This window comes from Pedococcus sp. P1_H8, assembly GCF_056405175.1.
Genome location: NZ_JBFUCP010000001.1, coordinates 227,929 through 285,599 on the forward strand (window position 1 = coordinate 227,929; position 57,671 = coordinate 285,599).

Here is a 57,671-nt window from a genome sequence, read left to right on the forward strand (position 1 = left end):
TGGTCAGGTTGCCCCGCTTCTGGAGCGCGAAGTTGACCGTCGAGTCCATCTGCAGCAGACCGACGGTGGGGCCGTTGGGGTTGTCGAGGCGGTTCTCGATGACGCGAGCGACCTTGCCACGGTCGGCGACCCCGGCCTCACCCTCGACGATCGAGGCCACGATGAGCGTCTTCTGGAAGTCCGCTTCGTTGACCCCCGCCTTCTCGAGCTCGGCGACCGCCTGGGCCACCATGATCTTGAGCTGCTGGGTGGCCGTCGCCTTGACGGGGAACTCGTAGGTCGCGGGGTAAAGGTAGCCCTCGACGTTGCCCTTGGCGCCCGCGGGGAGCCCGAGGGCCTGGGGGTTCTTGGCCGCCGCCGTGTACTCCGCGACGGGGACACCGGTGCCCTTGGACAGCGCCGCGAACACCTCGCTCTTCCACAGTCCCTCACGCACCGTGACCCGGGGAACGCTGCGGTTCTTGGAGTCCACCAAGATGGCGAGCGCCGCCTTGCCGGTCATCTGCTTCTTCATGGTGTAGCTGCCGGGCTGGATCGCCGCGGCCCGTGTGTCGGCTGCGGCTGCGTCGAGGTAGGCCTTGGCCGTCTTGACCACGTCGGCCTTCTGCAGGGTGGCGCCGATCGTGCGGCCCGTGTCGCCGTCGTTGACGACGATCTGCACCTCACCGGTGCCAGGACCGGGGTAGTCGTCGCTCTCCAGGAACCCGTCGACGACGGGACGAAGCACGGTGTATGCCGCGAACGCCGCCACCGCGACGACCGCCAGTGCCACGAACAGACATCCGAGCCGCCTGCCCGTGCGGCGCGGTTTTCGAGCAGGGCGGCGGTGCCGGTCGGCCCGGCTGCGGACCACGGGCTGGTCATCCCCGTGCGGGTGGTCCTGCGCGTCCTCGTGCCCCCCGAAGATCGAGTGCTCCAGATGGGGGTCGGTCATCGCCGCCTGTCCTTCGTCCTGGGCTTGCGCCCACCTGTCCTGACCAGCTCCCCGGGCGGTCGCCCGGAGTTCCGCTCCGCGTCGAGGGCGGCCTGCAGGATGAGGACTGCAGCAGCCTGGTCGATGACCGAGCGCTGCCGCCGACCGTCGACCCCGCTCTCACGGAGGTTGCGATGGGCATCGACCGTCGTGTGTCGTTCGTCGACCAGACGGACGGGCACGGGGGCGATGCGCACCGACAGCCGCCCAGCATACGTGCGGGCCGCTTCCGCGGCGGCACCTTCGTCACCTGACAGTGTCCGGGGCAGGCCGACCACGACCTCGACGGCCTCCAGCTCGGCCACGATGGCGGCCACCTCCTCGAGGTCGCTCGGGGAGTCAGTCGCGGCGTCGGGGTCTCGCGACACCGTCCGCACCGGGGTCGCCAGCAGGGCGGACGGGTCGCTGGCAGCGACCCCCACCCGCACGCTGCCGACGTCGATGCCCACCCGCCGTCCTGGGCGGGTGGGCATCGAGGTCGAGACGGGGTCGTTCACCCAGCGCCCTGGGTCGCCGCCTGCACAGCACGGTCGATCTGACCGAGGGCCTCGCCGGTGCGGCTGGGATCGGTGCCACCACCCTGGGCCAGGTCGTCCTTGCCGCCGCCGCCACCACCGAGGGTCTGGGCCGCGAGGCGCACGAGCGCTCCGGCCTTGACTCCGCGGTCCCGAGCGCCGGCGTTGGTGGCCACGACGATGGCTGGGCGACCGCTGGCCACGCCGGTCAGCGCCACGACCGACGGGGCTGCCTCGCCCAGACGGTTGCGCAGATCCAGCACCATGGTGCGGAGGTCGTCGGCGGTCGTCCCGTCGCCGGCATCGTGGGTCAGCACGCGGACGCCGTCGACGTCGTGGGCGTACTCGACCAGCTTGCCGGTCGCGGCCTGCACCTGCTCCCGGCGCAGCTTCTCCAGCTCGCGCTCGGCGTCGCGGACGCGCGCCACGAGGGCGGCCACCCGTTCCTTGAGCTCGCCCGGTTGCACCTTGACGATCTCGGTGAGCTCGGCGACCAGCGCCCGCTCCTTGGCGAGGTAGTGCAGCGCGTCCATGCCGACGAACGCCTCGAGGCGTCGCACGCCCGATCCCACCGACGACTCGCCGGTGACGGTGAGCGCGCCGATCTGGGAGGAGTGGCCCACGTGGGTGCCACCGCAGAGCTCGCGCGACCAGGGGCCGCCGATCTCGATGACGCGGACCTGCTCGTCATAGTTCTCGCCGAAGAGGGCCAGGGCGCCGAACTCCCGCGCCTGCGGCAGGGTCATGTACTGCGCGGACACCGGCAGGTCCTGGCGGACGGCGAGGTTCGCGACCTCCTCGATCTCGCTGCGGGTATCGGGCGACAGTCCCTGACCCCAGGCGAAGTCGAGCCGCAGGTAGCCAGGCTTGTTGTAGGAGCCAGACTGCAGGGCGGTCGGGCCGAGCACCTGGCGAAGCGCCGCGTGCACGACGTGGGTGCCCGAGTGCGCCTGGCAGGCCGAGATGCGCCAGTCGGCGTCCACCTCGGCAGACGCGTCCTGACCGATCCGCAGTGGACCGGTGAGCACCTCGACGGTGTGCGCGACGAGGCCCTTCACGGGGCGCTGCACGTCCACGACCTTGAGGTGCGCGCCGTCGGCGGTGATGACGCCCTCGTCCGCGATCTGTCCGCCGGACTCGGCATAGAAGGGAGTGCGGTCGAGCACGACCTGGCCGCGCTGGCCCGGCTCGAGCTCCTCGACGCGCTCGCCGTCCACGACGATCCCGAGCACCCGCGCGTCGCTGGTCAGCTCCTGGTAGGCGCGCCAGTCGGTCGCGCCGAGCGCGCGCAGGTCCTTCCAGACCTCGGTGTTGGCGTGGCCGCCCTTCTTGGACCGGGCGTCGGCCTTCGCGCGGTTGCGCTGCTCCTCCATCAGCCGGGTGAAGCCCTCGCGGTCGACCTCGAGCCCCTGCTCGGACGCCATCTCGAGGGTCAGGTCGATCGGGAAGCCGTAGGTGTCGTGCAGTGCGAACGCCTGGTCACCGGCGAGCGTGCTGCCGCCGGAGGACTTCGTCCTCGTCACGGCGGTGTCGAGGATCGTCGTGCCGGAGGCGAGGGTGCGACGGAAGGCCTCCTCCTCGGCATAGGCGATCTGGGAGATGCGGTCGAAGCCGGCCTCGAGCTCGGGGTAGGAGTTCTTCATCCGCTCGACGGAGACCGGCAGGAGCAGCGGCAGGCTGGGCTCGTCATACCCGAGCAGGCGCATCGAACGCACCGCGCGGCGCAGCATCCGCCGCAGCACGTAGCCGCGGCCCTCGTTGCCGGGGGTCACGCCGTCACCGATCAGCATCAGGCTGGACCGCACGTGGTCGGCGACGACCCGCAGCCGGATGTCGTCTGGGTGCGACTCGCTGGCCGCGTGGCCCGAGTGCGCGCCGTACTTCTTGCCCGTCAGCTCGGCCGCCCGGTCCAGGACGGGGTAGACCTCGTCGATCTCGTAGAGGTTGTCGACACCCTGGAGCAGGGTCGCCATCCGCTCGAGCCCCATGCCGGTGTCGATGTTCTTCTTGGGCAGCTCACCGGAGATGTCGAAGTCGTCCTTGGCCCGGACGGCGGACAGCTCGTACTGCATGAAGACGAGGTTCCAGAACTCGAGGTAGCGGTCCTCGTCGACAGCCGGCCCACCCTCGCGCCCGTACTCGGGGCCACGGTCGAGGTAGAGCTCGCTGCACGGGCCACCGGGGCCGGGAACGCCCATGTGCCAGTAGTTGTCGAGCTTGCCGCGCCGGGTGATCCGCTCGGCGGGGATGCCGATCATCCGGTGCCACAGGTCGTAGGCCTCGTCGTCGTCCTCGTAGACGGTGGGCCAGATCTTGTCGGGGTCGAGGCCGTAGCCGCCCTGCCCCTGGGGTGTCGTGATGAGGTCCCAGGCGAACTGGATCGCGCCTTCCTTGAAGTAGTCGCCGAAGGAGAAGTTGCCGTTCATCTGGAAGAACGTGCCGTGCCGCGAGGTCTTGCCGACCTCCTCGATGTCACCGGTGCGGACACACTTCTGCACCGAGGTGGCGCGGTCCCAGAGGGGCTCCTGCTGACCGAGGAAGTAGGGCTTGAACGGCACCATCCCGGCGTTGACGAACAACAGGTTGGGGTCGTCGTAGACCAGCGGCGACGAGGGGACGATCGTGTGGCCCTTGCTCTCGTAGAACGAGAGAAAGCGGCGCCTGATCTCGGCGGTTTCCATGAAAGTACTCAGTCCTTAGGCGCATGCGGGGCCACCGACGGGCCGGCATGACGAATCGTACGGGCAAACAACGGGGGTATGCCGGGGCGACGGCGCGGGTGCGCCAGCGCCCCTAGAAAGCTCGTCCGCCTCGCGGGCCCGTGGGGTCGTCGAGCAGCGCCCGTGCCGACGCGGCGTCGAGGCGCGCCGCGTTTGCCTCGGGGTCGTCGGCGGTGCCGGCATCGATGCCCAGGGCCAGGCGGAGCTCGCCCTCACGCTCGGCCATGCCTTCCCGCACGGCGGCGGCGAGCTCGCGCAGGCCGTCACCGAAGTCCGCCAGCCCGTGCGCGACCCCGGTCGGCGTGTAGGCCTCGGCGGCCTTGCTGACCTTGCGCACGGCATACACACCGGCTGCGGCGCCCAGCGCCACCCAGAACAGACGTGCCATGGTGATCAGCCCCTGCGGCGGCGACGGCCGCCTGCGCTGCGGGTGCCCTTGGCACCCATGGCCGAGCGGACGCCGTAGGTGAAGGCTGCGACCTTCACGACGGGCGAGCCGAGCGTGGCCGCGAACAATGCGGTGAGCGCGCTGGCGTTCGTGGTGATCGCCGAGACGTTGGTCGTGATGCCGTCGACCCGGGCCAGCTGCTCGTTGGTCAGGCTGACGGTGTCGGTGAGCTTGAGCAGGGTCGGCTGGACGTTCTCCGTGGTGCTGCGCAGGCTGACCCTCGTCTCGTCGAGGATCTTGCCGGCCTTGCCGACGACGCTGCCCAGTCGAAAGACCAGGAACGCGAAGGCCAGCGCCGCGATCATGCCCGCGATGTCGCCCAAACTCACTGAATCCATGCTGGTCACCCTAACCGACCACGAGGATGCCTCGCGCGACCGCGGCGAGGCCCCATGGCTTGTCAGCCCTTCCGGATGCGGGACTTGAGCCACTCCCACCGAGGGCCGAGTCGCTCCTCGAAACCGCGGTCGGTCGGCCGGTAGTAGTCGGTCTTGCCCTGCAGGTCGTCCGGCAGGTAGTCCTGCTGGGCGACCCCCTCGGGCTCGGAGTGGGCGTAGACGTAGCCGTCACCGTGCCCCAACCGGGTCGCACCGGCATAGCCGCTGCCGCGCAGCGAGGGTGGCACCGCCCCACCACGGCCGGCGCGGATGTCGGCGATGGCCTCGTTGATGCCCGTGTAGGCCGCGTTGCTCTTGGGCGCGAGCGCGTTGTGGACCACGGCCTGCGCCAGGATGATCCGGGCCTCGGGCATCCCGATCTGGGCCACCGCGTGCATGGCCGCGACCGCGGTCTGCAGCGCGGTGGGGTCGGCCATCCCGACGTCTTCGGAGGCCGCGATGACGATGCGACGCGCAATGAACCGGGGGTCCTCACCTGCCTCGAGCATGCGCGCGAGGTAGTGCAGCGCGGCATCGACGTCGGAGCCGCGCATCGACTTGATGAGGGCCGACGCGACGTCGTAGTGCTGGTCACCCGTCTTGTCGTAGCGCACGCTGGCGAACGCCACTGCCTGCTCGGTGTGCGCCAGCGTGATCTGCACGGGCCCGTCCACCTCGGCACCAGCCGGTATGCCGTCCTGCGCCACTCCCGCGGCCGCCTCCAGCGCGGTGAGGGCTCGCCGGGCGTCACCGCCGGAGATGCGCACCAGGTGCTCGGTCGCGTCGGCCGCGAGGGCGTACTCCCCCGCGAGCCCTCGCTCGTCGGCGATGGCAGCCGCGAGGACGTCGGCCACCTCCTCGTCGGACAGGGACGTGAGCGTGATGAGCATCGAGCGGGACAGCAGGGGCGCGATGATGGAGAACGAGGGGTTCTCGGTGGTCGCCGCGACGAGGATGACCTGCCGGGTCTCGACGCCGGGCAGCAGGGCGTCCTGCTGCGCCTTGGTGAACCGGTGGATCTCGTCGAGGAACAGGACCGTCTGGCGGTCGTACATGTCGCGCTCGCGGGCGGCCTGGTCCATGACGGTCCTGACGTCCTTGACACCTGCGGTCACGGCCGAGAGCTCGACGAACCGTCGGTCGGCCGCGGTGGCGACGAGGTGGGCCAGGGTCGTCTTGCCCGTCCCGGGAGGTCCCCAGATGATCGCGCTGAGAGCGCCTGCCGAGCCCCCGGAACCCTCGATCAGCCGGCGCAGCGGGTTCCCCGGCCGCAGCACGTCGGACTGGCCCCGGACCTCGTCCAGCGAGCGCGGCCGCATGCGGACGGCGAGGGGCGGCAGCGAGGCCCCCGACGGCATACCGTCGCCGTCCCGCGCGGACGCGGCCACACCGAACAGGTCGTCGTCGGCACCAGTTCCCACGGGTGGCAGGCTATCCCCCGTGACCGACGCGCCCGACCACCCATCCGCCGCCGCCGCTCACCCCGACCGGTCCACCTCCGCCCTCTCCCACCTCGGCGGCCTCGCGGGGCGCCACCCGAAGACGGTCATCGTCGTCTGGCTGCTCGCCGTCGTGGCCGCGTTCGCGGGGGCGACCGGCGCCTTCGGCAACCAGTCGCTCTTCGACCGCCTGCAGTCCGGCGAACCCTCCGTCGCCGGCGAGAACCTCCAGGGCCGCGACCAGCTCGTCGCCGCAGGCCGGTCGGCCACGTCGACCTACATCCTCCAGGTGACCAGGGCCGACGCGGCCGCACCCTCGGCGGTCGCGGCCGTACGCTCGGCAGCCGAGACGATCGGTCGCCTAGACGGGGTGGCCTCCGTGGCCGCGCCCCAGCTCGTGCCGACGGGCCCGGAAAGCCCGGCGGCCAAGGCCTTGCTGCCGACGTCTGGCGATGGGTTCGCCGCGGTGGTGACCTTCGAGCGAGGGCTCACGAGCGAGGAGCGAGACCGCGCGCAGGCCCGAGTCGACACCCAGTTCCACGCCCTGGTCGCCGCCCTGCCGGGTGCCGAGGGCACGACCGGCGGCCTGGCCGACCTCATCGAGGCGATCACGTCCCAGGTGGAGACCGACCTGCGCGCCGGCGAGGGGATCGCGCTGCCGATCAGCTTCCTGGTGATGGTGCTGGTCTTCGGTGGTTTCGTGGCGGCCGGCATGCCGATCATCGGGGCCATCGCCTCCATCGCCGGCGCGCTCGCCTCGCTGCTCGGGTTCTCCCACGTCATCGACCTCGACGCCACCGTGGTCAACGTCGTCACGGTCCTCGGGCTGGGTCTGTGCATCGACTACGGGCTCCTGACGGTCAGCCGGTTCCGCGAGGAGCTGCGCAGCCGCGTGCAGGGTCGCCCCGCCGCCGAGATCACGCGCGACGAGATCCTCGCGTCGGTCGCCCGCACCGTGGACTCGGCCGGTCGGACCGTCGTCTTCTCCGGCCTGACCGTCGCGATCTCCCTCGGGGGGCTGCTCGTCTTCGAGGCGTCGATCCTCAAGGCCATCGGCTCGGCCGGTTTGTCGGTGGTCCTCGTGGCGATGCTCGTGGCCCTGACCCTGGTCCCCGCGCTCTGCGTCGTCGGCGCGCGCCGACTCCTGAAGCGCGGCACCGAGCAGGCCCCCGAAGAGGGAGTCTTCTCCCGCCTCGCCACCCGAGTGTTCGGTCACCCGCTGCTCGTCATCGTCGCCGTGCTCGCCGTCCTCGCAACCCTTGCGGCCCCGGCCCTGCACCTGCGGCTGACGTCCTCCGGCAAGGAGCTGCTGCCTGTCAGTGCACCCCAGCGTGAGTTCTTCACGGCGCTAGAACGCAACTACCCGCAGCTGTCCGGTCCCGACGTGCAAGTGGTGGCCGAGGCAGGGCTCCAGCAGACCCAGGCGTACGCCGGGTCGCTCCCGGTCGTCGACGGGCAGCGCCTCACCGGCCGGGTCGAGAGCGTCAACCCCGGTCTGACGGTCGTCGAGATCGACACCCCGGGTGGCGCGCTCGGCGACGGCGCGCGCGACGCCGTCACCGCGCTGCGGGCCGACCGCCCGGACTTTCCCACCAAGGTGATCGGCGAGGCCTCGGGCCTGCGCGACTTCACCGACTCCCTGCGCGAACGCGCCCCCATCGCCTTCGCGCTGGTCGCCCTCGCCACCCTCGTGCTGCTCTTCCTCATGACGGGATCGGTCGTCATCCCGGTCAAGGCGCTGCTCATGAACGTGGTGTCCCTCGGCGCCAGCCTGGGCGTCGTCGTGTGGATCTTCCAGCAGGGGCACCTGGAGGGCCTGCTGGGCTTCGACTCCGTCGGGGCGATCGAGTCGACGATCCCGATGCTGGTGCTGGCGTTCGGGTTCGGGCTGTCGATGGACTACGAGGTGTTCCTGCTGTCGCGCATCGTCGAGCTGCACGAGCGGGGCGTCGGCAACGACGAGGCCGTCATCGCAGGCTTGCAACGGTCGGGGCGGATCATCACCTCGGCGGCGGTGCTCGTCGTGATCGTCTTCTCCGGCTTCGTCGCCGGGCAGCTGCTCGTCATCAAGGAGACGGGCGTCGGTCTTGCCGTGGCGGTGCTGCTCGACGCCACTCTCGTCCGGATGCTGCTCGTACCCGCCACGATGGCGCTGCTCGGCGACTGGAACTGGTGGGCGCCCCAGGGTCTGCGGCGCTGGCACGCCCGGTTCGGGATCACCGAATGACGTTGCGGCAGATCACTTCCCACACCGACCTCCTCGACGCCACTGGTGGCAGCGCGTTCATCCGCTACGACATCCCGACGCCCTTGGAGGGCACGGGCTACGCCCTTGGTGACGCCGTGGCCCTCCCCCGGCGCACCCACACCCGCCGGCTCGGGATGCTCCTCATGGGCCCCACCTCGGACGTCGGGCGCCTCGTCGGCGCGATGCTCACCGGGGGGGTCCTTCCCCCAGAGCTCCGGTCCGTCACGGTCCAACGGGGATCCCTCGAGGCCGTCGCCGCCCACCTACGGCTCATCGACGGCAACGAGTGGGAGTGGCTGTATGCCGCGACGGCACCTTCCGTGGTCCCCGCGGAGTCCGGTCTGGTCACCCTGGACGACACCGACCTCGGCGAGATCCGCGAGCTCCTGGACGTGGCCAACCCGGGCACCGACGCGCGGCCCTTCGAGTTCCCCGAGCAGCACTGGGTCGGCGCTCGGGACGACTCCGGCCGCCTGATCGCCTGCGGTGTCCGCGAACCCAACGTCGCGGGCTGGCCGGTCCTGTCAGGGATCACCGTCCATCCACGCCACCGTGGGACGGGGCTGGGACTGGCCGTCACGGCATACCTCACGCGCGCGGCGGTCCGGGAGCGCGGGGCGTGCACCCTCGGGATGTACTCCGACAACGCCGTGGCGCGCCGGCTCTACACCGGACTCGGCTACGGCGACGTGCACGAGTGGTCGAGCCGCCGACTGGCCGGCTGACAGGGCGTTCCGACCTGCGCGAACGCCGCGGATGTGCCTACATTCGGAGGACCCGGCACCACTGTCGTGCCCCAGAAGCATCGAGGAGAGGACTGCCATGGCCACCGTGTCCAACGGCGACGTCGAGATCCACTACGAGGACAGCGGCGGCTCCGGCCGTCCGGTCGTGCTGATCCACGGTTGGCCGCTCAGCGGTGCCTCGTGGTCCACCCTGACCCCGGCTCTCCGGGAGGAGGGCTACCGCGTGATCACCTACGACCGCCGCGGTTTCGGCCAGTCCGGCAAGCCCGGCGCCGCCTCCTCCTACGACTACGACACGCTCACCGGCGACCTCGACGTCCTGATGTCCGAGCTCGACCTGCGGGACGCCAGCCTCGTGGGCTTCTCGATGGGCGGCGGCGAGGTGGCTCGCTACGTCGGGACCTACGGCGAGGACCGCGTGCACAGCCTGGTCTTCGCCGCGGCGATCCCGCCGTGCCTGCTGAAGGACGACGACCACCCTGACGGCGCCCTCGACCTCGACACGGTCAGCGGCATGCAGGGCCAGCTCCGCGAGGACCCCGACGGGTTCCTCGACGGCTTCCTGACGAACTTCTTCAGTGCCGACGGTCAGCTCAAGGTGACCGAGGAGCAGCGCCAGGACGCGCTGGCCCTCGCGGCCCAGGCAGACGTCCACGCCGCTGCGGAGTGCATCCGCTCCTGGGTCAGCGACTTCACCGGCGACCTGGCACAGGTCTCCCTCCCCACCTTGGTCATCCACGGCGACAGCGACGCCATCGTGCCCTTCGAGGTCTCAGGTCAGCGCACCCACGAGGCCGTGACCGGCAGCGAGCTCGTCGTCCTCGAGGGCGGACCCCACGGGATCTTCGCGAGCCACACCCAGGAGTTCAACGCGGCAATCGTCGCCTTCCTCGCGCAGTAGCCCCTCCGCATCCGGGTCAGGTGATGTCGGCGGGGTTGTACATCTTCTGCTCGACGAGCACCATCCAGTTGCCCGAGTTGTCGCGACACACGGCTTCGACGCCGTAGGGGCGGTCGGTCGGCGGCTGGATGAACTCGACCCCCTTGGCGACCAGCTCCTCGTGGGTCTTGCGGCAGTCGTCGACGTTGAGACCCAGACCGTTGAGGCCCCCGGCGTCCTGGGCGCGCTTCATCGCCTCAACCAGGTCGGCATCCATCGGCGGTCCGGGGATGGCGAGATTGACGAGCAACTCGGGTTGCGACGGGTGGATGACCGTGCACCAGCGGTAGCCGTCGCCGAGGGTGATGTCGTCCTTCTCCTCAAATCCGAGAACCTCGGTGTAGAACTTCTTTGCGTCATCCTGGTCCTTGACGAAGACACTGATGATGGCGATGTTGTTGATCATGCGTGGAGCCTAGGAGCCGCGGGGCTCGGCGTGCTTCTCCTCGATTGCGGACTCGCGTGGCACCGTGTCGGTCGACCTCTCTGCGAGGCCCCACATGAAGACGTAGCAGCCCGGGATGTGCGGTGCGCCCGCCACGGCATACCGGGCCTGGAACTGCGACGGCGTCTCCCCCACGATCGCCTTGAACCGGCTGGAGAACGAGCCGAGGGACGAGAACCCGACGGCGAAGCACACCTCGGTGACCGACAGGCCGGTGGCCCGCAACAGGTCCTGGGCTCGCTCGATGCGACGCTGGGAGAGGTACTCGCCCGGCGTCAGGCCGTAGGTCGCCTTGAACAGTCGCAGAAAGTGGTACTTGCTGACCCCGGCCACGGCCGCCAGGGACTCGACGTCGACCGCGCCGGCATAGTGCCGGTCGGCGTGGTCACGCGCCCGACGACGCAGGTGCACGAGCACGTCGTCGGGCGCCCGCAGTGCCTTGTCACCCACGAAGCCCATTGTGCCGCGATGGGACTGTGCGGTTGCAGGACTAGGCAGATCGCTGGATCTGCCGAGCGAGCCGCGCTCCTAGGCTCGGGCTCACCATCCAGTTTGCGCGCAGGGGGCCCGAAAGGAACGTCCGATGCGATCCCCTGTCCGCCTGACCATTGCAGCAGCACTCACCGTCCCCTTTGCCGCCATCGCCAGCCTGCCGGCCGCGGCAGCCCCTGCCCGCGCCGGGCTCGTCACGGTCCAGTGTGGTTCGACCACGTACCAGACCTGGGTCAACGGGAATGGCGCCTTCACTCCGGCCCACGACCTTGGGAGCACGAGCACGCTCATCCCACTGGCCTTCGGCCCCACGACGTTCACGCTGACCGACCCGAGCGGTGTCGTCGTCGAGTCAGGCACCGACCCGGCGGCAGCCAAGGGCAGCTCGGCGCACGCAGCCGGTGCGAAGTGGTGCAGCTTCTCCATCACCGGGACCGACGAGGACGGCTTCACGTTCTCCGTGACCGGCGCTGTCCTCGGCAAGGTGACGCCGATCGGCTGAACCCGGCCACCTGGCCGACTACCCGGGCGATCGGGGATCAGCGCGCGCCCGAGCCCGGACAAGGGTATGCCGCCCGCKCGAGGTGAGCGGGCGGCATACGGGCCGTGCCCGAACGGCCTCAGGCGTCGGTCATCTCGTGGGCAGCCTTCACCTCTGGCTTGGCGTCGACGCCGGCCTCCTTGCGCTGCTCGGACGTGATCGGCGCGGGAGCCGCGGTCAGCGGGTCGTAGCCGCCGCCGGACTTGGGGAAGGCGATGACGTCGCGGATCGAGTCGGTGCCGGCGAGCAGCGAGACGATGCGGTCCCAGCCGAAGGCGATGCCACCGTGCGGCGGGGCGCCGAAGGCGAACGCGTCGAGGAGGAAGCCGAACTTCTCCTGCGCCTCCTCCTCGGACAGCCCCATCACCTTGAAGACGCGCTCCTGAACGTCGCGGCGGTGGATACGGATCGACCCGCCGCCGATCTCGTTGCCGTTGCAGACCATGTCGTAGGCGTAGGCGAGCGCGGGGCCGGGGTCGGTGTCGAAGGTGTCGAGGAACTCGGCCTTGGGCGAGGTGAACGCGTGGTGCACCGCGGTCCACGCACCTGCTCCGACCGCGACGTCACCGGCGGCGACCGCCTCGGACGAGGGCTCGAACAGCGGGGCGTCGAGCACCCAGAGGAACGACCAGGCGTCCTCGTCGATGAGCTCGCAGCGTCGGCCGATCTCGAGGCGCGCGGCACCCAGCAGGGCCCGCGACGACTTGGTGGCGCCAGCGCCGAAGAAGACGCAGTCGCCGGGCTGGGCGCCGACGTGGGCGGCCAGTCCGTCGCGCTCGGAGTCGCTGAGGTTCTTGGCCACCGGCCCGCCGAGCGAGCCGTCCTCCTGCACCAGGACGTAGGCCAGGCCCTTGGCGCCACGGCTCTTGGCCCAGTCCTGCCAGGCGTCCAGCTGCTTGCGCGGCTGCGAGGCACCACCTGGCATGACGACGGCGCCGACGTACTCGGCCTGGAACACCCGGAACGGCGTGTCCTTGAAGTACTCGGTGCACTCGACGAGCTCGTTCCCGAACCGCAGGTCGGGCTTGTCGGAGCCGAACCGGCGCATCGCGTCGGCGTAGGTCATCTGCAGGAACGGCGTCTGCAGCTCGACACCGATGAGCTTCCAGACCTCGCGGACGACCTCCTCGCCGAGCTCGAGCACGTCCGCCTGCTCGACGAACGACATCTCGATGTCGAGCTGGGTGAACTCCGGCTGGCGGTCGGCGCGGAAGTCCTCGTCGCGGTAGCACCGAGCGATCTGGTAGTACCGCTCCATCCCCGCGACCATGAGCAGCTGCTTGAACAGCTGCGGGCTCTGCGGCAGGGCGTACCAGGAGCCGGGGGCCAGACGCGCGGGCACCAGGAAGTCGCGGGCCCCCTCGGGGGTGGACCGGGTCAGCGTCGGCGTCTCGATCTCGACGAAGTCGCGGGCACCGAGGACCGAGCGGGCCGCGGCGTTGACGCGCGACCGCAGCCGGATCGCCGCGCCGGCGGAGCTGGCACCGGGACGACGCAGGTCGAGGTAGCGGTGCTTGAGGCGCGCCTCCTCGCCGACGGTCACGCGCTCGTCGATCTGGAAGGGCAGCGGCGCCGAGGCGTTGAGCACCTCGATCGAGCTCGCGACGACCTCGACCTCGCCGGTCGGCAGGTCCGGGTTGACGTTGTTCGCGGTGCGGGCGACGACCTCGCCGGTCGCGCGGATGCAGTACTCGTTGCGCAGGTCATGGGCCGCACCGGTGAGGACCTCGTCGCGAGCCACCACCTGGACGATCCCGCTGGCGTCGCGCACGTCGAGGAACGCCACTCCGCCGTGATCGCGCCGACGGGCAACCCAGCCCGTGAGCGTGACGGTCTGGCCGGAGTGGTCGGCACGCAGGGTGCCGGCCTCATGGGTGCGGAGCACGAGAGATCCTTCGATTCAGTCGGGTGGTGAACCCGGCCATCCTACGGACCGGCCCACGCGGCTCACGAATCGGTTTGGTGTTGGTCAGCCCACTTCGCCGTCGACGTAGACCCAGCGCCCGGCCCGCCGCACGAAGTGGCTGCGCTCGTGCAGCACTCCCTCGGAATGGGCCGCCTCGAACTCGACCTCGCCGCTCGGATCCCCCTCGCGGCCGTCGGCCGTGGCCAGCACGGTCAGCCCGAGCCACCGCGGCCCGTGGTCGAGCTCGAGTGCGGCAGGACGGGTGCGGGGGTGCCAGGTGCGCACGAGGTAGGCCTCGTCCCGGACGACGAAGGCGCAGTAGCGGCTGCGCATCAGCTCCACGGCCGTGGTGGCCGTGCGCTGGCCGTCGTGCAGTGGCCGGCAGCAGTCGGTATACGGCAGACCGCTCCCGCAGGGGCACCCCGTGGTGGCGCCGGTCCCGAAGACGCCCACTCAGTCCGCCGCGACGGCGGTCGCAGGGCTGGTCGCGCACGGTCGTGCACGGCGGGGAGTCGGGGTCGGGTCCGTCATGGGGTCACGCTAACGCAGCGTCACGCTGCTGGTGGGTTGACTACTGCAGGCGGCTGAGCCGTCCGACCGACGCCGCGCCTACCGTCGCACCATGGACATCTCCCGACGGGTCCGGTCGGTCGTCGTGGGCGCCGGCGCCGGCGTGGCGGCCGCAGCGCTGTGGGGTGCGACGGCCTGGTTGGCCCCACCCGTGCCCGGCAACGCCGTGCTGGCGACGCTGGCTGTGTTCACGGCGGTGGCCGCGGCCGGATGGCTCCGGCGCAGGAGGTCCGGGGTCGTGGCAGCGCTCACGGCGGGGTTCGTCGGGTCGTGGATCATCGTCGTGGCAGTTGCCCTGATCATGCCGTTGGTCCCTGACCGGTGGGTCCCGACGATCGTCACGGTGGCGATGAACCCGGCCGCCAATGTGCGCGAGAGCCGCATCGAAGCCGTCGACCCCTACATCGCCCTGCTGTTCCTGGGCACCGTGATGGGGATGGCCCTCGTCGTGGCACTGCTCCCCAGGCTCCACCGGCGGTTGCTGGCTTGGCTCGTGCCACCGGTGCACCCCTCTCCCGTGCCCCAGGTCCGCTAGGGGGTATGCCGCGTGGCCGGGCCMCGCGGCCTGGCGCATCGCCGGGACGAAGGCCGGGGCGCGCCGGGTCGATCGTCCGGCCGGGTCAGGCGCGCACGCGGCCGGGCTCGCGCGACGGTGAGCAACGGAGCACCGTGACGGTGCCGTCGACGACGAGGTCGCCCGCGGCATGCGGGACCAGCAGGGTCTGGCCAACCCACAGCGGCGTCGGTTCCTGGTGGGCCGAGCGGAGCGTGCCGGCGCCGTCGACGACGACGAGCACCGAGAAGCCGGCGTCCAGGTGTGCGGACTCGTTCCGGGCCTGGATGACATCGGCGAGGAAGTACTCGGCGGCCTCGGGGGGCAGCGCGGGGCGGACCCCGCTCCCGTCCAGCCATCGAGTCCGCAGGTCGCCGACGCCTTCGCTGTCCAGTGCGGTCCGGGCAACGCTCTCGAGCGCGACCCGAGGGTCGAGTCCCAACCAGGCCTGGTCGGCGTCGATCCCGAATCGCTCGTGCTCGAGCATCACGGAGATGTCAGTGGGTTCCTGCAGCTCGACCACGAGGACGCCCGCCCCGATCGCGTGCGGCTGTCCTGCGGGCACGAGGACGGCGTCGCCGCGCTGGACCTCGAAGCCGTTGAGCAGTGCGAGGAGGCGCTCGTCCTGGGCCTGCACGAGCTCCGCGAGACGCGCTGCGTGGACGTCCTCGCGGAACCCGACCCACACCATCGCACCCGGCTCGGCGGCGATGACCAGCCATGCCTCCGTCTTGCCGTGCGCGCAATCGAGGTGACGGGTGGCGAACGACCTGTCGGGATGGCTGTGGACGGGCAGCCGCTCGCCTGCGTCGAGCAGCTTGACCAGGAGCCCCGGTGCCGCACCGTGGCGAGCGAGGTGGTCCTCCCCCAACCAGGCGACGGCGTCCTGCTCAAGGGCGTCCGAGAGCAACCGCCCATCGGGCAGCACGGTGAGCCCGTCCCCTCCCTCGGCGAACAGCTGCGTCGTCGAAGCCAGCCAGTCCTCGGGACGGCGGCCGTCGAAGTCGTCGGGCACCTCGAGGCCGCGGAAGGCCAGGATGCGCTCTCCGCCTCGGTAGAACCGGCGCGGCGTGTTCGGCGTGAGGGGGACGACCGCGCCCACGGGGGTCACCTGGGGTGTCACAGCGCGGCTCCCACCAGTCGTGACAACGACGTCATGGCATGTGACGATAGCCCGCTCTGTCGCGCCCGACGACCTACCGCCGGTATGTCGGGTGGCTGGGCCACGGAGCGTCGTGCGGCCGGAGCGTGCTCCAGCCCAGGTCCCTCGCCGCGAGCGCCGCGAGGGCCGCGATCGCGATCGTGGCGTTGTTCACGCGACCGGCGAGGACCGCGTCACGCACCTCTTCGAGCGGGACCCAGCGCACCGGCATACCGAGCTCTTCACCGTCCCTCGCGTGGCGGTCGGACTCGGGGACGGGCGTGAGGTCACGGGCGAGGTAGATCCGCAGGGCCTCGTCGAGGCCACCCGGTGAGCTGACGTAGTCCGCCAGCACGTGCCAGGTCGCGGCCCTGAGGTCGGCTTCCTCGTGCAGCTCGCGAGCGGCACCCACCTGGGGCGGTTCCCCCGTGACGTCGAGGAGGCCGGCCGGGATCTCCCACTCGAAGGTCCGCACTGGGTGCCGGTACTGCTGGATGAGGCAGAGCCGACCCTCGTCGTCGAGGGCTGCCACGGCCACGGCGCCGGGATGGCGGACGTACTCGCGGGTCACCTCGCCGGCCGCACCGAGGTCGACGCGCTCGCGCACGACGTCCCACACCAGCCCGTGCATGGCCACCTCGGAGTGGCGCACCGGCAGGGACTCGTGTCGGTCGGCGAGCACTCCCGCGTCGCCGGACCCGTCGCGGTCCGCGCTCACGCGGAGGCGTCGACCGTGCTGCGCGGCCGTTCGACCTCGACCAGACGGGCCGCGCGCTGGGCGTTGATGGCGGCCTCGACCAGTCCGGCGAACAACGGGTGGGCCCGGTGCGGCCGGGACTTGAACTCGGGGTGCGCCTGCGTCGAGACGTAGTACGGGTGCACCTCACGGGGCAGCTCGACGAACTCGACGAGGTTGTCGTCCGGCGAGAGGCCGGAGAAGACCAGGCCGGCCGCCTCGAGCTGCTCGCGGTAGCCGTTGTTGACCTCGTAGCGGTGCCGGTGGCGCTCGTCCACGGCCACGGCGCCGTACGCCTCGGCGATGACCGATCCCTCGGCGAGCTTGGCGGGGTAGGAGCCGAGGCGCATCGTGCCACCGAGGTCACCCGCACCCTCGACGAACGCCTTCTGCTCCTCCATGGTCGCGATGACCGGGGCCGGCGTGTTGGGGTCGAACTCGGTCGAGCTCGCGCCCTCGATGCCGGCGACGTTCCGCGCGTACTCGATGACCATGCACTGCAGGCCCAGGCAGATGCCGAGCGTGGGCACCTGGCGCTCGCGGGCCCACTTCAGGGCGCCAAGCTTGCCTTCGATCCCGCGCACGCCGAAGCCGCCCGGTACCAGCACGGCATCGACGCCGCCGAGCGCCTTCTGCGCGCCGGACTCGGTCTGGCACTCGTCGCTGGCGACCCAGCGGATGGAGACCTTCGCATCGTGGTGGAACCCACCTGCACGCATCGCCTCGGTGACCGACAGGTAGGCATCCGGGAGGTCGATGTACTTGCCGACGAGGGCGATCTCGACAGTGTGCTCGGGGCTGTGCACGCGCCGGAGCAGCTCGTCCCAGTCGTGCCAGTCGACGTCACGGAAGTTCAGGCCGAGGCGACGGATGACGTAGGCGTCGAGGCCCTCCTTGTGCAGGACCTTCGGGATGTCGTAGATGCTCGGGGCGTCGACGGCCGCGGCGCAGGCCTCGGTGTCGACGTCGCACATCAGCGAGATCTTGCGCTTGATGCTGTCCGGGATCTCGCGATCCGCGCGCAGCACCAGCCCGTCGGGCTGGATGCCGACCTGACGCAGCGCGGCGACGGAGTGCTGGGTGGGCTTGGTCTTGAGCTCGCCGCTCGGGGCGAGGTAGGGCACGAGCGAGACGTGCAGGAAGAAGACGTTGTCGCGGCCCACGTCGTGGCGGACCTGGCGAGCGGCCTCGAGGAAGGGCAGGGACTCGATGTCGCCGACCGTGCCGCCGATCTCGGTGATGATGATGTCGGGAGCATCGGACCGCGAGACCCCGGGGCTGCCGGCCGCCTGGGCGCGCATGCGCTCCTTGATCTCGTTTGTGATGTGCGGGATCACCTGGACCGTGTCGCCGAGGTACTCCCCGCGCCGTTCCTTGGCGATCACCTGGTTGTAGATCTGCCCGGTCGTGACGTTGGCCCGGCCCACGAGGTTGCTGTCGAGGAAGCGTTCGTAGTGACCGATGTCGAGGTCCGTCTCGGCACCGTCGTCGGTCACGAAGACCTCACCGTGCTGGAACGGGTTCATCGTGCCCGGATCCACGTTGAGATAGGGATCGAGCTTCTGCATCGTCACTCGCAGTCCGCGAGCACGGAGCAGATGTCCGAGGCTGGAGGCGGTCAATCCCTTGCCCAGAGAAGAGGCAACGCCGCCGGTTACGAAGATGTGTTTCGTCTGTTCCACCACGGGGTTCAAGCCTACGTCATGCCGGGCAGGGCTGAGTACCACTGGTGCCAGCGACTCGCCGTGGCTTTGCCGTCGTCCCACGATGTGGCCCGCTCCCGGCCCGCCGCGGAGGCGGTATGCCACGCGGCTGGGTCAGCCAGGAAGCGCTCGACAGCGCCTGCCAGGGCCAGGACATCACCCACGGGCACGAGGGCGCCCACACCCTCGACCAGGTCCTTGAGGCCGCCGGTGTCGGTGGCCACGACCGGCACCCCCGCAGCCATCGCCTCCTGCACGACCAGCGCCCGCGCCTCCCAGCGACTCGGGAGAACGAAGACGTCGGCGGCACGCAGCCAGCGCTCGGGATCGGCCTGCGACCCGACGAAGCGGACGGCGGCGCCGACCGCCTCGGCCCTGCGCCGCAGCCGGCGGAACAGGTCGTCGTCACCGTCGCCCACGACCACCCACACCGCCTGTGGCGCGGGTTTCTCACCTCGTTGGACCGATACGTGCGCTGCGGCATCGACCAAGGTCTCGAGGTCCTTCTGTGGCGCGATCCTGGCGATGGTCAGAACCAGCGAAGCGTCGGGCTCCGGCTCGATTCCGTTCTCCCGCAACAGGTCTGCTGCGAGAGCTCGGCGCTCGACGTCGCCCAGCGGCTCGTCGGCGAGCAGTCCGGGCACGCGCGGCGACGGCACTGGTGCGAGGTGTGGCTGGTGCGCGCCATGCCGTCTGGCCTCGTCGACGAGGTCGGTGCTCGCACCGGTGACGAGGGCCGCACGACGGGACACGAACCGCTGGATGGCGGTCGACGCCCTGCCGCGCAGACCACCAGTGGCCAGGACCGCATTGTGCTGGCTGACCACCACGGGAGTGTGCGTCCCGACAGCGACCAGCGTCGCCACCAGGCCGGCTTGGTGTCCGTGGGCGTGCACGACCTCGGCAGCACCGACCAGCCTGCGCAGCCGCCCCAGGCGGCGCAGCGAGCGGACCAGCCCGGCTGCCCGTCCGGGCCACCACAGCCGCGCATCCGTGATGCCGAACCTCTGCGCCGTGAGCTCGTCCGTGACGAGGCTGACGTCGTCGCCCAGCTCACGCAGACCCCGGGCCAGGTCCACCGCGTGGGTCCCGATGCCGCCGGTGCTGCGCCCGACCAGCACCACGACCTTCATGACCCGCTCCCCCGGCGGCGGCTGCGGCCGCGTTCGCGCAGGGCCTGCATGGCCTGGCGGTCGGCGACCATCATCACGCCCAGGTAGGCGACCAGCGTCACGAGCCCGGTCAGCAGACCGCTGCCGAGGGCCGACCACAGGGAGTCCGGCGACAGGCCCCGCGCCACGGTGTCGCCGACCGCGAGCCCTACCGCCACCGCGACGACGGCAGCCCCGAGGGTCCGGCCGGAGCCCTGGACCGCCTCGGCGCCCCAGGCGCTGCGCACCAGCAGCGCCAGTACCACCGCCGACACGGTCATGCCCAGGGTCGAGCCGATGCCGAGCACCCCCAGCGTCGTGCCGGCTCCCGAGCCCTCCGGGACCAGTGCGATCGGAACCAGGGCCGCGAGCGCCCACCCCGCGGCCACCGCGAGCGCTGCATGGATGGGTCGGCCACGGACGTAGAGCGCGCGGGTGAGCAGGGCCGCGACGGAGAACCCCACCAGGCCCGGGGCATAGGCCGACAACGCGCCGGGAAGCGCCGCCAGCGCCGCCGCACCACCAGCGTCCGCGGCACTGTCGAAGGAACCGAAGAACACGCCGACCGGGCGCGAGACCGCCATGAGCACCGTGACCGCGCCCGCCGTGAGCAGAAGGATGCCCCTCAGGGCGGCAGCCAGGGTGTCACGCGCCGAGATCCCGACCTGCTCCTTCAGCTCCTCCACGGCGCTCGAGTGGGCCAGCGCCGGGAAGGCGGACGTCGCGATCGGGACGGCCAGCACGGCATACGGGAGCAGGTAGACGGCTTGGACGTAGGCGTAGACGTTGACCACGCCGGTGTCGACGGTGCGGGGCGCGTGGGTGAGCCACAGCGTGGCGGCGACGGCGGCCTGTTGGGCCACGAGGGCGATGACACCCGCGCCGGCGAGCGAACCGGCCCGGCGGGCCACCCCCTCCGGGAAGCTGAAGGTGAGCCTGATCCGGACCCCGGCTCGCAGGGCCGGAACCAGCAAGGGCAGGCTCAGCACGACCACGCCGAGGGTGGTGCCACCCGCCAGCACCCAGGTCGCCCGGGTGGAGATGTCGGCAGGGGTGGTCGTGGGCTCGGCAGCGACCCGGTAGCCGAGGTAGGCGGCAATGACCACGAGGCTGGAGAGCAGGGGTGCGAGAGCGGCCGCCAGGAACCTTCGATGCGCCTGGAGCACGCCGGCCAGGACGACACCGACGCCGTAGAGCGCCACTTGGGGCGCGAACACCAGCAGCATCGTGGTGCCGAGGTCAGCGGCGCCGGGCACCGTCGTGTCGCCGAGCAGCGCCTCGCTCAGCCACGGTGCCGACAGCGCCAACAGGATCGAGAGGGGCACCAGCACCGCGACCGCCCACGTGAGGAGGGCTGATGCCGTCCGGTCGGCGTCCGCACGTCGCCCTGCACCCAGCTGGCCGGCGATCAGCGGCACGGCCACGGCGGCGAGGGCGCCACCGGCGGCGACCTCGTAGACGACGTTCGGGAGCATGTTGACCGTCTGGTAGGTGTCCCCCACCCCGCCGGCGCCCACGGTGCGCGAGAACACGATGGTGCGTCCGAAGCCCGCCAGCCGTGCCAGCAGGGTCACCACGGCGATGAGCGCCGCGGCCTTCGCGACCGAGGTGCCGACCGACCTCGCCGTCATCGACGACCCAGGGCGTCCAGCTCGCGCAGCACCGGGGTGGACTCGATGACCTGGGTGAAGGACACCTTCTCCGAGGCCAGCGTCAGGGCCGTCAGGACGGCCAGTGCGGCCCAGCGGCCTCGCCTGCCGCTGCGCTGGACGAGGGCGGCGCCGAGCAACGCGCCCGCGCTGTTGGCCCCGGTGTCGCCGAGCATCGCCTCACCGGAGAGGTCTGGACCCAGCAGCCCGACGGCGGCTCCCGCCGCGGCACCCGCGGCTGCGGCTGAGCGCGGTGCGGTCGCCGTCAGCGCGCCGAGCAGGATCGTGGCCTTGAGGGCACGACCGGGACGCAGGTCGAGGAGGTTGAGGAGGTTCGCCGTCCCCGCGATCACCGCGCCACCCACGAGCGTGTCCACAGCCCCGGGTAGGCCGCGCGGCCGGTGCTCGCGGCTGTGCACGCCGCGGTCGATGAGGGCGGCCGACACCAGACCGGTGATGCCGAGGCCGACGATCTTCACTGCCCCGGTGGTGACCTCACCCCGGGCGAGGGCGCCCAGGTGGCCCTTGAACCCCTTGCTGCTGGAGTCCCCGGCCAGGTCGTCGAGACCGCCGAGTCCGGCCGAGGCGACCGCGGCCACGACGGGCCCCGGCCCGGCGCCCATCAGGGCGGACGCGCCCGCTGCCCCGACGGCGTACGCGGGTCCCTCGAGCAGGGTGAGGGTCCGACCGGCGTGGTTGGTGCGGTCCCAGGTCGCTGAGCCACCCGGCGGGCGGTCGCGCAGCAGACGCAGGGCGGAGGCCGCGAGTGCGCCTGCGACGGCGCCGGACACCAGTGCACGCACGGCGGCTACTTGGTCGCCAGCTGGGGGAACGTGGCCGCGGCGTCGGACGCGAGGCCGTACTGTCCGGACTTGCCGGCCTCCTGCTCGAGCAGTCCGAAGACGAGGCTCGCCTGGCCCATGGGCAGCTCGGCGTTGTCGACCGTGGTCAGGACCTTGGACTGGTCGCCGTCCTCGCGGGCGGTGCTGATCACCGACGTGGTGTTGGTCGCCCCCGAGCCCGCGCTCTGGGCGATGAGCACCGCTCCGGCGCCGGCCCCGTCGAGAGCACCCGCCAGTCGGCTCAGGCCCGTGGCGCGCTGTTCGCGGGCCGGGGTGTCCGAACCGGTCACCGGTCCGGCGACGATGACGGCGATCGAGGACACGATGACCTTGTCGGGGGTGTAGCGGATGAGGTCGCCGGTGCGCAGTCCCTCGAGCGCTGCGGCGGCACCGGCTGTCGTCGAGCCGGCCTTGGCCAGCACCGACCGCGCGAGCACCTCGTTGACGACGTCCCCGCCGGACTGGTCCACGGGCACCCCGACCTGGCCCGCCAGCTGCTGGCCGAGGGTCGCCCGGAACGCGGCCTTGTCGGGGTCGATCCAGTTGTCCTGCACCGAGATCGTCGAGCCGACCACGGCACCTGCCGTGGCCAGCGTGCCCTGCGTCGTCTTGACGAGGTTCGCGTCCGCACCGGGCAGGACGACCACGGTCACCGTGGCGCCCTTGAGGCGCTCCGCGAGCAAGGTGCGGTTGCTCGCCGCGGTGAACTCGTCGCGGGCCTGGGTGCCCTTCTCGGCCACGTCGAGCTCGCCGCGCAGGGCAGCCTTGTCGTTGCGCAGGTTCTTCACCTCGGAGGTGAGCGTGTTGCCGATGTCCTCCTTGAGGGGGCCGGCGCCGAGCACGATGCCCACGGCCAGGGCCATGAAGATCGAGACGATCGAGACGAGGTGGTAGCGGAAGTCGATCACGTGACAATTCCTACGACGAAGGACCAGAAGTCGTCCCAGCGGGCGCCGAGTACCTGGAGGAACGCGCGCCCACCCGTCGTGGACCACAGCGCGGCGAGCAGGGCGCTGAGACCCACGAGCAACATGAGCGTGAGGGCAAGATTGGAGATGCGCGAGCGGTAGAGCCGGCTGACACCCTTGGCGTCGATGAGCTTGCCGCCCACCCGAAGCCTGGTGAGGAAGGTGCTGGCCATCCCGCTGCGACCCTTGTCGAGGAACTCGACCAGGGTGGCGTGGGTGCCGACGGCGACGATCAGCTCGGCACCCTTGTCGTCGGCGAGCAGCATGGCGACGTCCTCGCTGGTCCCGGTGGCGGGGAAGACGACGGGTTCGACACCCAGGCGCCGAACCCTCTCCAGCCCGGGGGCGTTGCCGTCGCGGTAGGCGTGCACGACGATCTCGGCGCCGCAGCGCAGCGTCGAGTCGGAGACCGAGTCCATGTCGCCGACGACCAGGTCCGGCTTGAGCCCGACCTCGAGGAGCGCGTCGGCGCCGCCGTCCACGCCGATGAGGACCGGACGGTACTCGCGGATGTAGCTGCGCAACATGCGCAGGTCTTCCTTGTAGTGGTAGCCGCGCACGACGATCAACGCGTGCCGACCGTCGATCTTGGTCGTGATGTCGGGGACACCGACACCGTCGAGCAGGAGATCGCGCTCGCGGCGGAGGTACTCCATGGTGTTGGCTGCGAACGCCTCGAGCTGGACGGCCAGCCCAGCCCTGGCCTCGACCATGGAGGACGCGACCAGCTCGTGGTCGAAGGCCTGCCCCTTGGCGACGACCTCGTCGCCCACCCAGATCTGGTCGCCCTCGATGCGGACCTGCTGCCCCTCGTGCAGGTCGTGCATGACGTCCTTGCCGACGTTGTCGATCAGCGGGATGCCCGCGTCGACGAGGATCTCCGGTCCCAGGTTGGGGTAGCGACCGGAGATCGACGGCGCGGCGTTGATCACCGCCGCCGGCCGGCAGGCGAGCAACGCCTCGGCACTGACCTTGTCGATGTCCTGGTGGTCGATCACCGCGATCTCGCCGGGACGCAACCGCTTCGTGAGGTTCTTGGTGCGGGCGTCCACGCGGACCAGCCCGCGTACCCCCGGGGTCTCGGGGTCGCGGGCTCGGTGGCGGGGGAACTTCAAAGGCATGGTGTCCCATCCTCCCATGGGCCCTTGGGGATGCCGCGCGCCCCACGCGGGTGCCCGGCCGCGACCTGGGTCACGTCGACCGTCCACCGGCGGCGGCAGGCCCCCCGGATCTCTCGGCTGGGGCCGCGGACCCGCTGGTCAGACGCGGACAGTGGAGGTACGGACGGTCGAGGCACGCCGGGAGGCGGTCTCCTCGACGAGCTCACGGGCGTGGTCGAGCGCCGTTCCGGTGTCGACGCCAGCCATCATCCGCGCCAGCTCGCGCAGCCGCTCCTCGCCCTCGAGGGCGTGCACGCCGCTGGACGTAATGTGGCCATCGCTGGACTTGCGAACCACCAGGTGCCGGTCGGCGTAGGCAGCCACCTGCGGCAGGTGGGTCACCACCACGACCTGCGCGTGCTGGGCGAGAGCGGCCAACCGCGCGCCCACGTCGAGTGCAGCAGCACCTCCGACCCCCGCGTCGACCTCGTCGAACACGAACGTGGGGATGTCACTGCCGCCGGCAGCCCCGGTGACGACCTCGAGAGCCAGCATCACCCGCGACAGCTCACCGCCTGAGGCCGCCTTGGCCACCGTGCGGGCGGGACTGCCAGGGTTCGCCGCCAGCAGGATCTCGACGTCGTCGCCGCCATGGCCGGCCAGGCCGGCGGAGCGAGGGGTCACGGCGACGTCGACCGTTGCCTGACCCATCGCCAGGTGGGCGAGCTCGCCGGTCACGGCGGCAGCGAGGCGCTTGGCCGCGGCGCCCCGCGCCTTCGTCAGCGCCCGGGCGGCGTCTGCGCGCTCCTGGGTCAGCCGGAGCACCTCGGGCTCGAGCGCCTCGATCCGGCTGTCCGAGCCCATCAACGTGTCGAGCCGCTGGGCCGAGGTGCGGCCCCACTCCAGGACGTCGTCGATCGTCTCGCCGTACTTGCGGGTCAGGGCCGTCAGGTCGGCACGGCGCTGCTGCACCCACGCCATCCGGGCCGGGTCGACCTCCACGTCGGTGAGGTAGCCGCTGAGGTCCGCCGCGAGATCGGCCGCGAGGTACCCGAGATCGGCCAGCCGCCGGTCCAGCTCGCGCAGCGCGGGGTCGTGCTCGACCTCGCCCGTGAGGGCCTGGCGCGCGGCGGCGATCCTCTCCACCGCGCTGGGCGCCGGCTCCGCGGCATACTCCTCCTCGCCGGCGAGGTGGTCGTGGGCGAGGGACGCCGCACGGCGAAGTCCCTCGGCGTGGGCGAGGCGCTCGTCCTCGACGCGCAGGTCGGCGTCCTCGCCGGACTGGGGATCGACCTGCTCGAGCTGCTCGAGCCCGTGCTGCAGCACCTCCATCTCGCGAGCCCGGTCGCGGGCCTGCTCACGCAGGCCCGCCAGCTCGGCAGTTGCGGCCTGGTGGGCGTCGTAGACGTCGGTGTAGCGCTGGAGGACCTTGTGCAGGGGCGCTCCCCCGAACTGGTCCAGGACGGCACGGTGCTGGTCGCTCTGCCGCAGTCGCCACTGGTCGGCCTGGCCGTGGACGGCGACGAGATGCTCGCCGATCTCGCTGAGCACACCCACGGGGGCCGTGCGGCCGCCCACGTGGGCCCTCGACCGGCCCTCTGCCGACACCGAACGCACCAGCACCAGGCCATCGGTGACGTCGGCCCCTGCCTCGGCGGCCCGCACCGCGGCGGGATGGTCGCTGGTCACGTCGACGACTCCCTCGACCACTGCGGTGCCGGCTCCGGCCCGCACGAGCCCGGCGTCGGCGCGGGCACCGAGGAGCAGCCCCAGGCCCGTCACGACCATGGTCTTGCCGGCGCCCGTCTCACCGGTGACGACGTTGAGCCCGGGGTGCAGCTCGAGGACGGCGTCATCGATGACGCCGAGTCCCTGGATCCTCAGTTCGGACAGCACGGTGCACAGCCTCTCACGCACGACCGACGCCGCCGGTCAGGCTGGCGGTCGGGCGTCACCCTGGCGGGGGGAGCTGACCCGCGCGAGCGGCGTCCTCGCGGCGTGCCTCGCCACGCCACCCGTGGATGGACAGGTCGAACTTGGCCACCAGCCGGTCGGTGAACGGGGACGTGGTGAGCCGGGCCAGCCGGACGGGCGTCTGCGACCGCACGACCTGGATACGGGCACCCGGTGGGAGGTCGACGGCGCGCCGGCCGTCGCACCACAGCGCACCGGTGCCCAGGGTGTCGGGGACGACCTCGAGGGCGAGGTGGGAGTTGGGCCCGAGCACCATGGGCCGGGCGAACAGTGCGTGCGCGCTGATGGGGACCAGCAGAAGGGCTTCGACGTCCGGCCAGACCACCGGCCCACCGGCAGAGAACGCGTAGGCGGTCGACCCGGTGGGCGTCGCGACGACCACTCCGTCGCACCCCCAGGTGGTGAGGGGGCGACCGTCGATCTCTGCGACGACCTCCAGCATGCGTTCGCGGTTGGCCTTCTCGACGGTGACCTCGTTGAGCGCCCAGCTGGTGTAGACGGGATCGCCGTTGACGTGCGCCGACACCTCGAGGGTCATGCGCTCCTCGACCGAGTACGTCTTGGCGACGATGTGCTCCACCGTGGAGTCGATGTCCTCGCGTTCGGCCTCGGCGAGGAAGCCGACGTGGCCGAGGTTGACGCCCAGCAGGGGCGCACCCGTCCCCCGCGACACCTCGGCGCCGCGCAGGATGGTGCCGTCCCCACCGAGCACGCACACCAGCTCGCACCCCTCGGCCGCGGCGTTGCCGTCGTCGACCAGCGTGACGCCGGGGTGCTGGGCCAGCTTCACGGCGGTGGCCTCATCACGCTGGACGACCACCTCGATACCTGCGGCGTGCAGACGTTCGACGACCGCCGCCGCGACGTCCTGGGCCTCCTGGCGGCGCGGGTGGGCCACGAGCAGGACCTTGCGTCGCTGCGTGGTACTCCCTGGGCTCACGGTGCTCTCCCCACGATGGTCGTCGGTCACGGTGCGGTGACCTCGTCGGCTCTGCTCACCAGAGCCTCCCATCCCATCGACTCGGCGTCGCGGGGGGTCAGCCACAGCAGGTACTCGGCGTTGCCCTCACTGCCCTCGATCGGGCTCCTGGCCAGGGCCCGGGGGTGCAGCCCTGCGGTGACCGCCGCCCGGGCGACTTCGGTGACCGCCCAGGCCCGGTCACCCTGGGTGCGGACGATGCCCCCCTTGCCGAGCCGGGTGCGACCCACCTCGAACTGGGGTTTGACCAGCACCACAGCATCGCCGGTGTCGAGGAGCAGCTCACGAAACGTGTCGAGGACCAGGGTCAGCGAGATGAAGCTCAGGTCGGCCACGAGCAGCTCCACCGCTCCCCCGACCTCGGCGGCCGTGAGACCGCGGACGGTGGTGCGCGACCGGTCGGTGACCCTCGGGTCCGCGGCCAGCTCGGGCACCAGCTGGCCGTGCCCGACGTCGAGCGAGGTCACGTGGGCGGCGCCCTGGTGCAGCAGCACCTGCGTGAACCCGCCGGTCGACGCGCCCACGTCCAGGCATCGCTTGCCCGCCACCGTGAGCCCCGCGGGTCCGAAGGTCTGCAAGGCCCCCACGAGCTTGTATGCCGCGCGGCTCACCCACCGCGGTCCCTCCTCGCGCACCTCGATCGGCTGGTCGGCGCCGACCGGGGTGGCCGCCTTGGCAGCGGGCTTGCCCTCGATGCTCACGTCCCCAGCGTCGATCAGCGCACGGGCGTGTCCTCTGGACCGCGCCAGTCCACGGCGGACGAGCTCGAGGTCGAGCCGGGCGGTGTCGCTCACTCGCCGCCGAGGTCGGACAACCGCGCCTGAAGCGTCTGCTGCACCCGCTGGCCTGCCTCGATCTGGGCGTCGAGGTCGTCGCTGGGAGCGTTCTGCAGGTCCTGCAGGGACGCGTCGATCACGATGTCACCGGTGGCCTGGTCGCCCAAGCCCGCGCCGAGCGATTCGGCGCGGTCGGTCGGGTTCTCGTGCCGGGAGGCATGGGCGACCGCTGCGCCGAGGCTGGCGCCCAGGGCTCCCTCGTGGTCGTCGCTCGGTGCGTCGGTCGCGTCAGTCGTCTGGTCACTCACTCTGCAGCCTTCTTGGCGGTCGTCTTCTTCGCGGTCGCCTTCGTGGCGGTTGCGCTCTTGCTCGCAGTCTTCTTCGCAGCGGTCTTCTTCGCCGCAGGCGCGCTCGTCTTTGCAGTCTTCTTCGCAGCGGTCTTCTTCGCCGCAGGCGCGCTCCGGCTCGCAGTCTTCTTCGCCGCAGGCGCGCTCCGGCTCGCAGTCTTCTTCGCCGCAGGCGCGCTCCGGCTCGCAGTCTTCTTCGCCGCAGGCGCGCTCGTCTTTGCAGTCTTCTTCACGGCAGTCTTCCTCGCTGCATTGCTTGTGGGCGTTGGCACGCGGGCAGGCTCAGCGGCGGGCGCGGGTGCCCGGTGGGCGGTCGTCACCGCTCCCGACACGCCGACCGAGCGGGCCAGCGGGCTGCGCGACGCTCCGGCGACCGCTGCCGCACCGGTGGCGGCGAGCATCGCCCGGAGCTCGCCCAGCTCCTTGGTGACCACCGTCAACGCGGCCCTGGCAGCATCCACGTCGGCGACGCGGGCCACGTCCGCCTTCTTCAGGGCCGACTCCACCTCACCCTGCACGAGGGTGAGCAAGTTCGCCCGATTCGCGCGCGCGGCCTCGAGCAGCTGGTCCGCGAGCGTCGAGGCCTGCACGGCCCGCCGGGTGACCTCGTCGGCGCCGGGGAGGGCCAGCAGCCCCTGGGCTGCCTCCATCGCCTTGGCCTTGGTCATCTCACCCAACCCACTGGCGAGCTGCACATAACTGCGCACGGATTCGAAAGCCACGATGGTCCTCCTCGATGGAGCGGCGGGATGTCGCTCGCGTCCCTCACGCTACTGCCATGCGTCGATCTCGGGAACGAGTCTGCGCACCGCGTCGAGATCGAGCTCGTCATGGTCGAGCGCCTCGTGCAGGCAGGCTGTTCCGGCTCGAGCCGCCTCGATGGGACTCCCGACGCTGGCCACGTCCCAGGCGCCGTCGACGACGCGACGGCGGTCCCCGCCGCACACCCACCAGACGTAGTCGGTCTCGGCCGGCAGGTAGGGCTCCGAGAGCGACCGCAGGTCCTCGAGCAGGTAGGTGGGACGCAGTGGGGCCGGCGCCACGGCCAGGCTGGACACGCTGTCGACCCCGGTGAGCACCAGTGCCGAGTCCATTCCTGCTTCCACGGCCCCGGCCACATCCGTGTCCAGACGGTCGCCGACAGCCAGAACCTGGGCCGGCAGCCGGTCCAGGCGTCGCGCGCAGAGCTGGTACAGCGGCGCATGCGGCTTGCCGACCACGAGCGGGTCGCGACCCGTGGCTCGTTGCACCGCCGAGACGAGGGTGCCGTTGCCCGGTGCGGTCCCGCGGTGGGTGGGCAGGGTGGCGTCCGTGTTGGTCGCCACCCAGACGGCGCCCGCCGACACGGCATACGCAGCCTCTGCGAGGTCTGCCGCGGTGACGGACGGTCCGTAGCCCTGGAGCACGCCTGCCACCGCGAGGCCCGGGTCGTCGCGCGTCTCCTGCGGCGTCAGCACCCCGAAGCCTTGGTGCTGCAGCGCTTCGCGGACGCCTGCACCTCCGATCGCCAGCACGGTGGACCCGGAGGCCAGCAGCCCGGACAACGCGACCGCCCCCGCCTGCGAGCTCGTCGCGACGTCGCGTCCGGTCACGTGAAGGCCAAGGTCGGTGAGGTGCGCCGCGACTTCCTCGGGTGGGCGGGAGGCATTGTTGGTGGCGTACACGATGGGCACGGTCAGCGAGGTCAACGCGGTGACAGCGTGGTCCACCGCCTCGGGGCCCCGGTAGACGACCCCGTCGAGGTCACAGACCACCGCCGCATACTGCTCGATCAACCCGGGCACGCTAGCGGGCGTCCTCGCCGGAAGCCTTTCCGCCAGCGGATGGGGACTCTGCGGCGATCTCGCCGTCGCCGCCGTCGCCGCCGTCCACCTCGTCCTCTTCACCTTCGAGCAGGTCGGTCAGGATGACTCCATCCAGCTCGGCCAGGCGCTCGGCCGCATCGGTCTCCAGTTCGTCGTCAGCGTCGGCTGCCTTCGCGAACCAGTCCCGGGCGTCTTCCTCACGGCCGACAGCGAGGAGGGTTTCCGCGTACGCGTAGGACAACCGGGCGGTCCAGGGCTTGCGCCCCGCCTTCAGCTGGGGGATCTCCAGCGCCAGCTGCGCAGCCTCGGGCTGACCGAGATCGCGGCGGATGCCGGAGATGACGATGGCCAGTTCGACCCGGTCCTCGACGGCCAGGGTCTTGGCCTCCGGAGACATCGCGAGCTCGAGCGCACGCTCCTGCCGGCCCAGCCCCCGCTCGCAGTCGACCATGAGGGCGAGCAGGTGCGAGGAGCCGCTGAGTCGACGTGCGGTGCGGAACTCGCTGAGCGCGCGGGCCCACTCCCCCTTGCGGTAGGCCACCAGGCCCAGCGCCTCCCGGGCCGCGGGGACTCGCCCAGCGCGGCGAACAGCTGTCTCGGCGTGCGCCTCGGCACTCTCGAGATCGTCCACCTCGAGCAGGGCCGCAGCCATCACCAGGTGTTGGGCGACCCCCTCGGCGTTCTCCTTGCTCAGGGTGCGCAGCTGCTGGTGCACGGAACGATCCAGCTCCTTGCCCGTCACACCTTCGGCGATGCGAGGTTCGGGAAGCTTGGGCTTCTTCGGGGCGAGACGCGGGCCACCGCGCTCTCCGTTGTCGAACGCACTGGCATCCCGGGAGCCACCCCGTCCGCCGGAGCCGCCCCGTGGTGCATGACCGCCACGGTCGCCACGGTCGCTTCCAGGGCGGCCACCGGAGGCGCCACCACGAGAGGAGCTGCTGGGGCCGTCGCGACGCGGCCCCGAGGCCCCGCCACGTCCGCCGCCGCCTCCGGAGGGGCGACCACCGCCCGAAGAGGGACGACGGTCCTGGCCACCTCGGCCTGGCTGGTTCTCGGGCACGTTCTGCTCCTCGCTATGCAGGTAATCGCTCGCAGTCTACGGACTGCGGTCCCCTTGGGACACCACCGCCTGGGCTGCGTGCCCAGGGGAGGGATCAGTAAGGGAAAAGGGAATGCAAAAGGGCCATCCCCGATGGGGATGGCCCTTTTGAAAGTATGTCCGGCTGCGTCCTACTCTCCCACACCGTAACCAGTGCAGTACCATCGGCGCTGAAGGGCTTAGCTTCCGGGTTCGGAATGGAGCCGGGCGTTTCCCCTTCGCTATGACAGCCGAAACTCTATGGAGATATCAATCAGTGGTTCTCAGTCCCGACCGTATCTCGGGAACTGCACAGTGGACGCGTAGCACCTGCTTATTGAAAAGCATTGTGTAATCAAGTTATCGGCTTATTAGTACCAGTCAGCTACATGCATTACTGCACTTCCACGTCTGGCCTATCAACCCAGTAGTCTAGCTGGGAGCCTCTCGGACCTAAGTCCATGGAAACCTCATCTTGAAGCACGCTTCCCGCTTAGATGCTTTCAGCGGTTATCGTTTCCGAACGTAGCTAATCAGCCGTGCTCTTGGCAGAACAACTGACACACCAGAGGTTCGTCCATCCCGGTCCTCTCGTACTAGGGATAGCCCTTCTCAAGTTTCCTACGCGCACAGCGGATAGGGACCGAACTGTCTCACGACGTTCTAAACCCAGCTCGCGTACCGCTTTAATGGGCGAACAGCCCAACCCTTGGGACCTACTCCAGCCCCAGGATGCGACGAGCCGACATCGAGGTGCCAAACCATGCCGTCGATATGGACTCTTGGGCAAGATCAGCCTGTTATCCCCGGGGTACCTTTTATCCGTTGAGCGACGGCGCTTCCACAAGCCACCGCCGGATCACTAGTCCCGACTTTCGTCCCTGCTCGACATGCCTGTCTCACAGTCAAGCTCCCTTGTGCACTTACACTCAAAACCTGATTGCCAACCAGGCTGAGGGAACCTTTGGGCGCCTCCGTTACCTTTTAGGAGGCAACCGCCCCAGTTAAACTACCCACCAGGCACTGTCCCTGATCCGGATCACGGACCGAGGTTAGATATCCAGAACGACCAGAGTGGTATTTCAACGTTGACTCCACCGACACTGGCGTGCCGGCTTCAAAGTCTCCCACCTATCCTACACAAGCCGTACCGAACACCAATACCAAGCTGTAGTAAAGGTCCCGGGGTCTTTCCGTCCTGCTGCGCGTAACGAGCATCTTTACTCGTAGTGCAATTTCGCCGAGTTCGTGGTTGAGACAGTGGAGAAGTCGTTACGCCATTCGTGCAGGTCGGAACTTACCCGACAAGGAATTTCGCTACCTTAGGATGGTTATAGTTACCACCGCCGTTTACTGGGGCTTAAATTCTGAGCTTCGCTCCGAAGAACTAACCCGTCCTCTTAACCTTCCAGCACCGGGCAGGCGTCAGTCCGTATACATCGTCTTGCGACTTCGCACGGACCTGTGTTTTTAGTAAACAGTCGCTTCTCCCTGGTCTCTGCGGCCGATCACGCTCGGGCAGCAAGTGCCGTCACGATCAGGGCCCCCCTTCTCCCGAAGTTACGGGGGTATTTTGCCGAGTTCCTTAACCACGATTCACTCGATCGCCTTGGTATTCTCTACCTATCCACCTGAGTCGGTTTGGGGTACGGGCGGCTCGAACCTCGCTAGAAGATTTTCTTGGCAGCATAGGATCACTGATTTCACCCATACGGGTTACCCATCAGGTCTCAGGATATGTGTGAGACGGATTTGCCTATCTCACTCCCTACACCCTTAGACGTGGACTACCATCGCCACGCTCAGCTACCTTCCTGCGTCTCTCCATCGCTTGACTAGTACTAGATCGGGTCGCGCGCTCCACTCAAATCAGTCCGAAGACGTCATCGAGCTTCAGGCGCTTAGCATCACTAGGTTCGTCATGGGCGGTTCTTCGCCGGTTCCGGAATATCAACCGGATGTCCATCGACTACGCCTGTCGGCCTCGCCTTAGGTCCCGACTTACCCAGGGCAGATTAGCTTGACCCTGGAACCCTTGGATATTCGGCGGACGGGTTTCTCGCCCGTCATTCGCTACTCATGCCTGCATTCTCACTCGTGTGGCCTCCACGGCTGGATCACTCCGCCGCTTCCCTGGCCACACGACGCTCCCCTACCCATCAACACGCTTGGACCGTGGATCCTCAGATGTCACGGCCGGGCAAAGTGTCAATGCCACAGCTTCGGTGGTGTGCTTGAGCCCCGCTACATTGTCGGCGCGGAATCACTTGACCAGTGAGCTATTACGCACTCTTTAAAGGGTGGCTGCTTCTAAGCCAACCTCCTGGTTGTCAATGCAACTCCACATCCTTTCCCACTTAGCACACGCTTAGGGACCTTAGATGGTGGTCTGGGCTGTTTCCCTCTCGACTACGGAGCTTATCCCCCGCAGTCTCACTGCCACGCTCTCACTTACCGGCATTCGGAGTTTGGCTAACGTCAGTAACCTGGTGAGGCCCATTAGCTATCCAGTAGCTCTACCTCCGGTAAGAAACACGTGACGCTGCACCTAAATGCATTTCGGGGAGAACCAGCTATCACGGAGTTTGATTGGCCTTTCACCCCTACCCACAGCTCATCCCCTCAGTTTTCAACCTAAGTGGGTTCGGTCCTCCACGACGTCTTACCGTCGCTTCAACCTGGCCATGGGTAGATCACTCCGCTTCGGGTCTAGACCCAGCGACTAAATCGCCCTATTCGGACTCGCTTTCGCTACGGCTTCCCCACACGGGTTAACCTCGCCACTGAGCACTAACTCGCAGGCTCATTCTTCAAAAGGCACGCTGTCACCCCACAAGGAGGCTCCAACGGATTGTAGGCAAACGGTTTCAGGATCTATTTCACTCCCCTCCCGGGGTACTTTTCACCTTTCCCTCACGGTACTTGTCCGCTATCGGTCACCAGGGAATATTTAGGCTTAGCGGGTGGTCCCGCCAGATTCACACGGGATTTCTCGGGCCCCGTGCTACTTGGGATACTTCTCTGGAGTGCACATCATTTCGTCTACGGGGGTCGCACCCTCTGTGCCGGGCCTTTCAATGCCCTTCGACTATAACGCGCATTTTTGACTCCATGTCAGAATGTCAGTACTGACTGAAAAGTCCCACGACCCCGACCATGCAACGCCTGACAGCTATCACACATGATCGGTTTAGCCTGTTCCGCTTTCGCTCGCCACTACTCACGGAATCGCGGTTGCTTTCTCTTCCTGTGGGTACTGAGATGTTTCACTTCCCCACGTTCCCTCTACCCACCCTATGTGTTCAGGTGGGAGTGACTGGACTTGCCTCCAGCCGGGTTTCCCCATTCGGAAATCCTCGGATCACAGTCTGGTTATCGACTCCCCGAGGCTTATCGCAGATTCCTACGTCCTTCTTCGGTTCCTGGTGCCAAGGCATCCACCGTTTGCCCTTATAAACTTGAGTTTACAAAGATGCTCGCGTCCACTGTGTAGTTCTCAAGGTACGGGCGGCCCCTTCCCCGTGTCGGTGCCTACCGCGTGGTGGCTGTTCAACAGCACCGTGCGGTGGTTCATCCGTGGGAAGGGTCCTGGCCGATCTACCGGCCTGAGGTTCAAGCTTTCGCCCGAAGCCCTCAGGACCCAACAACGTGTCAGGCGCCGGCACCCTCTCGGTCGCGTTCCCAGTCCGAAGACCTGTACTTGCTTGCGAGTTGATGTCAGCGCCAAATAATCGATGTTCCACCCTTGAGCTCCTGGTGTAGGACATACGCCTACAGACCAGGCTCTGGATCGCTTTCGCGACCAGTGCTCCTTAGAAAGGAGGTGATCCAGCCGCACCTTCCGGTACGGCTACCTTGTTACGACTTAGTCCCAATCGCCAGTCCCACCTTCGACGGCTCCCCCTCAAAGAGTTGGGCCACCGGCTTCGGGTGTTACCGACTTTCGTGACTTGACGGGCGGTGTGTACAAGGCCCGGGAACGTATTCACCGCAGCGTTGCTGATCTGCGATTACTAGCGACTCCGACTTCATGGGGTCGAGTTGCAGACCCCAATCCGAACTGAGACCGGTTTTTTGGGATTCGCTCCACCTCGCGGTTTCGCAGCCCTTTGTACCGGCCATTGTAGCATGCGTGAAGCCCAAGACATAAGGGGCATGATGATTTGACGTCATCCCCACCTTCCTCCGAGTTGACCCCGGCAGTCTCCTATGAGTCCCCACCATTACGTGCTGGCAACATAGAACGAGGGTTGCGCTCGTTGCGGGACTTAACCCAACATCTCACGACACGAGCTGACGACAACCATGCACCACCTGTATGCGAGTGTCCAAAGAGTTCTGCATCTCTGCAGCGTTCTCGCATATGTCAAGCCTTGGTAAGGTTCTTCGCGTTGCATCGAATTAATCCGCATGCTCCGCCGCTTGTGCGGGCCCCCGTCAATTCCTTTGAGTTTTAGCCTTGCGGCCGTACTCCCCAGGCGGGGAACTTAATGCGTTAGCTGCGGCACGGATCTCGTGGAATGAGACCCACACCTAGTTCCCAACGTTTACGGCATGGACTACCAGGGTATCTAATCCTGTTCGCTCCCCATGCTTTCGCTTCTCAGCGTCAGTAGTGGCCCAGAGACCTGCCTTCGCCATCGGTGTTCCTCCTGATATCTGCGCATTTCACCGCTACACCAGGAATTCCAGTCTCCCCTACCACACTCTAGTCTGCCCGTACCCACCGCAAGTCCGAGGTTGAGCCTCGGATTTTCACGGCAGACGCGACAAACCGCCTACAAGCTCTTTACGCCCAATAATTCCGGACAACGCTCGCACCCTACGTATTACCGCGGCTGCTGGCACGTAGTTAGCCGGTGCTTCTTCTGCAGGTACCGTCACTTTCGCTTCTTCCCTGCTGAAAGAGGTTTACAACCCGAAGGCCGTCATCCCTCACGCGGCGTCGCTGCATCAGGCTTTCGCCCATTGTGCAATATTCCCCACTGCTGCCTCCCGTAGGAGTCTGGGCCGTGTCTCAGTCCCAGTGTGGCCGGTCGCCCTCTCAGGCCGGCTACCCGTCGTCGCCTTGGTGAGCCATTACCTCACCAACAAGCTGATAGGCCGCGAGTCCATCCCAGACCGAAAAACTTTCCAGACGATAGCCATGCGGCTTCGTCTCGTATCCGGTATTAGCTCCGGTTTCCCGGGGTTATTCCAGAGTCTGGGGCAGGTTACTCACGTGTTACTCACCCGTTCGCCACTGATCCGGTAGGAGCAAGCTCCCACCATCACCGTTCGACTTGCATGTGTTAAGCACGCCGCCAGCGTTCGTCCTGAGCCAGGATCAAACTCTCCATTGATGTTTAGCTCGTGGTCCGAAGACCACGAAACTGCTACCCAAGAAGGGTTGTTTCACTGACTGAGCAAGAACAACTAGCTATTGCTAGAAATTCATTGTCAACCAAAGGATTTTCGTTCGACGTGACTGCATCCCCAAGCCTTTGGCCTGGTTCGCTGCCACCTCGAGACGAGGTAATTGGCATCGATTTTTGACACGCTGTTGAGTTCTCAAGGTTCGGACGCGCACCATCGACGGACCTTTCGGTCTGTGTCCGGGGCAACCCTTCAAAGTTACTCGCATCGCTCTTGGGCGTCAAATCCTTGCGCTTCCTGCTGGAAGCGGTGGATCGAGCGCGCTTGGCTCTCCGCGAGGTGTCCCACTCTAGCAGGCCGTTTCCGTTTCCAGAAACTCGCTATCCGGCGTCCGACTGCCCTCTCAGGCGGTGCGGATGCCCTCCGGCGAAGCACTTGCTTTGCGGTGGGACGCCCACTGTAGCAGTCTCTCGACCCGCTCCTGACCACCCTTGCGGGCGCTCCGAAACGTTCTGGTTTCCCAGTTGCTGTTCGGTGGGGTCTGCCCCGGGACCGGCCTACTTCGCGTGAACTTTCGTTCACCGCGGTGGTGTCCGTTCCTCCCTGTCGGGCTGACGTCGAGAACATTAGACGGGGCTCGCCGCAAAACACAAATCCGCAGGTCAGCGGACTGTGGGCTCACCGGCTCAGTCGCCCCGCGGCCAGCGACTTGCGTCCACGCCGCAGGAGAGCGACCCGCCCGTGCAGGAAGTCGGCTGGCGCGAGCTGCTGCTCGGGGTCGGCCAGCTTGACGTTGTTGAGCGAGGCACCACCGTCGCCGATCGCCCGGCGCGCAGCGTTCCGGGAGTCGACCAGCCCCACCGCCACGAGGGCGTCGGTCACGGACATCCCCACGGCCACCTCTCCCCCGGGCAGCTCGCCGGTGGCGTCGGCCAGCGTCTGCTCGTCCAGCGCCGACACGTCCCCCTTGCCGAACAGCGCCTCGGAGGCGGCCTGCACGGCCGCGGTCGCCGCGGCTCCGTGGACCAGCGTCGTCACATCGGCCGCCAAGGCCTTCTGCGCCTCACGCAGGAACGGCTTGTCCGCCAGGGACTGCTCGAGCGCCGCGATCTGCTCCGCTGTGCGGTCGGTGAAGACCTTGAGCAGCGTGACCACCGAGGCGTCCTCGCTGTTGATCCAGTACTGGTAGAAGGCATAGGGACTGGTCATCTCGGGCGACAGCCAGATGGCGTTGCCCTCGCTCTTGCCGAACTTGTTGCCGGCGGCATCCGTGAGCAGGGGTGTCGTCAGCAGGTGCACCGACTCCCCCTCGACACGGTGGATGAGGTCGGAGCCCGCGGTGAGGTTGCCCCACTGGTCCTGACCACCCGTCTGCAGCGTGCAGCCGTAGTCGCGGAACAGCTGGAGGTAGTCGAGGCCTTGCAGCAGCTGGTAGCTGAACTCGGTGTAGGAGATCCCCTCCTCGGAGTTCAGTCGTGCGGCGACCGCGTCCTTCTTGACCATCTGGTTCACCCGGAAGTGCTTGCCGATGTCGCGCAGGAAGTCCAACGCCGACATCGGAGCGGTCCAGTCGAGGTTGTTGACGAAGATGGCGGGGTTGTCGCCCTCGACGGAGAGGAACGGACGCACCTGCCGCTCGATGTTGGCGACCCACTCAGCCGTCTGTTCCTTCGTCTTGAGGACACGTTCGGACGAGGGTCGGGGGTCACCGATCAACCCTGTCGACCCACCGACGAGGCAGATCACCCGGTGGCCGGCCCGCTGCAGGTGGCGCATCACGACCAGCTGCACGAGGTTGCCGAAGTGCAGGGACGGTGCGGTGGGGTCGAAGCCGCAGTACGCCGTGATCGGCCCGTCGGCGAGGGCGTCGCGCAGCGCGGACTCGTCGGTGGTCTGGGCCACCAGTCCCCGCCATTGCAGCTCGTCGAGGATGTTGCTCACGGTGGGTCGCTCCTTCGCGTCGCACGACGTGCCGCGCACTCGCGACACGTCGCACAGCCTGCCCTATGCCGGGTGCCTGCGTGCACGGGACGTGGTTGGTCGATTCGGTGCCGGTCGGTACACCGACACGGTGGGCTCACCCTCCAGCCAGAACCGCCAGGGGTATGCCGCGACGTCGCCTCCTGGTCCCGACACCCCGACACGAGGACCCGACCGCACGAGGCGGTCGCCCGTGCCGCGGACCGGACCCGCGAGGGTGACCGGGCCACGCGGCATACAGGCGTCGAGGCCGGACTGCTCACCGCGCAGGGCGAGGGTCGTTGCGAGGCGAGCCGGACCGCGCGCCCAGTCGCGGCGCGCGATGCCGGCGCGACGCGCGCCTGCGAGGTCCTCGCCCGCGACGACCTCACCGGCGCGCAGCAGGACTGCGCTGGCCTCCCCGGTCGGTCCGCACACGATGTTGGCGCACCAGTGCATGCCGTAGGTGAAGTAGACGTACAGGTGACCGGCCGGGCCGAACATCACCTCGGTGCGCGGGGTCGGCCCACGGAAGGCGTGGGACCCGGGGTCGGACTCCCCGGCATACGCCTCGACCTCGGTGAGCCGCACGGTGACTCCGGCGTGCGTGATCGTCGCCCCGAGCAGCGCTGGCGCCACCTCGAGGACGTCGCCGGCGAAGAACGCCCGGGTCAGGCGCCGCGACGTCGGATCTTGTTGCCCAGCCACACGACGGGATCGTAGTGGCGGTCGACGACACGCTCCTTGAGCGGGATGAGGGCGTTGTCGGTGATCTTGATGTGTTCGGGGCAGACCTCGGTGCAGCACTTGGTGATGTTGCAGTAGCCGAGACCGTGCTCGTCCTTGGCCGCAGCACGGCGGTCTGCCGTGTCGAGCGGGTGCATGTCGAGCTCGGCCACCCGCATCAGGAAACGGGGGCCCGCGAAGTTCGTCTTGTTGTCCTCGTGGTCGCGCACCACGTGGCAGACGTCCTGGCACAGGAAGCACTCGATGCACTTGCGGAACTCCTGGCTGCGCTCCACGTCGACCTGCTGCATGCGGTACTCGCCCGGCTGCAGGTCAGCGGGCGGGGAGAAGGCCTGTACCTCGCGCGCCTTCTGGTAGTTGAAGGACACGTCGGTCACCAGGTCACGCATCACCGGGAAGGTGCGCAGCGGCGTGACCGTGATGGTCTGGTCCTCGGTGAAGGTGCTCATCCGGGTCATGCAGAGCAGCCGCGGCATGCCGTTGATCTCGGCACTGCACGACCCGCACTTGCCGGCCTTGCAGTTCCAGCGGACGGCAAGGTCGGGCGTCTGGGTCGCCTGGAGCCGGTGGATGATGTCGAGGACGACCTCGCCCTCGTTCACCTCGACCGCGTAGTCCTCGAGGCGACCGCCCCCCGCATCGCCCCGCCATACCCTGAACCTGGCCTCGTAGCTCATGACCTGTCACTCCCCTGCGCGCTGTCGGCACCGCCCGCGTCGAGGCGGGACAGTTCGGGTTCGGTGAGGTACTTGGACAGCTCGCCGCGCTCGAAGAGCTCGAGCAGGTCCTGGCGGATCTCCGGGACAGGCTGGCGCTTGAGCTGCACGCGGTCGGATCCGTCGAGCGTGCAGATCAGGTTGACCCCTCGCCACTGGGGGTCCATGCCTGGGAAGTCCTCACGCGTGTGGCCACCGCGGGACTCGGTGCGCTCGAGTGCCGCGAGGGCGACGCAGCGGCACACCGTGAGCATGTTGCGCAGGTCGAGGGCCAGGTGCCATCCGGGGTTGAACTGCCGATGTCCTTCCACCCCAACGGAATTCGCGCGTTCGTCCAGCCCGTCGAGCATCTCGAGCGCCTCGCGCACCTCGCCCTCGCGACGGATGATGCCGACGAGGTCGTTCATCCTCTGCTGGAGCTCCTGGTGGAGCGTGTAAGGGTTCTCCGTGGCGTCGCGGAACGGCGCCAGCGCCGTCTCGGCGGCCCGGTCGACGTCCGCGTCGCTGATGGCGGGACGCGAGTTGCCAAGCGCCCCAATGTATTCCGCTGCACCCACTCCGGCGCGCCGCCCGAAGACCAGCAGGTCCGAGAGGCTGTTGCCGCCGAGGCGGTTGGAGCCGTGCATGCCCCCTGCCACCTCGCCCGCGGCATACAGTCCGGGCACGCTGGTCGCCGCCGAGTCGGCGTCGACCTCGACGCCTCCCATGACGTAGTGGCAGGTCGGACCGACCTCCATGGGCTCGGCCGTGATGTCGACGTCGGCGAGCTCTTTGAACTGGTGGTGCATCGACGGGAGCCGCCGGCGGATCTCCTCGGCGGGCAGGCGTGTGGACACGTCGAGGAAGACGCCACCGTGCGGCGAGCTGCGCCCCTCCTTGACCTCGTTGTTGATCGCGCGGGCGACCTCGTCGCGAGGCAGGAGCTCAGGGGGTCGCTTGTTGTTCTCGGGGTCCTTGTACCAGCGGTCGGCCTCCTCCTCCGTGTCGGCGTACTGGCCACGGAAGACGTCGGGGACGTAGTCGAACATGAAGCGCTTGCCCTCGGAGTTGCGCAGCACTCCCCCGTCGCCACGCACGGACTCGGTGACGAGGATGCCCTTGACCGACGGCGGCCACACCATGCCGGTGGGGTGGAACTGGATGAACTCCATGTTGACGAGCGAGGCGCCCGCTCGCAGCGCCAGGGCGTGGCCGTCCCCGGTGTACTCCCACGAGTTGCTGGTGACCTTGAAGGACTTGCCGATGCCGCCCGTCGCGAGGATGACGGCCGGCGCCGAGAACAGCACGAAGCGCCCGGACTCGCGCCAGTAGCCGAAGGTTCCGGCCACGGCACCATCGGACTTGAGGATGTCGGTGATCGTGAGCTCGGCGAACACCTTGAGCCGGCTCTCGTAGTCGCCGGTCTCGCGGTGGTCCTCCTGCTGGAGGCTGACGATCTTCTGCTGGAGGGTGCGGATCAGCTCCAGGCCGGTGCGGTCACCGACGTGTGCGAGCCGGGGGTACTCGTGGCCCCCGAAGTTGCGCTGGCTGATCTTGCCGTCGGGGGTGCGGTCGAAGAGGGCGCCGTAGGTCTCGAGCTCCCACACCCGCATGGGGGCTTCCTTGGCGTGCAGCTCGGCCATCCGCGGGTTGTTGAGGAACTTGCCGCCGCGCATCGTGTCGCGGAAGTGGGTCTCCCAGTTGTCCTTCTCGTTGGCGTTGCCCATCGATGCCGCGATCCCGCCCTCGGCCATGACCGTGTGCGCCTTGCCGAACAGGCTCTTGCAGATCACCGCGGTCCGCAGCCCCTGCTCGCGAGCCTCGATCGCCGCCCGCAGCCCGGCGCCGCCGGCTCCGATGACGATGACGTCGTACTCGTGGCATTCGAGGTCGGTCACAGACGGTCCCTTCAGTTGATGATGCGGAAGTCGCCGATGGTGCCCGACGAGACCAGCGCGATGTAGGCGTCGGTGACGACGAGGCTGCCGAGGGTCACCCAGGCGAAGGTCATGTGGCGGGCGTTGAGCTTGCCCACCAGGCCCCAGGCCTTGTAGCGCAGCGGGTGCTTGCTGAAGTGGTTGAGCCGCCCGCCCACGATGTTGCGGCAGGAGTGGCAGCCGAGGGTGTAGCACCACAGGAGGACGACGTTGGCGAGCAGGATCAGGGTGCCCAGGCCCAGACCGAAGCCGCCGTCACTGCCCCGGAAGGCGTGAAGCACGTCGTAGGTGTTGATGAGCGAGATCACCACGGCCGCGTAGAAGAAGTAGCGGTGCAGGTTCTGCATGATGAGCGGGAAGCGGGTCTCACCGGAGTAGGCCTGGTGCGCCTCGGGCACCGCGCACGCGGGCGGGCTCACCCAGAACGAGCGGTAGTAGGCCTTGCGGTAGTAGTAGCACGTGAGCCGGAAGAGCAGCAGGAACGGCAGCGTCAGTGCGGCGAAAGGGATCAGCGCCGGCCACTCGCCGAAGGGAGTTCCGAAGTGCGTCGACCCGGGCACGCACGACGTCGACAGGCACGGCGAGTAGAACGGCGTGAGGTAGCCGTAGTCGGCGACGAAGTAGTCCTTCTGCAGGCTCGCACGGACCAGGCCGTAGAGCAGCCAGGCCGTGAAGCAGACGAAGGTGACGAACGGCTGGAGCCACCAGCGGTCCTCGCGCAGGGTGCGAGCCGCGATGCGGGCCCGGCCTGGTGCATGAACGCCTCCGCTGAAGGGGACGTAGGCCACCTCAGTGGTCCCTGGAGGGGCCGACGCCCTCGTCCTCGGCGTCGGACCACAGGGCGGGGTCGTACTCCTCGTCCGTGATGAAGACGATCTCGCCCGGGCCCCCGGCGCGGTCCTGGGAGCCGACTCCGGCCCCTCGGGCCACGAGGTCGACGTCGTCGGCCAGACGCACGACGTCGTCGCGCAGCCGCTGGATGTCGATGGTGTTGCCGAGCTCCTTGGAGAGCGCGGTCACCGCCCGTCGCAGCCCGGCCACGTGTCCCGCAGCCGCAGTGAGGTCGTCCCTGACGCCCATGACACCTTCCCTTCGCAAGGAGGATGCGGATCGCCTGTGACCCGCGCCACGAACCTATCGCGTGGCTCCAGAGATTTCTCGGAAGCCGGCCGACGGGTATGCCGTCAGCGCACCACGATGGGGTCGCTCGCCCAGGCGCGGGCAGCCTCAACGGCCTCCACGACGCGGTTGCGCTGCTCGGCGACGCGGACAGGAGCGGTGCCGCCCTTGGCGTTGCGCGAGGCCAGCGAGCCCTCGACGCTCAGGACGCCGCGCACCCCCGGGGTGAGGTAGTCCGAGACCTCCGCAAGGTCGGCATCGCTGAGGTCCCACAGCTCGATCCCCCGGTCCTCGCAGACCCGGACACAGGCGCCGGCGACCTCGTGGGCCACGCGGAACGGCACGCCCTCGCGGACCAGCCACTCGGCGATGTCGGTGGCCAGCGAGAACCCCTGCGGGGCCAGCGACGCGAGCCGGTCTCTGTCGAACACCATGGTCGCCACCATCCCGCTGAACGCCGGGAGGAGGACCTCGAGGGTGTCGACCGCGTCGAAAACGGGCTCCTTGTCCTCCTGCAGGTCGCGGTTGTAGGCCAGAGGCAATGCCTTGAGAGTGGTCATCAGGCCGGTCAGGTCGCCAACCAGGCGACCGGCTTTGCCGCGGGCCAGCTCGGCGACGTCGGGGTTCTTCTTCTGCGGCATGATGCTCGACCCGGTCGAGTAGGCGTCGTCGAGCCTGACGAAGGAGAACTCCTTGGTCGCCCAGATCACGACCTCCTCGGCGAGCCGCGAGATGTCGACCGCGGTCATCGCGGCGACGAAGGCGAACTCCGCGACGAAGTCCCTGGAGGCGGTGCCGTCGATGGAGTTCTCGACCGACGTGGCGAACCCGAGGTCTGCGGCGACCGCCTCGGGGTCGAGGCCGAGCGAGGAGCCGGCGAGGGCGCCGGAGCCGTAGGGCGACACCGCTGCCCGCACGTCCCAGTCCTGGAGCCGTTGAACGTCGCGAAGGAGGGCCCACGCGTGGGCGAGGAGGTGGTGGGCGAGCAACACCGGCTGGGCGTGCTGCAGGTGGGTGCGCCCCGGCATCGGGACGTCGGCGTTGCGGGTGGCCTGGTCGACGAGGGCGTCGACCACGTCGAGCACCAGTGCCGCCACCGACCGCGCGTGGTCGCGCAGGTACATCCGGAAAAGGGTGGCCACCTGGTCGTTGCGGGACCGGCCGGCGCGCAGCCGCCCACCGATGTCGACTCCTGCCCGGTCGATGAGGCCACGCTCGAGGGCGGTGTGCACGTCCTCGTCGTCGTCGGCCGGCAGGAACGCCCCCGACTGCACGTCGCCGGACAATTGGGCCAGCCCCGCGAGCATCGCGTCGAGAGCGGCATCGTCGAGCAGTCCCGCGGTGTGCAGCACCCGGGCATGGGCGCGCGATCCGGCGATGTCGTACTGCGCCAGCCGCCAGTCGAAGTGGGTGGACTTGCTCAGCGCGGCCAGCGCATCGGCTGGTCCTCCGGCGAAGCGCCCGCCCCAGAGGCTGACCTTCTGCTCGCTCACTCGTTCTCCTCCGTGTGCGGGGTGGCCTGGCCGAGCAGGTCGGAAGCGACCCTCCGGCTGGCCGCGGTCCCGGTGGTGATGACCATGATGGTGTCGTCCCCGGCGATGGTGCCCAGCACCCCCGCGAGGGTGGCATGGTCGATCGCCGAGGCGAGGTAGTTCGCCGCCCCCGGAGGCGTTCGAAGCACGACGAGGTTGTGCGACGGCTCGGCCGTGACGAGGAGCTCCTCGCACACCCGGCGCAGCCGGGCAGTGAGCTGCGACCCGTCGGGAGCGGGGCGGGCGGTGCGGTCCCCGCCCTCTCCCGGCACGGCATACACGAGGGTGCGTCCGGAGCGGACCTTGACGGCGCCGATCTCGAGGAGGTCACGCGACAGCGTGGCCTGGGTGACGTCGATGCCGTCGTCGGCGAGCAGATCGAGCAGCTCGTTCTGCGACCGGACCTCGGTGCGTCCGAGGATGGCCACGATCCGCTGCTGGCGACCGGTCCTGGTGGCGGCGATGCTCATCGCTCAGGCCTCCCCGGTGCCCTCGAGGAGGAACGACAAGAGGGCCTTCTGCGCGTGCAGACGGTTCTCGGCCTCGTCCCAGACCACCGACTGCGGTCCGTCGATGACCGCCGCCTCGACCTCGAAGCCGCGGTAGGCCGGCAGGCAGTGCAGGAAGATCGCCCCGCTGCTCGCCGTCGCCATCAGGGACTGCGTCACGGCGAAGGGCACGAAGGGGCTCTGCTCCCCCTGACGGTCGCCCTTCTCCCCCTCCATGCCCATGGACACCCAGGTGTCGGTGACCACCACGTCGACGCCCTCGACAGCAGCGCCCGGGTCGTCCGTCACGAGGACCGAGCCGCCCTGCTTCGCCGCCAGCTCCTGCGCCCTGGCGAGGATCGCCGCCGATGGTTGGTGGGCCGCCGGGGTGCCGATGCGCACGTGCATGCCGGCCAGGGCGCACCCGAGGAGGTAGGAGTGGGCCATGTTGTTGGCGCCGTCGCCGACGTAGCCGAAGGTGAGGCCGGCGAGCGCTCCCTTGTGCTCGAGAACGGTGAGCAGGTCGGCGAGGATCTGGCACGGGTGGAAGTCGTCGGTCAGGGCATTCACGACGGGGACGCCGGCGTGGGCTGCCATCTCCTCGATCCGGTCCTGGCCGTAGGTGCGCCAGACGATGGCTGCGGACTGTGGCCCGAGAACGCGGGCGGTGTCGGCCACCGACTCGCGGGTGCCGATCTGCGCGAGGTTGCCGTCGACGACCATCGGGTAGCCGCCCAGACCGGTGATGGCGCCCGCAAAGGACACCTGGGTGCGCAGGGTGGGCTTGTCGAACACCACGGCTACGGTGCGCGGTCCTTCGAGCGGACGCCGGGAGAACGGCGCGGCCTTGAGCTCGAGCGCCCGCTGGAGCACCAGCGCCTGCTCGTCGGCGGTCAGGTCGTCGTCGCGCAGGAAGTGTCGAATGGTCATGCGACGACCGACCGAGGACACGAGCGAGGGACGAGCGAGGCCCGGAGGGCCGAGGGGCCGGGGCGGTTGAAGCAGGTCATGCGGTGTCCTCGGAGTCGGCGGCTGCGTCGAGCAGCGCGGGCAGGGCGTTGACGAAGGAGTCCAGCTCCTCGGTGCTGATGACGAGCGGCGGCGCGAGCCGGATCGCCTGCGGCGCAACGGGGTTGACGATGAACCCCGCGTCGCGTGCGAGGGCTGCCACCCGTGCCGCCACCGGCCGCGAGAGCACGATCGCGCGCAGGAGTCCGGCACCGCGCACCTCTGTGATGAGCGGATGTCCCAGCGCGAGAACGGAATCCGCGAGGTGCTGTCCAGCGTCGGCAGCATGCGCGAGCAGCCCCTGGTCCTCGATCGTCTCGAGGACGGCCAGCGCGGCGGCCGCCGCCAGCGGGTTCCCGCCGAACGTGCTGCCGTGCTGGCCGGCGGTGAGCAGCCCGGCCACCTCGGGACCGAAGGCGACGAGCGCGCCGATGGGTACTCCGCCGCCGAGCCCCTTGGCGAGGGTGATGGCGTCGGGGACGATGCCGGCCTGCTGGAAGGCGAACCACGTGCCGGTGCGGCCGATGCCCGTCTGGATCTCGTCCAGGACGAGCAGGGCGCCGTGCTGCCGGGTCAGCTCACGGGCCAGTCGCAGGTATGCCGTACCGGGGCTCAGGACGCCGGCCTCGCCTTGGACCGGCTCGAGGACGACAGCCGCCGTCTCTGATGTGACGGCGGCGCGGAGAGCGGCCTCGTCACCGAACGGGACGTGGCTGACGCCGGCGATGAGGGGCTCGAAGGGCTCGCGGTAGGCGAGCTTGTGGGTCAGGGCCAGGGCGCCGGTCGTGCGCCCGTGGAAGGCCCCCTCGGCGGCGACGATGCCCGAACGGCCGGTGCGACGGCTCAGCTTGATCGCGGCCTCGATCGCCTCGGCACCCGAGTTCGCGAAGAAGACGGCTGACCCCGCGGGAGCGCCGGCGAGCTCGATCAGCCGCTCCGCCAGAGCGATCTGGCCCTCGGAGGTGAACAGGTTGGAGACGTGGATCGCCTCGCCGGCCTGCTTGCTGATCGCACTCACGAGCGCGGGGTGCCCATGGCCCAGCGCGTTGACGGCGATGCCCCCGACGAGGTCGAGGTAGCGGTTGCCGTCGACGTCCCAGACGTGGCACCCGCTGCCGTGCGACAGCACCAGCGGCGGCAGGCCGAAGACCCCCATGACCGAGCGCTGGTAGCGGGCCAACAGCTCGTCGTTGCGCGCACCCATCAGGACTCCTCGTCCGGGACGATCATCGTGCCGATCCCCTCGGAGGTGAAGACCTCCAGGAGAAGGGAATGTGGTTGGCGTCCGTCGATGACGTGCGCCTGGGGGACGCCACCCTCCACCGCACGGATGCATGCCTCGAGCTTGGGGATCATGCCCGAGTCGACGTTGGCGAGAAGCTCCTGCGCTCCCCCCACCGTCAGCGACGACAGCAGCGAGTCGCGGTCCGGCCAGTCGGCGTACACACCCTCGACGTCGGTGAGCATGACGAGCTTGTGCGCCTTCAGCGCGACGGCCAGCGCGGCAGCGGCAGTGTCGGCGTTGATGTTGAGGACCTGGCCCTCGACGTCGAGGTCCGGCGCCACCGTCGACACGACGGGGATGCGCCCGGCGTCCAGGATGTCCTGCACGGCTCCGGGGTTGACCGTCTCCACGTCCCCGACCAGTCCCAGGTCGACGGCCTCGCCGTCGACGTGGGTGCCACGACGGCGGGCGCCGAACAGGGCGGCGTCCTCGCCGGACAGTCCCACGGCCACGGGGCCGTGCTGGTTGAGCAGTCCGACGAGCTCGCGACCGACCTGACCCGTGAGGACCATCCGCACGACGTCCATCACCTCGGGGGTCGTGACGCGCAGCCCACCCCGGAACTCGCTCTGCAGGCCGAGTCGGTCGAGCATCGTGGCAATCTGCGGTCCGCCACCGTGGACGACGACGGGCCGCAGCCCGGCATACCGGAGGAAGGCCACGTCCTGGGCGAAGGCGGCCTTGAGGTTGTCGTCCACCATCGCGTTGCCGCCGTACTTGACGACGACGAGGGCACCCCGGAACTGCTCGAGCCAGGGCAGCGCCTCGACGAGGGTCTGGGCCTTGCCCTGGGCCACGCGCAGCGCGGCGGCCCCGATGTGGCCGCGGACGGTGTTGGTGGGACGGCTGGGCGGTGGGGTCATGAGGAGTAGGCCGAGTTCTCGTGGACGTAGTCGTGGGTGAGGTCGTTGGTCCACACCGTGACCGAGTGGTCTCCGGCGTGGAGGTCGACGAGGACGTGGACCTCGCGGGGGGTGAGGTCGACGAGGGAGCGGTCCTCCCCCACACCGCCAGCGCGGCACACCTCGACGCCGTTGATCGACACGTCGAGCTCGTGGGGGGCGAACGTGGCCCGGGTCGTGCCCACCGCGGCGAGCACGCGCCCCCAGTTGGGGTCGTTGCCGAAGACCGCGCACTTGAAGAGGTTGTTGCGGGCGATGGACCGTGCCACCTCGAGCGCGTCATCCACGGAGGCCGCGGTTCGCACCTCGATCGCGATGTCGTGGTGGGCCCCCTCGGCGTCGGCGATGAGCTGTCGGGCCAGGCTCGCGCAGACCTCCGTCACAGCTGCGGCGAGATCGGCTGCGTCGACCGCGACCCCTGAGGCGCCGGAGGCCATCAGGACCACCGTGTCGTTGGTGGACTGGCAGCCGTCGGAGTCGATCCGGTCGAAGGTCAGGGCCGTCGCGGCCCGCAGGACGCCGTCCAGCTCGCCCTGCGGGACGACGGCATCGGTGGTCACGACGACGAGCATGGTGGCGAGCGCCGGGGCGAGCATGCCGGCGCCCTTGGCCATCCCGCCGACGGTCCAGCCGTCGCGCTGAGCCTGCGCCACCTTGTGAACCGTGTCCGTGGTCTTGATCGCGATCGCGGCGTCCACGCCGCCATCGGGTGCGAGGGCGCCACCTGCCCGCTCGACTCCTTCGAGGACTGACGGCATGGGCAGCAGCTCGCCGATCAGTCCCGTCGAGCAGACGACGACGTCTCCGGCGGACACCCCGAGCACGTCGGCGACCTTCTCTGCCGTGGCGTGGGTGTCGGCGAAGCCCTGAGGGCCCGTGCACGCGTTCGCGCCACCGGAGTTGAGCACCACCGCGTCGACCCGACCGTCGCTGACGACCTGGCGCGACCACGTGACGGGGGCGGCCTCCACCCTGTTGCTCGTGAACACCGCAGCGCCATGGTGGTCAGGGCCGTCGTTGACGACGAGCGCGAGGTCGGGGGCCCCGCTGGCCTTGAGGCCCGCAACCACCCCGGCCGCCCGAAACCCCTGCGCTGCCGTCACGCTCATGACGCGCCTCCCGAGAGCCTGGCGGGTGCCGCGGTGTTGCCGCCACGCTTCCACGTGGCCATCGCCTCGTCGGCGTGCTCGGAGCCGATGAGGATCCAGTCGGTGTCGTAGGTCGACAGCGCGAGGATGCTGATCCCCTGCTTGGCCAGCGGCTCGAGCAGGCCCGACAGGACGCCAACCGTGGAGAAGTCCAGCGGCCCGGCGATCTCGAAGGCGATCAGTGGCCCTTGCACGCGGGCGCCCTTCGGCACCGAGGCGAACGCGCACACCACCGAGGTCTCGCTGTCGGTGTAGGTGATCGAGGCGAGCGGGCCGGTCCGCCAGTCCCAGTCGGGGTCCTGGCCGCCCGGCAGCCGGACGAATGCGACCGGCTCGGCGTGCCGCATCAAGTGCAAAGGCAGGCTCATGGCGCCACCCCCGCGATCGGCAGACCGGTTGTCTCGGGGATCCCGAGAGCGAGGTTCATGCATTGCACAGCGGCACCCGCCGTTCCCTTGGTGAGGTTGTCGACCGCCGCGATGGCGACGACCCGCCCGACCCGTTCGTCGAAGGTGACCTGGACGTGCACGCTGTTGCTGCCCAGCACGCTCGCGGTGGACGGCCACTGACCTTCGGGCAGCAGGTGGACGAACGGCTCGTCGGCATACGCCTTGGCCCACGCCTCCCGTATGCCGCGTACGTCAGTCCCACTCGCGGCGTCACTGAGCCGGGCGGTGCAGGTCGCGAGGATCCCCCGCGGCATCGGAGCGAGGGTCGGGGTGAAGGACACCCGGACGTCAGAGCCGACTGCTCCTCCGGCCGCGGTGAGGTTCTGCTCGATCTCGGGGGTGTGCCTGTGCACGCCACCGACGCCGTAGGGGGACATCGCCCCCATCACCTCCGCCCCGAGCAGGTGCGGCTTGAGCGACTTGCCGGCGCCAGAGGTCCCCGAGGCCGCCACGACGACCACGTCCTCCCCGGAAAGGAGCCCGGCGGCGTACCCGGGGGCGAGCGCGAGCGAGACGGCAGTCGGGTAGCAGCCGGGCACGGCGATGTGGCTGGTCCCGACCAGCGCCTCGCGCTGCCTGCCGCCGTCGCCCACGGGCAGCTCGGGCAGGCCGTAGGCCCACGAGCCGGCGTAGGGCGTGTCGTAGAAGGTCGTCCAGGCCGACTCGTCGCGCAGCCGGAAGTCAGCGCCGCAGTCGATGGCGGTCACGGACTCGGGCAGCTGCGCCACCAGGGCTGCGGAGTGCCCGTGGGGCAGGGCGAGGAACACCACGTCATGCCCCGCGAGCACCTCCACCGTGGTGTCCTCGATGACACGGTCGGCGAGCGGCGTGAGGTGCGGGTGGACGTCACCAAGGCGGTGACCGGCACTGGAACCCGCCGTCAACGCGCCGATCTCGACCTCGGGATGCCCGAGCAGCAACCGGAGGATCTCGCCTCCGGCATAGCCACTCGCACCCGCCACCGCTGCTGAAATCACCTGCATGACTATACACGCAGGTGGGATTTTATGCAGTGCCCTACGTCAGCGGGTCGTCGTCGCCCCAGCGCAGTATCCCCAGGGTGCGATCCGACTCGCCGAGCCCTCGGTCGGCTCGGGCGCGAAGAGACTCCGGGGTGTCTACCCCGGCGCGCACCAGGCGACCGTTCCAGTCGTCGAGCTCGCCAGCAGCGATCGCGAGGAGCAGCTCAGCCACGACCGCAGGCTCGGTCCACTCGGTGCGGTCGCGATGGGCGTCCATCGCCTCGGTCATGTCGGTGCGGACCACACCCGGCGCCAGGTCGAAGGCGCGCACGCCGTGGACGGAGTTCAGGCCAGTCGCAGCGGTGAGGCGGGCGAGGGCGCCCTTGCTGACGTTGTAGGCGGTCGCGACGTCGTGGTTGCGGTAGGCCGCACCCGAGTTGATGTTGACGATCCGGCCCGCTCCTGCCGCCACCATGTGCGGCAGCACCGTGCGCGTCATGAGGTAGGGACCGCGAAGGTTCACCTCGACCGTCTGCCACCACTCGTCGGGATCGCTGTCGAGCAGCGACACCTCGGTGTCGATCACGCCGGCGTTGTTGACCAGCAGGTCGATCCGCCCGTGACGCGAGACGATGTCCGCCACCCAGCCCTGGACAGCCGCACGATCAGTGACCGGCGCGACCGAGCGCGAGCCGCGCTCGACGGCATACCCGGCCTGCTCGAGTGCGGTGGCGAGGTGGTGACCGATGCCGCGGGAGGCGCCGGTCACCACGGCGACGGGAGCCGGGCTCACCGTTGGATCGCGCCAGTCTGCGCCGCGGCCGCAGCGACGGCCTTGTCGCGCAAGGCGCTCACCTCGTCGGTGGTCAGGGTGCGGTCGGTGGCGCGGAAGGTCAGGCGGTAGGCCAGCGACTTCTTGCCGGATCCGACCTGCTCGCCGCGGTAGATGTCGAACAGCGCCACGGACTCGAGGCTGTCCCCCGCACCCTCGCGCAGGGCAGCCTCCACGGCAGCCGCGGGCACGGCCTCGTCGACCACCAGGGCGACGTCGGTGTGGGCCAACGGATAGGTCGACAGGGCGCTCGCCTGTAGGGGCGTGCCCGTCGCGGCGACGATCACGTCGAGGTCGAGCTCACCTGCGACCGTGCGTGCGGGCAGCTCGAGCGCTGCCGTCACCTTGGGGTGCAGCTCACCCGCGTGTCCCACCACCGTGCCGTCGACCAGGGCGAGCTGGGCGCAGCGACCGGGGTGCCAGGGAGCGCGGACGACGGACGTCACCACGAGGTCCAGGCCCACGGAACGGCCCACGGCCAGCGCCCAGGCCACGGCGTCCGAGGTGTCGGCCTTGCGGCCCGGTCCCCACGGTCCGCCGTGCTCGACCTCACCAGCTGCTGCGTATGCCGCGTGGCGGGGCTGCGGAGGAACCGCACCCAGAATGGCGGCGAGCGTCGTGTCTCCGGGGCGCTCGTCGATGGCGGGTACGGGCGCGCTGGTGGGGTGCTGCTGGGCGCGGGTGACGAGGCCGATCTCGTAGACGGCGACGTCGCGCGCCCCACGAGCGACGTTGCGGCGCAGGGTGTCGAGCAAGGTGTCGAGCACCGAGGTCCGCATGACGGGAGCCTCGTCGGACAGCGGGTTGACGAGGGACACCACGTGCCTGCGCTCGTCGTCGGCGGCCAGGCCGAGCCGGTCGAACAGTGACCTGGCGACGAACGGGTAGCTCAGCACCTCGGTGAGTCCCTGGTGGGCCAAGGTCGTGGCGACGACCCGCCGGATGCGCTGACCGTGGGTCAGGCCGCGGCCGACTGCCTTGGGTTGCGGCAGGACCGACGGGATCTGGTCGTAACCGCGCACCCGCGCGACCTCCTCGACCAGCTCGGGTCCGTTGGTGAGGTCGGGCCGCCACGAGGGCGGAAGCACCCTGACGAGGTACACGCCGGTCCCGGGCCCGGCTTCGGTGCCGGTGTCAGCGTCGGTGTCCGTCACGGTGCACCCGATGGCGCGCAGTGTCGCGACCACCTCGTCGCGGGGGTAGTCGAGCCCGACGTAGCGGGTCGGCAGCGTGGTGTCGAAGTCGAACGGCTCGGCGGGCGCACGGCGGTCGACGTCGGTGACCCCCGCGTCAGCGCTGCCGCCACCGTGTTCGACCAGCAGGTCGACCGCGAGCTGGGCAGCAGCCGCCGCCACGGCGTGGTCGACGCCGCGCTCGAACCGCTTGGACGCCTCGGTGGTGAGCCGGTGCCGACGCGACGATCGGGCCACCGTGATCGGGTCGAAGTGGGCCGCCTCGATCAGGACGCTGGTGGTCGTGTCGGTGACCTCCGACGCCGCGCCGCCCATGACCCCGGCGATGGCGAGCGGTGTGTCGGCCCCGTCGACGATGAGCAGGTCCTCGGGGTCGAGGGCCCGCGCGACGTCGTCGAGCGTGGTGAGCTTCTCGCCGGCGCGCGCGCGACGCGTGCCGATCGAGCCCGACAGGGTGTCGAGGTCGAAGGCGTGCAGCGGCTGGCCCAACAGCATCATCACGTAGTTGGTGACGTCGACCGCCAGCGAGATCGGGCGCATCCCGACCTGGGTGAGCCGCTTCTGCATCCAGCCGGGGCTCGACGCGGTCACGTCGACGCCGCGCACGACGCGGGCGACGTAGCGGTCGCAGCCGGGCACACCCTCGAGCGGCGAGGCATCGGCCAGCGCGACGGCATACCCGGTGTCGTTGGGCTCCGGCGTCGTGACCTGGGCCGGGTCGTGGAAGGCGACACCGGTCGAGAGGGCGTACTCACGGGCGATGCCGCGCAGGGAGAAGCAGTAGCCGCGGTCGGGGGTCACGTTGACCTCGACGACCTCGTCGGCCAGGCCGAGCAACGCGATGGCGTCGTCACCCGGGGTGAGGGCTGCGGCAGCCTCGGCACCGAGCAGCTCGGACAGCACGATGATGCCGGAGTGGTCTGCACCGAGCCCGAGCTCGGCCTGGCTGCAGATCATGCCGTTGGAGACGTGGCCGTAGGTCTTGCGAGCCGAGATCTCGAAGCCGCCGGGCAGCACCCCGCCGGGCAGCACGCAGACGACGAGGTCACCGACGGTGAAGTTGTGCGCCCCGCAGACGATCTCCTGGGCCTTGCCCTCGGAGACGCGCTGGCCGTGGTCGCCCACGTCGACCGTGCACCAGTTGATCGTCTTGCCGTTCTTCTGCGGCTCGGACTCGACAGACAGCACCCGGCCGACGACGAGGGGACCGGCGATGTCGCCACCGTGCAGGCCCTCCTCCTCGAGGCCGACGCGCACGAGCGCGGCAGCGATGTCCTCACCGGTGGCATCCGCGGGGACGTCGGCGAGCTCGCGCAGCCAGGACACGGGCGCGTGCATCAGATCTCCATTCCGAACTGCTGGGAGAAGCGGACGTCTCCCTCGACGATGTCGCGCATGTCAGCGACGTTGTGGCGCAGCATGAGCGAACGCTCGATGCCGAGGCCGAACGCGAAGCCGGTGTAACGGTCCGTGTCCACCCCGGCCGCCCGCAGGACGCGCTGGTTGACCATTCCCGACCCGCCGAGCTCGATCCAGCCGGTGCCGCCACAGGTGCGGCACTTCTCGCCGTCCAGCGAGCCGGACCCGCCGCAGATCCAGCAACGGCAGTCGATCTCGGCGCTCGGCTCGGTGAACGGGAAGTAGTTGGGACGCAGCCGGGTCACGATGCCTTCGCCGAAGAGCCGCTGGACGAAGGCGTCCAGGGTGCCCTTGAGGTGGGCCATGGTGATGCCCTCGTCGACGACCAGTCCCTCGAACTGGTGGAACACCGGCGTGTGGGTCGCGTCGAGGTCGTCGGTGCGGAAGACCTTGCCGGGGCAGAGCACGTAGATGGGCGGCTCGCGGTCGAGCATGGTGCGCACCTGCACCGGCGAGGTGTGGGTGCGCAGGACCAGCCCGGAGCCGGCCGGCTCGACGAAGAAGGTGTCCTGCTCCTGGCGGGCGGGATGGTCGGCCGGGATGTTCAGCGCGTCGAAGGTCAGCCACTCCGACTCGACCTCGGGTCCCTCGGCGATCTCCCATCCCATCGAGACGAAGATGTCCTCGACGCGTTCGGAGACGAGGCTGATCGGGTGGCGGGCTCCCATCGGCCGGCGCGGCACCCGCACCGTCACGTCGACGGTCTCGTCCACGAGGATGCGCTCGTCCCGCTCGGCCTCGAGCTCGGCCTGCCGGGTGGCAAGAGCCTGCGACACCTGGCCGCGGGCCTGACCGACGCGCTTGCCGGCCTCGGCCTTGGCGCTCGGCGGCAGCGCGCCGATCTCACGGTTGGCCAGCGACAGGGCGCTCTTCTCGCCCTGGTGCGCCAGTCGAGCGACCTTCAGCTGGTCGAGGTCCGCGGCGGCGGCGATCGTCTGCCGTGCATCGGCCACGGCCTGCTCCACCACGGCGGGGTCGAGCGCTGCGACCTCGACGGGGTCGTACTGTTTGTTGGGTCCAGACACCCCGGCAGTCTAGGGAAGAGTCAGGCGAGGTAGTCGGGCGGCTCGGATGGCAGGCTGAGACGGAACTGTGCACCACCGCTGGGCGCCGACTCGACCTGGACCCGCCCGCCGTGCGCCTCGACCAGACCCTTGACGACGTAGAGGCCCAGCCCCGTGCTCCCCCGGCCCGAACCGTGCCAGAACCGGCTGAACACCAGGTCCCGGTGGTCGGCCGCGATGCCCTTGCCCTCGTCGCTGACGACCAGGTCGACGCCGGTGGCACTGTGTCCCTTGGACTCCAGCAGCTCTTGACCGTTTCCGGACGTGGGCTGCGCCCCGAGGGTCACCAGGCCGTCGCCGTGCCGGAAGGCGTTCTCGATCAGGTTGGACAGGATCTGGTCCAGCCGGTCCGGGTCCGCCCAGACCTCGGGCAGGGTCTCGGGCACCTCGATCGAGAAGCGGTCACGTTCCTGCCCGCTGGCCACGGCTCGCTCCACGTGTCGACCGTAGACGGCCGCGACGTCGATCGGCAGTGGTCGGATCTGCAGCCGCCCCGAGTCGATCCGTGACACGTCGAGCAGCTCGGTGATCAGACGGGTCACCCGGTCGGCATCGGCCTCGATCGTCTCGAGCATGAGCCGCTTCTGGTCATCGGTGAAGCGGTCCCAACGACGCAGCAGCGTCGAGGAGAACCCCTTGACCGAGGTCAGCGGCGAACGCAGCTCGTGGGCAACGGTGGAGATGAGCGCCGCGTGGTCGGCCTCGAGCCGACGGCGCGCCTCCGCGTCGCGCAGCATGAGGATGACCCGGTTGACCGGCTTGTTGCGGCCCGGTCGGAGGTACTTTGCAGTGACGAGCACTTCGGCACCGCCATCGACCATGAGGTACTTCTCGCGATGGCCGGTGCGGATGTCCAGGCCGTTCCACGGGTTCGTGACGTCCCACCAGTCGGTGCCGTCGTTGTCGCGCAGCACCAGCGCGGTACGGATGTCGCGGCCCACGAGCTCGCCGCGGGCGATGCCGAGGATCTGGGCGGCTCGACGATTGACGAAGCTCACCTTGGCGTCCGCCTCGGCCGCAACCATCCCGTCAGGCAGGAGCTCGGCGGCCAATGCGGCCTGCTCGGGCGGCAGGATGGAACCGGGCCGGAAGTCCATGCCGCCGACCCTAGTGGTTCTGGGCGCTCGCGGACGCGTAGAGGCACACCGTGGCGGCCATGGCGAGGTTGAGCGACTCGGCCTTGCCGTAGATCGGCACTCGCACGACGTCGTCACACAGGTCACGGATCTCGGGCTCCAGCCCCCAGGCCTCGTTGCCCATCACCCAGACGTGGGCGGGCAGGAGGTCGACCTCGGGCAGCATGGTCGTGCCGACGCCGTCCGCTGCCAGCACCCGGATGCCGGCCGCGCGAAGCCTGGCCAGCGTCTCCTCGACCGGCAGTCCGGTCACCAGCGGCAGGTGGAACAGCGAGCCGGCGGTCGACCGCACCACCTTGGGCGCGTGCACGTCGACCGACGCGTCACTCACGAGGACCGCGGCGGCACCAGCCGCGTCCGCGCCGCGGATCACCGTCCCGGCGTTGCCCGGATCCCGGACGTTCGTCAGCAGCACGAGCAGCCGAGGTCCGCGCGCGAGGACCTCGTCCAGGCTGGCGGTGACCACCCGGCATACCGCGGCCAGCCCCTGGGGGGTAGGCGTGTCGCACATGGCCGTGAGGACGCCCTCGGTCACCTCGTGGAGGTAGAGGTCCGCCGCCTCGGCGGCGGCGACGATGTCCGCGTGCCGTGCGCGCGCCTCAGCGGTGAGGTAGAGGTCGACCACCCGCTCCGGCTGGTGGACGACGACCTCACGGACCGACTGTGGTCCCTCGACGAGGAACCGGCCGGTCTTGTCACGCACTGAGCGCCGGGACAGTGACCGCACCGACTTCACCCGGTCCGCTCCTGGATTGGTCATCACAGGAGGTTCGCGGTGGGTCGGCGGGGGCATGTCCCGGCGCTCGGAGGGTGCTTGGTCGATCAGGCCGACGCGGCCGCGGTCTCCGTGGTCGCCGGCACGTTGGCGCGGGCGATCTCGACCAGGGCGGTGAACGCTGCCTCGTCGTTGACGGCGAGCTCGGCCAGCATGCGACGGTCGACCTCGATCTCCGCGGCCTTGAGGCCCTGGATGAACCGGTTGTAGGTCATGCCGTTCGCACGGGCGCCGGCGTTGATGCGCTGGATCCACAGGCGACGGAAGTCACCCTTGCGGGCGCGACGGTCACGGTAGGCGTACCCGAGGGAGTGGGTGACCTGTTCCTTGGCCTTGCGGTAGAGCCGCGAGCGCTGTCCGCGGTAACCGCTGGCGCGCTCGAGGACGACCCGGCGCTTCTTCTGGGCGTTGACTGCCCGCTTCACGCGTGCCACGTGAGTTCTCCTTGCTGTCTAACTGCTTGCGAGGCTGCTTGCTGAGCCCGGCCAAACAATGGGATGGGTG

At 69.5% G+C, this 57,671-nt stretch carries 50 protein-coding genes and 3 rRNA genes (1 of these 53 running past the window's edge); 5 read left to right on the top strand and 48 right to left on the bottom strand.

The features are described 5' to 3' along the window. From mltG to AC1DYG_RS01120, 6 genes are all read right to left on the bottom strand, one after another. On the bottom strand, window positions 1–934 hold the 5' portion of the coding sequence (gene mltG, locus AC1DYG_RS01095) for an endolytic transglycosylase MltG (RefSeq protein WP_477638050.1). 266 nt of this gene lie to the left of the window's left edge; 934 of the gene's 1,200 nt are visible here — the first part of the coding sequence; its start codon is at window positions 932–934; its stop codon lies off the left edge, out of view. Further along, window positions 931–1,446, bottom strand: coding sequence for a Holliday junction resolvase RuvX (gene ruvX, locus AC1DYG_RS01100; protein WP_477638221.1), 516 nt, complete (start codon window positions 1,444–1,446; stop codon window positions 931–933). Before ruvX ends, mltG begins: the two co-directional genes overlap by 4 nt. A gap of 20 nt (window positions 1,447–1,466) precedes the next feature. Continuing rightward, a complete protein-coding gene (gene alaS, locus AC1DYG_RS01105; RefSeq protein ID WP_477638051.1) occupies window positions 1,467–4,169 on the bottom strand; it encodes an alanine--tRNA ligase in 2,703 nt (900 codons plus the stop codon). 112 nt (window positions 4,170–4,281) lie between these two features. Further along, window positions 4,282–4,596: a DUF6167 family protein gene (locus AC1DYG_RS01110; protein ID WP_477638052.1), complete on the bottom strand. Its 315-nt coding sequence runs from the start codon at window positions 4,594–4,596 to the stop codon at window positions 4,282–4,284. A 5-nt stretch (window positions 4,597–4,601) separates the two neighbouring features. Then, on the bottom strand, window positions 4,602–4,985 hold the full coding sequence (locus AC1DYG_RS01115; RefSeq protein ID WP_477638222.1) for a DUF948 domain-containing protein: 384 nt from the start codon (window positions 4,983–4,985) through the stop codon (window positions 4,602–4,604). Window positions 4,986–5,056: 71 nt separating this feature from the next. Then, window positions 5,057–6,391: a replication-associated recombination protein A gene (locus tag AC1DYG_RS01120; RefSeq protein ID WP_477638223.1), complete on the bottom strand. Its 1,335-nt coding sequence runs from the start codon at window positions 6,389–6,391 to the stop codon at window positions 5,057–5,059. 82 nt (window positions 6,392–6,473) lie between these two features. Between AC1DYG_RS01120 and AC1DYG_RS01125 the strand changes: the two genes are divergently transcribed. The 3 genes from AC1DYG_RS01125 (at window position 6,474) to AC1DYG_RS01135 (ending at window position 10,367) form a co-directional block, all read left to right on the top strand. After that, window positions 6,474–8,699, top strand: coding sequence for an MMPL family transporter (locus tag AC1DYG_RS01125; protein WP_477638053.1), 2,226 nt, complete (start codon window positions 6,474–6,476; stop codon window positions 8,697–8,699). Further along, window positions 8,696–9,445, top strand: coding sequence for a GNAT family N-acetyltransferase (locus AC1DYG_RS01130; RefSeq protein WP_477638054.1), 750 nt, complete (start codon window positions 8,696–8,698; stop codon window positions 9,443–9,445). The genes AC1DYG_RS01125 and AC1DYG_RS01130 overlap by 4 nt, the downstream gene beginning before the upstream one ends. A gap of 97 nt (window positions 9,446–9,542) precedes the next feature. Further along, window positions 9,543–10,367: an alpha/beta fold hydrolase gene (locus AC1DYG_RS01135; protein ID WP_477638055.1), complete on the top strand. Its 825-nt coding sequence runs from the start codon at window positions 9,543–9,545 to the stop codon at window positions 10,365–10,367. A gap of 16 nt (window positions 10,368–10,383) precedes the next feature. Here AC1DYG_RS01135 and AC1DYG_RS01140 read toward each other — a convergent pair whose 3' ends face one another. Further along, entirely contained in the window at window positions 10,384–10,812 is a 429-nt protein-coding gene (locus AC1DYG_RS01140) for a VOC family protein (protein ID WP_477638056.1), read from the bottom strand. A 9-nt stretch (window positions 10,813–10,821) separates the two neighbouring features. Next, window positions 10,822–11,310 (bottom strand): helix-turn-helix transcriptional regulator, encoded by a 489-nt coding sequence (locus tag AC1DYG_RS01145; protein ID WP_477638057.1) that lies wholly within the window; start codon window positions 11,308–11,310, stop codon window positions 10,822–10,824. Between the two features lie 124 nt (window positions 11,311–11,434). Here AC1DYG_RS01145 and AC1DYG_RS01150 point away from each other — a divergent pair, with 124 nt between their 5' ends. Beyond that, the gene (locus tag AC1DYG_RS01150; protein ID WP_477638058.1) at window positions 11,435–11,845 is read left to right on the top strand and encodes a hypothetical protein; all 411 of its coding nucleotides are present in this window, start codon (window positions 11,435–11,437) and stop codon (window positions 11,843–11,845) included. Window positions 11,846–11,963: 118 nt separating this feature from the next. Here AC1DYG_RS01150 and aspS read toward each other — a convergent pair whose 3' ends face one another. Together aspS and AC1DYG_RS01160 are read right to left on the bottom strand one after the other, a co-directional pair. Then, the gene (aspS, locus tag AC1DYG_RS01155) at window positions 11,964–13,769 is read right to left on the bottom strand and encodes an aspartate--tRNA ligase (RefSeq protein ID WP_477638059.1); all 1,806 of its coding nucleotides are present in this window, start codon (window positions 13,767–13,769) and stop codon (window positions 11,964–11,966) included. Between the two features lie 84 nt (window positions 13,770–13,853). Beyond that, window positions 13,854–14,243: a YchJ family protein gene (locus AC1DYG_RS01160; RefSeq protein WP_477638060.1), complete on the bottom strand. Its 390-nt coding sequence runs from the start codon at window positions 14,241–14,243 to the stop codon at window positions 13,854–13,856. Window positions 14,244–14,412: 169 nt separating this feature from the next. On the opposite strand from AC1DYG_RS01160, the gene AC1DYG_RS01165 reads away from it, so the two are divergent. Continuing rightward, complete coding sequence (locus AC1DYG_RS01165) at window positions 14,413–14,895, top strand: hypothetical protein (RefSeq protein WP_477638061.1); 483 nt, start codon at window positions 14,413–14,415, stop codon at window positions 14,893–14,895. A gap of 85 nt (window positions 14,896–14,980) precedes the next feature. Here the strand turns inward: AC1DYG_RS01165 and AC1DYG_RS01170 are convergent, their stop codons facing one another. The 38 genes from AC1DYG_RS01170 to rplT form a co-directional block, all read right to left on the bottom strand. Beyond that, window positions 14,981–16,036, bottom strand: a complete 1,056-nt coding sequence (locus AC1DYG_RS01170) for a class I mannose-6-phosphate isomerase (protein ID WP_477638062.1) — start codon at window positions 16,034–16,036, stop codon at window positions 14,981–14,983. Between the two features lie 73 nt (window positions 16,037–16,109). Beyond that, on the bottom strand, window positions 16,110–16,772 hold the full coding sequence (locus tag AC1DYG_RS01175) for an NUDIX domain-containing protein (RefSeq protein WP_477638063.1): 663 nt from the start codon (window positions 16,770–16,772) through the stop codon (window positions 16,110–16,112). Further along, window positions 16,769–18,475 (bottom strand): CTP synthase, encoded by a 1,707-nt coding sequence (locus tag AC1DYG_RS01180; protein WP_477638064.1) that lies wholly within the window; start codon window positions 18,473–18,475, stop codon window positions 16,769–16,771. The genes AC1DYG_RS01175 and AC1DYG_RS01180 overlap by 4 nt, the downstream gene beginning before the upstream one ends. Window positions 18,476–18,486: 11 nt before the next feature. Further along, window positions 18,487–19,626, bottom strand: coding sequence for a glycosyltransferase family 4 protein (locus AC1DYG_RS01185; protein ID WP_477638065.1), 1,140 nt, complete (start codon window positions 19,624–19,626; stop codon window positions 18,487–18,489). Beyond that, on the bottom strand, window positions 19,623–21,275 hold the full coding sequence (gene murJ / locus AC1DYG_RS01190; RefSeq protein WP_477638066.1) for a murein biosynthesis integral membrane protein MurJ: 1,653 nt from the start codon (window positions 21,273–21,275) through the stop codon (window positions 19,623–19,625). Before murJ ends, AC1DYG_RS01185 begins: the two co-directional genes overlap by 4 nt. After that, window positions 21,272–22,096: a hypothetical protein gene (locus AC1DYG_RS01195; protein ID WP_477638067.1), complete on the bottom strand. Its 825-nt coding sequence runs from the start codon at window positions 22,094–22,096 to the stop codon at window positions 21,272–21,274. Before AC1DYG_RS01195 ends, murJ begins: the two co-directional genes overlap by 4 nt. A gap of 5 nt (window positions 22,097–22,101) precedes the next feature. After that, the gene (locus AC1DYG_RS01200) at window positions 22,102–23,043 is read right to left on the bottom strand and encodes a copper transporter (RefSeq protein ID WP_477638068.1); all 942 of its coding nucleotides are present in this window, start codon (window positions 23,041–23,043) and stop codon (window positions 22,102–22,104) included. Continuing rightward, window positions 23,040–24,224 carry a putative cytokinetic ring protein SteA gene (steA, locus tag AC1DYG_RS01205; RefSeq protein WP_477638069.1) on the bottom strand — a complete coding sequence of 395 codons (1,185 nt, stop codon included), beginning with the start codon at window positions 24,222–24,224 and terminating at the stop codon, window positions 23,040–23,042. Before steA ends, AC1DYG_RS01200 begins: the two co-directional genes overlap by 4 nt. A gap of 138 nt (window positions 24,225–24,362) precedes the next feature. Further along, on the bottom strand, window positions 24,363–26,099 hold the full coding sequence (recN, locus tag AC1DYG_RS01210) for a DNA repair protein RecN (protein WP_477638070.1): 1,737 nt from the start codon (window positions 26,097–26,099) through the stop codon (window positions 24,363–24,365). A 55-nt stretch (window positions 26,100–26,154) separates the two neighbouring features. Beyond that, window positions 26,155–27,117, bottom strand: a complete 963-nt coding sequence (locus AC1DYG_RS01215; protein ID WP_477638071.1) for an NAD kinase — start codon at window positions 27,115–27,117, stop codon at window positions 26,155–26,157. A gap of 26 nt (window positions 27,118–27,143) precedes the next feature. Next, the gene (locus AC1DYG_RS01220) at window positions 27,144–27,950 is read right to left on the bottom strand and encodes a TlyA family RNA methyltransferase (protein ID WP_477638072.1); all 807 of its coding nucleotides are present in this window, start codon (window positions 27,948–27,950) and stop codon (window positions 27,144–27,146) included. Continuing rightward, window positions 27,947–28,240 (bottom strand): hypothetical protein, encoded by a 294-nt coding sequence (locus tag AC1DYG_RS01225; protein WP_477638073.1) that lies wholly within the window; start codon window positions 28,238–28,240, stop codon window positions 27,947–27,949. Before AC1DYG_RS01225 ends, AC1DYG_RS01220 begins: the two co-directional genes overlap by 4 nt. Beyond that, window positions 28,237–29,001, bottom strand: coding sequence for a hypothetical protein (locus AC1DYG_RS01230; RefSeq protein WP_477638074.1), 765 nt, complete (start codon window positions 28,999–29,001; stop codon window positions 28,237–28,239). Before AC1DYG_RS01230 ends, AC1DYG_RS01225 begins: the two co-directional genes overlap by 4 nt. Before the next feature lie 48 nt (window positions 29,002–29,049). After that, window positions 29,050–30,063, bottom strand: a complete 1,014-nt coding sequence (locus AC1DYG_RS01235; protein ID WP_477638075.1) for an HAD-IIA family hydrolase — start codon at window positions 30,061–30,063, stop codon at window positions 29,050–29,052. 1 nt (window position 30,064) lies between these two features. Then, entirely contained in the window at window positions 30,065–30,826 is a 762-nt protein-coding gene (locus AC1DYG_RS01240) for a tetratricopeptide repeat protein (RefSeq protein WP_477638076.1), read from the bottom strand. Between the two features lie 475 nt (window positions 30,827–31,301). Then, window positions 31,302–31,418: ribosomal RNA gene (gene rrf / locus AC1DYG_RS01245) — 5S ribosomal RNA — on the bottom strand. A 95-nt stretch (window positions 31,419–31,513) separates the two neighbouring features. Beyond that, window positions 31,514–34,626, bottom strand: a 23S ribosomal RNA gene (locus AC1DYG_RS01250). Window positions 34,627–34,978: 352 nt separating this feature from the next. Further along, window positions 34,979–36,504 (bottom strand): 16S ribosomal RNA (locus AC1DYG_RS01255). Together the 16S, 23S and 5S rRNA genes form the textbook arrangement of a ribosomal RNA operon. Before the next feature lie 691 nt (window positions 36,505–37,195). After that, a complete protein-coding gene (gene tyrS / locus AC1DYG_RS01260; RefSeq protein WP_477638077.1) occupies window positions 37,196–38,458 on the bottom strand; it encodes a tyrosine--tRNA ligase in 1,263 nt (420 codons plus the stop codon). 63 nt (window positions 38,459–38,521) lie between these two features. Beyond that, window positions 38,522–39,184, bottom strand: a complete 663-nt coding sequence (locus tag AC1DYG_RS01265) for a DNA-3-methyladenine glycosylase (protein ID WP_477638078.1) — start codon at window positions 39,182–39,184, stop codon at window positions 38,522–38,524. Further along, entirely contained in the window at window positions 39,148–39,900 is a 753-nt protein-coding gene (locus tag AC1DYG_RS01270; RefSeq protein ID WP_477638079.1) for a succinate dehydrogenase/fumarate reductase iron-sulfur subunit, read from the bottom strand. Before AC1DYG_RS01270 ends, AC1DYG_RS01265 begins: the two co-directional genes overlap by 37 nt. Next, window positions 39,897–41,816 carry a fumarate reductase/succinate dehydrogenase flavoprotein subunit gene (locus AC1DYG_RS01275; RefSeq protein WP_477638080.1) on the bottom strand — a complete coding sequence of 640 codons (1,920 nt, stop codon included), beginning with the start codon at window positions 41,814–41,816 and terminating at the stop codon, window positions 39,897–39,899. Before AC1DYG_RS01275 ends, AC1DYG_RS01270 begins: the two co-directional genes overlap by 4 nt. Window positions 41,817–41,827: 11 nt before the next feature. Beyond that, a complete protein-coding gene (locus tag AC1DYG_RS01280; RefSeq protein ID WP_477638081.1) occupies window positions 41,828–42,643 on the bottom strand; it encodes a hypothetical protein in 816 nt (271 codons plus the stop codon). A gap of 1 nt (window position 42,644) precedes the next feature. Then, window positions 42,645–42,935, bottom strand: a complete 291-nt coding sequence (locus AC1DYG_RS01285) for a hypothetical protein (protein WP_477638082.1) — start codon at window positions 42,933–42,935, stop codon at window positions 42,645–42,647. A 104-nt stretch (window positions 42,936–43,039) separates the two neighbouring features. Beyond that, window positions 43,040–44,467 (bottom strand): argininosuccinate lyase, encoded by a 1,428-nt coding sequence (gene argH, locus AC1DYG_RS01290; protein WP_477638083.1) that lies wholly within the window; start codon window positions 44,465–44,467, stop codon window positions 43,040–43,042. After that, entirely contained in the window at window positions 44,464–44,976 is a 513-nt protein-coding gene (locus AC1DYG_RS01295; RefSeq protein ID WP_477638084.1) for an arginine repressor, read from the bottom strand. Before AC1DYG_RS01295 ends, argH begins: the two co-directional genes overlap by 4 nt. A gap of 3 nt (window positions 44,977–44,979) precedes the next feature. Next, window positions 44,980–45,924 carry an ornithine carbamoyltransferase gene (gene argF / locus AC1DYG_RS01300; RefSeq protein ID WP_477638085.1) on the bottom strand — a complete coding sequence of 315 codons (945 nt, stop codon included), beginning with the start codon at window positions 45,922–45,924 and terminating at the stop codon, window positions 44,980–44,982. Between the two features lie 76 nt (window positions 45,925–46,000). Continuing rightward, window positions 46,001–47,206 (bottom strand): acetylornithine transaminase, encoded by a 1,206-nt coding sequence (locus AC1DYG_RS01305; RefSeq protein WP_477638086.1) that lies wholly within the window; start codon window positions 47,204–47,206, stop codon window positions 46,001–46,003. Beyond that, entirely contained in the window at window positions 47,206–48,150 is a 945-nt protein-coding gene (argB, locus tag AC1DYG_RS01310; protein ID WP_477638087.1) for an acetylglutamate kinase, read from the bottom strand. The genes AC1DYG_RS01305 and argB overlap by 1 nt, the downstream gene beginning before the upstream one ends. Continuing rightward, the gene (argJ, locus tag AC1DYG_RS01315) at window positions 48,147–49,298 is read right to left on the bottom strand and encodes a bifunctional glutamate N-acetyltransferase/amino-acid acetyltransferase ArgJ (RefSeq protein WP_477638088.1); all 1,152 of its coding nucleotides are present in this window, start codon (window positions 49,296–49,298) and stop codon (window positions 48,147–48,149) included. Before argJ ends, argB begins: the two co-directional genes overlap by 4 nt. Next, window positions 49,295–49,705: an ACT domain-containing protein gene (locus AC1DYG_RS01320; protein ID WP_477638089.1), complete on the bottom strand. Its 411-nt coding sequence runs from the start codon at window positions 49,703–49,705 to the stop codon at window positions 49,295–49,297. The genes argJ and AC1DYG_RS01320 overlap by 4 nt, the downstream gene beginning before the upstream one ends. Further along, window positions 49,702–50,769: an N-acetyl-gamma-glutamyl-phosphate reductase gene (gene argC / locus AC1DYG_RS01325; protein ID WP_477638090.1), complete on the bottom strand. Its 1,068-nt coding sequence runs from the start codon at window positions 50,767–50,769 to the stop codon at window positions 49,702–49,704. The genes AC1DYG_RS01320 and argC overlap by 4 nt, the downstream gene beginning before the upstream one ends. 34 nt (window positions 50,770–50,803) lie before the next feature. Next, a complete protein-coding gene (locus AC1DYG_RS01330) occupies window positions 50,804–51,541 on the bottom strand; it encodes an SDR family NAD(P)-dependent oxidoreductase (protein ID WP_477638091.1) in 738 nt (245 codons plus the stop codon). Then, on the bottom strand, window positions 51,538–54,111 hold the full coding sequence (gene pheT, locus AC1DYG_RS01335) for a phenylalanine--tRNA ligase subunit beta (protein WP_477638092.1): 2,574 nt from the start codon (window positions 54,109–54,111) through the stop codon (window positions 51,538–51,540). The genes AC1DYG_RS01330 and pheT overlap by 4 nt, the downstream gene beginning before the upstream one ends. Then, window positions 54,111–55,217: a phenylalanine--tRNA ligase subunit alpha gene (gene pheS, locus AC1DYG_RS01340; RefSeq protein ID WP_477638093.1), complete on the bottom strand. Its 1,107-nt coding sequence runs from the start codon at window positions 55,215–55,217 to the stop codon at window positions 54,111–54,113. The genes pheT and pheS overlap by 1 nt, the downstream gene beginning before the upstream one ends. A gap of 20 nt (window positions 55,218–55,237) precedes the next feature. Next, window positions 55,238–56,353, bottom strand: coding sequence for a PAS domain-containing sensor histidine kinase (locus tag AC1DYG_RS01345; RefSeq protein WP_477638094.1), 1,116 nt, complete (start codon window positions 56,351–56,353; stop codon window positions 55,238–55,240). Between the two features lie 10 nt (window positions 56,354–56,363). Next, complete coding sequence (locus AC1DYG_RS01350; protein WP_477638095.1) at window positions 56,364–57,155, bottom strand: TrmH family RNA methyltransferase; 792 nt, start codon at window positions 57,153–57,155, stop codon at window positions 56,364–56,366. 59 nt (window positions 57,156–57,214) lie between these two features. Further along, the gene (gene rplT / locus AC1DYG_RS01355; RefSeq protein WP_140737333.1) at window positions 57,215–57,601 is read right to left on the bottom strand and encodes a 50S ribosomal protein L20; all 387 of its coding nucleotides are present in this window, start codon (window positions 57,599–57,601) and stop codon (window positions 57,215–57,217) included. Window positions 57,602–57,671 lie beyond the last annotated feature (70 nt).

Coding starts and splice junctions, on each gene's coding strand:
- ruvX (WP_477638221.1), bottom strand. CDS start 1,446: ATGCCCACCCGCCCAGGACGGCGGGTGGGCATCGACGTCGGCAGCGTG.
- alaS (WP_477638051.1), bottom strand. CDS start 4,169: ATGGAAACCGCCGAGATCAGGCGCCGCTTTCTCTCGTTCTACGAGAGC.
- AC1DYG_RS01110 (WP_477638052.1), bottom strand. CDS start 4,596: ATGGCACGTCTGTTCTGGGTGGCGCTGGGCGCCGCAGCCGGTGTGTAT.
- AC1DYG_RS01120 (WP_477638223.1), bottom strand. CDS start 6,391: ATGCCGTCGGGGGCCTCGCTGCCGCCCCTCGCCGTCCGCATGCGGCCG.
- AC1DYG_RS01130 (WP_477638054.1), top strand. CDS start 8,696: ATGACGTTGCGGCAGATCACTTCCCACACCGACCTCCTCGACGCCACT.
- AC1DYG_RS01135 (WP_477638055.1), top strand. CDS start 9,543: ATGGCCACCGTGTCCAACGGCGACGTCGAGATCCACTACGAGGACAGC.
- AC1DYG_RS01140 (WP_477638056.1), bottom strand. CDS start 10,812: ATGATCAACAACATCGCCATCATCAGTGTCTTCGTCAAGGACCAGGAT.
- AC1DYG_RS01145 (WP_477638057.1), bottom strand. CDS start 11,310: ATGGGCTTCGTGGGTGACAAGGCACTGCGGGCGCCCGACGACGTGCTC.
- AC1DYG_RS01150 (WP_477638058.1), top strand. CDS start 11,435: ATGCGATCCCCTGTCCGCCTGACCATTGCAGCAGCACTCACCGTCCCC.
- AC1DYG_RS01165 (WP_477638061.1), top strand. CDS start 14,413: ATGGACATCTCCCGACGGGTCCGGTCGGTCGTCGTGGGCGCCGGCGCC.
- AC1DYG_RS01185 (WP_477638065.1), bottom strand. CDS start 19,626: ATGAAGGTCGTGGTGCTGGTCGGGCGCAGCACCGGCGGCATCGGGACC.
- murJ (WP_477638066.1), bottom strand. CDS start 21,275: ATGACGGCGAGGTCGGTCGGCACCTCGGTCGCGAAGGCCGCGGCGCTC.
- steA (WP_477638069.1), bottom strand. CDS start 24,224: ATGCCTTTGAAGTTCCCCCGCCACCGAGCCCGCGACCCCGAGACCCCG.
- AC1DYG_RS01270 (WP_477638079.1), bottom strand. CDS start 39,900: ATGAGCTACGAGGCCAGGTTCAGGGTATGGCGGGGCGATGCGGGGGGC.
- AC1DYG_RS01285 (WP_477638082.1), bottom strand. CDS start 42,935: ATGGGCGTCAGGGACGACCTCACTGCGGCTGCGGGACACGTGGCCGGG.
- AC1DYG_RS01295 (WP_477638084.1), bottom strand. CDS start 44,976: ATGAGCATCGCCGCCACCAGGACCGGTCGCCAGCAGCGGATCGTGGCC.
- argF (WP_477638085.1), bottom strand. CDS start 45,924: ATGACCATTCGACACTTCCTGCGCGACGACGACCTGACCGCCGACGAG.
- AC1DYG_RS01305 (WP_477638086.1), bottom strand. CDS start 47,206: ATGGGTGCGCGCAACGACGAGCTGTTGGCCCGCTACCAGCGCTCGGTC.
- argB (WP_477638087.1), bottom strand. CDS start 48,150: ATGACCCCACCGCCCAGCCGTCCCACCAACACCGTCCGCGGCCACATC.
- argJ (WP_477638088.1), bottom strand. CDS start 49,298: ATGAGCGTGACGGCAGCGCAGGGGTTTCGGGCGGCCGGGGTGGTTGCG.
- AC1DYG_RS01320 (WP_477638089.1), bottom strand. CDS start 49,705: ATGAGCCTGCCTTTGCACTTGATGCGGCACGCCGAGCCGGTCGCATTC.
- argC (WP_477638090.1), bottom strand. CDS start 50,769: ATGCAGGTGATTTCAGCAGCGGTGGCGGGTGCGAGTGGCTATGCCGGA.
- pheT (WP_477638092.1), bottom strand. CDS start 54,111: ATGCACGCGCCCGTGTCCTGGCTGCGCGAGCTCGCCGACGTCCCCGCG.
- AC1DYG_RS01345 (WP_477638094.1), bottom strand. CDS start 56,353: ATGGACTTCCGGCCCGGTTCCATCCTGCCGCCCGAGCAGGCCGCATTG.